This is a genomic window from Bradyrhizobium sp. WSM4874, assembly GCF_055811835.1.
Map to the genome: position 1 here is coordinate 13,069 of NZ_JBVVPR010000006.1, position 56,020 is coordinate 69,088.

Sequence of the window (56,020 nt, forward strand, 5' to 3'; positions counted from 1 at the left end):
CCCCCCCCCCCCCCCCCCCCCCCCCCCCCCCCCCCCCCCCCCCCCCCCCCCCAAACACCCCCCCCCCGCCCCCCCCCCCCCCCCCCCCCCCCCCGTTTCTCTTTTCAGACCAGGAGCCTTTGCCCTACTCCGACTTGTCGACGTTCCAGAACAACGGGGTCGCGGGACCGTCGAGCACGCCGGTCAGCGATTTGCGCCAGCCGCTCGGCAGGAGATACTGCCCCAGCGGGATGTAGATCACCTGCTCATAGGCTTCCTTCTGGATGTCAGCAGCGATCTTCTTCTGATCGTCGAGCGAGGCGGCGCGAACGAAGTCGTCCTTGAGCTTTTCGATCTTGGCGTTCTCGGCCCAGCCGAACCAGCCCTTCTTGCCCTGGCCGCCGATCGAGAGATTGGCGATCGGGTTGGAGACGTCGGCTGCGACCCAGTTCGTGAAGAACATGTTCCAGCCGCCCTCCTTCGGAGGCTTCTGGCTGGCGCGGCGGCTCACCACCGTCTGCCAATCGGTCGCTTGCAGGTCGACTTTGAAGCCTGCCTCACGCAGCAACTGAGCCGCGACTATCGGCTGCGCCTTCAGCGTGGTGACATCGCCGGGGGCCATGATCACGATCGGGGTGCCGTCATAGCCGGACTCGGCGAGCGCCTTCTTGGCTTCGGCCATGCCGTTGCCCTTCACCAGCGTCTCGCCGCCGACTTCGGTCGCGAACGGCGTATCGCACACGAAGAAGGCACCACAAATCTTCTGATATTTGGCGTTGCCGACGAGCGCGTCGAGAACGTCCTTCTGGTTTATCGCCAGAAAGGCAGCACGGCGCACTTTGACATTGTCGAACGGCGGATGAAGGAAGTTCATTCGGCCGAGCGTCTGGAAACCGAACTTGTTGGAGACCTCGATGGTGATTTCCTTGTTCGCCTCAAGCAACGGCAGCATGTCGTAGGGCAGATTTTCCATGAAGTCGATGTCGCCCGACTGCAACGCGTTCACCGCGGTCTGCGAGTCCGGCATGGTGATCCACTCGACGCGGTCGACCTTCACCACCTTGCCGCCGGAGGTCCAGCTCGACGGCTCCTTGCGCGGCATGTAGTCGGTGTTCTTGACGTAGACCGCCTTCACGCCCGGCTGGAATTCCGACTGCACGAACTTGAAAGGACCCGAGCCGATCTGCTCGGGGATCTGCTTGTCCGGCGGCGTCTCGGCCAGGCGCTTCGGCATCATGAAGGCAACGCGGGAGGACGGCTTGCCGATCGAGTCGAGCACGAGGCCGTAGGGCTCCTTCAGCTTCAGCGTGATGGTCTTGGCATCGGTCGCTTCGATGCTCGCAGTGAAGTCGAGCAGTTTCTGACCCATGCCGTCGACTGCGGCCCAGCGCTTGAGCGAGGCAACGCAGTCCTCCGCCGTCACCGGCGCACCGTCATGCCACTTCAGGCCGTCGCGCAGCGTGAACGTGTAGGTGAGCTTGTCGTCGGAGATCTTCCAGTCCGCCATCTGCGGCTGGATCTTGAAATTCGAATCGGGCGCCACGAGCGTGTCGTAGATCATGTAGCCATGGTCGCGCGTGATGTAGGCCGTGGTGAAGATCGGATCGATGATGCGCAGATCCGAATGCATCACCGCCGTGATGGTCTTGCCGGCCGCAAGCACCGGCGAGGCCAGTGCGGTCGAAAGCGCGACGACCGACAGCGCAAGTTTGGAGGCGAACGCGCGAGGCCCCCGGCGCATCAACTTAAACATAAAAAGTTCTCCTGACGTGAAACTGTTCAAAGGCAGGTTATCGATTGAGCATCCGGTTCGTTCTTTAGGCGAACTAACCTCATGCAATGCCTTTATCTTTTCGAGACTTGCAGACAGTGCCGAGCGCGTCAATCCGGTTTCGCTGCAAGCCCAAGCGGCGCGCGCACGGGCTCCACAAGGATCGGTTTGGCTCTACAACGCTCTCCGCCTGTCCTGCTCCACGGCAATGCAATCCGCGTTCCATGTTCCGAAGCCCGAGAGACATTGAGATGAATCCAGCCAATCTTCCTTTCGATTCCGAAGCGATGCTCCAGGGCCTGCGCGGCTGGGTGGAATGCGAAAGCCCGACCTGGGACGCGAGCGCCGTGAACCGCATGCTCGATATCGCGGCGCGGGAGATGGCGATCATGGGTGCGACGATCGAGCGCATCGCCGGTCGCCAGGGTTTTGGCGGCGTGATCCGGGCACGCTTTCCGCATCCGAAGCAAGGCGAGCCCGGCATCCTGATTGCCGGACATATGGATACCGTCCACCCCACGGGCACCATCGAGAAGCTGAAATGGCGGCGCGAGGGCAGCAAGTGCTACGGACCCGGCATCTACGATATGAAGGGCGGCAATTATCTTTCGCTGGAAGCGATCCGCCAACTGGCCCGCGCCTCGTTCACGACGCCGCTGCCGATCACCGTGCTGTTCACGCCCGACGAGGAAGTCGGCACCCCCTCGACGCGCGACATCATCGAGGCGGAAGCCGCGCGCAACAAATATGTGCTGGTGCCCGAGCCCGGCCGCGCTGACAACGGCGTCACCACCGGACGTTACGCCATCGCGCGGTTCAATCTCGAGGCGACCGGCAGGCCCAGCCACGCCGGCGCGACCTTGTCGGCGGGCCGCTCGGCGATTCGCGAGATGGCGCGGCAAATCCTCGCCATCGACGCGATGACGGGCGAGGACTGCACGTTTTCGGTCGGCGTCGTGCACGGGGGGCAATGGGTCAATTGCGTTGCCACGACCGCCACCGGCGAAGCGCTTTCGATGGCAAAGCGCCAAGCCGACCTCGATCGTGGCGTCGAGAGGATGCTGGCGCTCTCCGGGACAACCAATGACGTCACCTTCAAGGTGACGCGCGGCGTGACACGTCCGGTCTGGGAGCCCGATGCCGGCACCATGGCGCTTTATGAAAAGGCGCGCGGAATCGCCAGGTCGCTCGGCGCAGAACTGCCGCATGCGAGCGCCGGCGGCGGCTCCGACGGCAATTTCACCGGCGCAATGGGCATCCCGACTCTCGACGGCTTGGGCGTGCGTGGCGGCAACGGCCACACGCTCGAAGAGTATATCGAGGTCGAAAGTCTCGCCGAACGCGGCCGGCTGATGGCGGGGCTGCTCGCGACCCTCGAGTAATGGCGCAAGCCACGTCACCAAAACCGGGCCAGGTCACCAAAACCAGGTGACCGCACTGCAAAAACCGTGGCCCGGATGGCATGGGAATTGCTGAAATGTTAGGCTGGTGGCAGAACCCAAGGCTCCAGCCGCTGTCTCTGATTTGACTCTAATCTGACGGGATCCAACTTGCTCGGATATCTCCTTCGCCGAATTCTCGCCGCCGTGCCTGTGATGGGCGTGGTGGCGCTGTTCGTCTTCCTCCTGCTCCGCCTCACCCCGGGCGATCCCGCCGCCATTCTTGCCGGCGACAACGCCACGCCGGAGCGGCTCGAGCGGATCCGCACCTCGCTCGGTCTCAACGAGCCGCTGATCGTGCAGTTCATCACGTGGCTGAACAAGCTGCTGCATGGCGATCTCGGAACGTCACTCATCTCCAACCTTCCGGTGATGAAGATGATCGGCCAGCGGGTCGAGCCGTCGATCTCGATCGCGCTGTCGACCATCATCCTCGCCGTCATCGTCGCTGTTCCCCTGGGCGTGATCGCGGCGTGGAAGCACGGCACCTGGATCGATCGCTTCGTGATGGGCCTGTCGGTGCTCGGCTTCTCGGTGCCGGTGTTCGTGGTCGGCTATGTCCTGATCGAGGTCTTCGCGATCGACCTGCGCTGGGTGCCGGTGCAGGGCTTCCGCAGCATCTCGAACGGTTTTGGGCCGTTCTTCGAGCGCATCATCCTGCCCACCTGCGCGCTGTCCTTCATCTACATCGCATTGATCGCGCGCATGACGCGCGCGGCCATGCTCGACGTGCTCGGCGAGGACTACGTCCGCACCGCGCGTGCCAAAGGCATCAACGAAGTCGCCGTGATGATGCGTCATGCGCTGCGCAACGCCGCGGTGCCCGTGATCACGGTGATCGGTACCGGCTTTGCGCTTTTGATCTCCGGCGTGGTCGTCACCGAGAGCGTGTTCAACATCCCCGGCATCGGGCGCCTTACGGTGGATGCGGTGCTGGCACGCGACTATCCGGTGATCCAGGCGATGATCCTGCTGACGTCGTTGATCTATGTCGTCGTCAATCTCCTGATCGACGTCGCCTACACGCTGCTCGATCCCCGGATCCGGTACTAGGGCTAAGGATAACAACAAAAATGTCGGTCGATACCCTTCCCCAGTCCTCCATCCCGATCACGTCGCCGCTGCGGCCGCGCCTCGGATTCCTGACCTCGACGCCGATCATCGCGGCAGCGACCATCTGCCTGGCGTTGGTCGTGCTGATCTCGATCCTGGCGCCGTTGATCGCGCCGTATGATCCGATCCAGCTTGCGCCCTCGCAGCGACTGAAGCCCTCTTCGGCGCAATTCCTGCTCGGCACCGACGCCTATGGCCGCGACCTGCTGTCGCGCGTCATGTATGGCGGACGCATCTCGCTTCTGATCGGCATCGGCTCGGCGATCATGTCGATCGTCATTGGGTTGGCGATCGGCCTGGTTTCCGGCTTCTTCAAGCTGGTCGATTCCGTCATGATGCGAATCATGGACGGCCTAATGGCGATGCCGAGCATCCTGCTGGCAATCGCCGTGGTGTCGCTGTCCGGCGCCAGCCTGTGGACCGTGCTGATCGCGATTACGATCCCCGAAGTTCCGCGCGTGGCACGCCTGGTGCGTTCGGTCGTGCTATCGGCGCGCGAAGAGCCCTATGTTGAAGCGGCGATCTCGGTCGGCTCATCCCTGCCGAAGATCATGTGGCGGCATTTGATGCCGAACACGATCGCACCGCTGATCGTCCAGGGCAGTTACGTCTGCGCGTCCGCGATCCTCACCGAGGCCATCCTCTCCTTCCTCGGCGCCGGCATCTCGCCGGAAACGCCGACCTGGGGCAACATCATGGCCGAGGGCCGTCAGTACTTCCAGCTCAAGCCGACGCTGATCTTCTGGCCGGGCCTGCTGCTCTCGATCGCCATCCTCAGCATCAATTTGATCGGCGACGCCGCCCGCGACGCACTCGATCCGCGCATGAAGCAGCGGGAAGGCAAATGATGACCGATCAAGTGATGACCAGCCCGATCCTCGACATCAACAACCTCGTCGTCTCCGTCGGCAAGAAGCCGAATGCCGCAAACATCATCGACGGCATCTCGATCCAGGTGCACGAGCGCGAGACGCTGTGCCTCGTCGGCGAAAGCGGCTCGGGCAAGTCGGTGACCTCGCTGACCACGATGGGTCTGCTGCCGAAGGGCACGCTGATTCCGACCGGCGGCAGCGTCAAGCTGGTCGGCGAGGAGATTCTCACCGCGACCGACCGCCGCCTGCGGCAGCTCCGCGCGACGCGGATGGCGATGATCTTCCAGGAGCCGATGACCGCGCTCAATCCGGTGGTGCCGGTCGGCCGCCAGATCGACGAAGTCCTGCGCGCGCACACCAAACTCGATGCGAAGGCGCGCAAGAAGCGTATCCTCGAGATGATGGAGCAGGTGCGCCTGCCTCAGGTCGAGCGTATCTTTGCCTCCTACCCTCACCGACTCTCCGGCGGTCAGCGCCAGCGCATCATGATTGCGATGGCACTCGTGCTCGAACCGAAGCTGCTCATTGCGGACGAACCAACCACCGCGCTCGACGTCACAACGCAGAAGCAGATTTTGACCCTGATCCGCGACCTCCAGCGCGATCACGGCACCGCCGTGCTGTTCATCACCCATGACATGGGCGTCGTCGCCGAAATCGCCGACCGCGTCGCGGTGATGCGGCAGGGCCGACTGGTCGAGACCGGAACGCTGGATTCCATCCTGCGCAATCCGACCATGGAGTACACCCGCAACCTGCTCTCCGCAGTGCCGAGCCTGGTGCCGCGCGCGGCGCGGCCTGAGACCAAGGAACCGGTGGTGCTGGAGGCCAACGAACTCGGCAAGGTCTACCGCGAGCGCGCGTTCTTCGGCAAAGGCCGCGAAGTCGTCGCCGCCGACAAGGTCACGCTGACGCTGCGCAAGGGCCGTACGCTCGGCATCGTCGGCGAGAGCGGCTCGGGCAAATCGACCGTGGCGCGCTGCATCGTCCGCCTGATCGACCCGACCTCCGGCGGCGTGCGCCTTTCCGGCCGCGAGATCTCGGACATTTCGCGGCGGCTGTTGCAGCCGCATCGGAAGAAGATCCAGATCGTGTTCCAGGACCCCTACCGCTCGCTCAACCCGCGCGTCACTGTCGGCGAAAGCATCGCGGAAGGCCCTATCAATTACGGCGTGTCGCATGCCGACGCAATGAAGCGTGCCCGTGAATTGCTCGAGCTGGTCGGCCTGCCCGCCGATGCGGTCGGGCGCTATCCCCACCAGTTCTCCGGCGGCCAGCGTCAGCGCATTGCGATCGCCCGCGCGCTCGCGCTCGATCCCGACGTGCTGGTCGCGGACGAGGCGGTCTCCGCCCTCGACGTCTCCGTGCAAGCGCAGGTGCTGGAACTGTTCGATGAGATCCAGAAGCGGCTCGGCATCGCCATCCTGTTCATCACTCACGATCTGCGCGTCGCCGCGCAGATCTGCGACGAGGTCGTGGTGATGCAGCACGGCCGCGTCGTCGAGCAGGGCCCGGCCGCCGAAGTGCTGACGCATCCGAAGGAGGCGTACACCAGAGCCCTGCTCGAGGCAGCGCCGGGCCGCGGCTGGGATTTTGCGAATTTCCGGCCGGTGTCGGAGGGCGTGGCGGCCACGGCATAGCAGCATGCTCCGGCGTCGTCCCGGCGAAGGCCGGGACCCATACCGCGTGATCTATCCATCGCGTGTGGCGCTTATCCCAAACATCCGATCTTCGCCAAACTGCTCCCTGGGGTTATGGGTCCCGGCCTTCGCCGGGACGACCCCGAGAACTTGGTGGCGTCTTTGGCTCCAACTAACACCCCATCCGCAGCATTCCCAAAACGGCTTGACGCCATGCATGGCGCGATTGCTTCCCGGCTTGCTCTCGCCGCAAGCACGGGGCTAACGTCGCGCACTTTCAATTGCTGGGCTTGAGTTGATGACACGTATCGCCGTCGGGGGCTTCCTGCACGAGACCAACACCTTCGCTCCGACGAAGGCGACCTTCGCGGACTTCCAGCACGGCGGCGGCTGGCCGGCGATGACGCAAGGTCTCGACGTGCTGAAGGTGATGCGCCGCATCAATGTCGGCCTCGCCGGTTTCGTCGACAGCGCCGAGGCCCACGGCTGGGAACTCGTTCCGACGATTGCCTGCGGCGCGAGCCCCTCGGCGCATGTCACCAAGGACGCCTTCGAGCGCATCGTGAAGGTCATGGTTGATGGCATTGCAGCCGCCGGCCCGATCGACGCCGTCTATCTCGATCTGCACGGCGCGATGGTCACGGAACATCTCGACGACGGCGAAGGCGAGATTCTCGCGCGCGTGCGCCGCGTCATCGGCAAGGACATTCCGCTTGTCGCGAGCCTCGACCTGCACGCCAACGTCACCCCCGAGATGATGGAGCATGCGGACGCGCTGATCGCCTACCGCACCTATCCCCATGTCGACATGGCCGAGACCGGCCGCGCCTGCGCGCAACATCTCACATTGCTTCTGAAGACAAAGCAACGTTTCGCAAAGGCCTTCCGGCAATTGCCGTTCTTGATCCCGATCAGCTGGCAATGCACCAACGACCAGCCGACCAAGGGCATCTACGAAAGGCTTGCCGCGCTGGAGAGCGACGCGGTTCCGACGCTGTCCTTCGCGCCCGGCTTCCCCGCCGCCGATTTCCGTGATTGCGGGCCGAGCGTGTTCGCCTATGGCAAGACGCAAGCCGATGCCGACCGCGCGGCGGATGCGATCGTGAAGCTGATCGAGAGCCACGAGGACGATTTCGACGGCAAGATCTGGTCACCCGATGACGGCGTGCGTCACGCGATGGAACTCTCGAAGGGCGCGAGCAAGCCGATCATCATCGCCGATACTCAGGACAATCCCGGCGCCGGCGGCGATTCCGACACCACCGGCATGCTACGCGCGCTGGTCCGCAACAAGGCCAGTGCCGCGACCGGTGCGATCTATGATCCGGAATCAGCCATGGCCGCGCATGCAGCCGGCGCCGGCGCCACCGTGACGCTGTCGCTCGGCGGCAAGTCAGGCGTTCCCGGCGACGAGCCCTATCGTGAGACCTTCGTCGTCGAAAAACTTTCCGACGGCCGCTTCATCGCGTCCGGTCCCTACTATGGCGGCCGCGAGATGGAGATGGGCCCGTCCGCCTGCCTTCGCATCGGCGACGTCCGAATTGTCGTGAGCTCGCACAAGGCGCAGCTCGCCGATCAGGCGATGTATCGCTATGTCGGCATCGAGCCGACCGAAGAGAAGATTTTGGTCAACAAGAGTTCGGTGCACTTCCGCGCCGATTTCGAGCCGATCGCGGAAAAGCTGATGATCTGCGCTGCCCCCGGCGCGATGCCCGCGGACACGGCTACGCTGCCGTGGACGCGCCTGCGGCCGGGCATCCGCATCAAGCCGAACGGCCCGGTTTTCACTCCTTCCTCACGCTAACTGGACAGAACACATGCCCACAATCGAGCGCATCGACGGCTATGCCGACGAACTCACTGCTATCAGGCGCGACCTTCACGCCCATCCGGAAATCGGCTTCGAGGAAGTGCGCACCTCCGGCATCGTCGCGGACAAGCTGAAGAGCTGGGGCATCGAGGTGCATCGCGGTCTCGGCGGCACCGGCGTGATCGGCGTCATCAAGGGCAAGGGTTCGAGCGGCAAGCGTATCGGGCTTCGTGCCGACATGGACGCGCTGCCGATGGAAGAGAACACCAATCTGAAATGGAGCTCTAAAATCCCCGGGCGATTCCACGGCTGTGGCCATGACGGCCACACCACCATGCTGCTCGGCACCGCGCGCTACCTCGCCGAAACCAAGAATTTCGACGGCACAGTGCACCTGATCTTCCAGCCGGCCGAGGAAGGCCTCGGCGGCGCCCGTGCGATGATCAAGGACGGGCTGTTCGAGAAATTTCCCTGCGACGAGCTCTACGGCCTGCACAACGCTCCCGACCTCAACCACGGCGAGATCGCGATCCTGCCCGGCCCCGCGATGGCCAGCGCCGACTTCTTCGATCTCCGCATCACCGGCTACGGCGCGCATGGCGCGATGCCGGAGCGCTCCAAGGACGCCGTGATCATCGCGACCACGCTGGCGCAGGCGATCCAGACTATCGTCAGCCGCAACGTCGAGCCGCTGCAGGCCGCTGTCGTCTCGATCACGCAGATTCATGCCGGTTCGGCGTACAACGTCATCCCTGGCGACGCGCATCTTTGCGGCACCATCCGCACTTTCTCGAAAGAAGTCCGCACCCTGATCAGCGAACGCATTCGCACAATCTGCGCCGGCATCGCGAGCGCCTATCAGTGCGTGATCGACGTTGACATCCGCGACACCTTCGATGTGCTGGTCAACCAGGTCGAGCAGTCCAGGGTGGTCGAGGAGGTCGCGCGCACCGTCGTCGATCCTTCCAAGGTGATTACCCGTGCCCAGCCGAAGATGGGCAGCGAGGATTTTGCCGACATGCTGCAAACCATTCCCGGCGCCTATTTCTGGGTCGGCCACGACGGCTCGGTCCCCGTGCACAATCCCGGCTTCGTGCTCGATGACAAGATCCTGCCGATCGGCGCCAGCATGTTCGCCCGGATCATCGAGACCCGGATGCCGGTGGGTGCCCATGCATAAAAAGGGTGTCGAAGAGGAAGTCACCTCGCTGCACGATCTCTCCGCGGTCGATCTGATCGCGGGCTATCGCGCCAAGCAGTTCTCGCCGAGCGAGGTGCTGGAAGACGTGCTCGCGCACGTCGCCGCGTGGGAGCCGCACCTCAAGGCGCTCTATGCATTCGATCCCGATGCCGCGCGCGAGGCCGCGAAGGCCTCGACCGCGCGCTGGTCCGGGGGCGAGCCGTCCGGCGCGCTCGACGGCGTGCCGGTGACGGTGAAGGACAACATCGCGACCAAAGGCGTGCCGGTGCCGCTGGGCGCGGCCAGCGTCAAGCTCGTGCCGGCCGAGAAGGACGCACCGCCCGCCGCGCGCCTGCGCGAAGCCGGTGCGATCATCTTCGCCAAGACCACCATGCCCGATTACGGCATGCTGTCCTCGGGGCTGTCCTCTTTCCATGCGCTCGCGCGCAATCCCTGGAACCTGTCCAAGAATCCCGGCGGGTCCAGTGCCGGCGCGGGCGCCGCTGCGGCGGCTGGCTATGGTCCGCTGCATCTCGGGACCGATATCGGCGGCTCGGTCCGCCTGCCTGCGGGCTGGTGCGGCCTCGTCGGATTGAAGCCGAGCTTTGGCCGCGTGCCGATCGATCCCGCCTATGTCGGCCGCGTCGCCGGTCCCATGACCCGCACCGTCGACGATTGCGCGCTGATGATGAGCGTGATCGCAAAACCCGACCGGCGCGACGGCATGAGCTTGCCCGCCGAGCCCCTCAACTGGAAGGGGCCGGAGAAGTCCCCGCGCAAACTCCGCATCGGATTGATGCTCGATCCGGGCGTAGGCCTGGCGCTGGAGAAACCGGTGCGCGAGGTCGCGGTAAAGGGGGCGAAAGCGTTCGAATCTGTAGGCGCCGTTGTCACCGAAGTCGACGGCATCCTCACGCGCGAGATGCTCGACGGCCTCGACAATTTCTGGCGCGCACGGATGTGGGATGATCTGTCGAAGCTGACGCCCGCCGACCAAGCAAAGGTTCTGCCCTACATTTTCAAGTGGGGCGAGTCTGGCGCGAAGCTCTCGGGTGTCGACGTCATCAGGGGCTTCAACCAGACCATGGCCATCCGCGCTGCGGCATCAAAACTGTTCTGCGAGCTCGACTATGTGATCTCGCCGACCGCGCCAAACGTGAACTATCCGGCGGAGTGGGCCTCGCCGACCAACGATCCCATGAAGCCGTTCGAGCACATCGCCTATACCCTGCCGTGGAATATGTCTGAGAATCCGGCGATGTCCATCAACGGCGGCTTCGACGCCAAGGGTTTTCCCATCGGCGTGCAGATCGTCGGCCGCCGCTTCGACGATATCGGCGTGCTTGGCATGGCCAAGGCCTTTGAGAGCCTGCGCGGGCCGCAGAAGCCCTGGCCCGGCCCGCCGGCGAAGTAGAGCTTGGCCACCACATGCCCAGTCCGCGCAAGACGGACGTTGGCGTCCGTGCATGACGTCTTTTTGAGACGGAATTCAGGAGAGGGAAGGAAAGCACCATGGCGTATGAGACGATCAAATACGAGATCGCCGAGCAGATCCTGACCATCACGCTGAACCGCCCCGACAAGCTCAACGCCTTCAACGCGCAAATGCAGGGAGAGCTGATCGACGCGTTCGACGCCGCCGACAAGGACGACGACGTCCGCGCCATCATCGTTACAGGCGCCGGCCGAGGTTTTTGCGCGGGCGCGGATCTTTCGTCTGGCGCCGACACCTTTGATCGCGACGCACGGCGCGGGCCCGTAAAACGCTTCGCCGATGGCAAGGTCGACTACAGCGATTCCCAGGTGCGCGACGGTGGCGGCCAGGTGACGCTGCGCATCTTCAAATGCCTGAAGCCGGTGATTGCCGCGGTGAACGGTCCCGCGGTCGGCATTGGCGTCACGATGCAGCTCGCGATGGACATCCGCATCGCGTCCGACGCCGCGCGCTTCGGCTTCGTGTTCTCCCAGCGCGGCATCGTGCCCGAGGCCGCCTCGAGCTGGTTCCTGCCGCGCATCGTCGGCATCTCGCAGGCGCTGGAATGGTGCTATTCGGGCCGCGTCTTCCCGGCGCAGGAAGCCCTCGCCGGTCGTCTCGTCAGCAAGGTCGTAGCGCCTGATGATCTGCTGCCGACCGCCCGTGCGCTCGCCAAGGAATTTGCGGCGAAGACGGCGCCGGTGTCGGTGGCGCTGATCCGCCAGATGATGTGGCGCATGATGGGCGCCGACGATCCGATGGAAGCCCACAAGGTCGACAGCCGTGGCATCTACGCCCGCGGCCGCTCGGACGATGTGAAGGAAGGCGTTGTGTCGTTCCTGGAGAAGCGCCCGGCTCAGTTCAAGAACAAGGTGTCGAGCGATATGCCGGACTATTTCCCGTGGTGGACGGAACGGGAATACAAGTAGCTTCGTAGGGTGGGTTAGCGAAGCGTAACCCACCACTTTCTGATCCGCGGTCACAGAGGTGGTGGATTACGCCTTCGGCTAATTCACCCTACGGCACGGTCACTCCATCACCAACGCCACGCGCCCGATCGCCTTGCGATCGATCAGCAGCCGCATGGCCTTCGCATAGTCCTCCAGCGGCAGGCGGTGCGAGACGTTGGGGCGCAGCTTGCCCTCCTCCGCCCATTGGAGCAGCGCCTTCAACCGCACCTCACCGAGCGCGGGATTTTTCCGTACCGCCTCACCGGCGCGCACGCCGAGCACACTTGCGCCTTTGATCAGCAAGAGATTGGTTTTCGCCGAGCCGATGCCGCCGGTGAAGCCGATCACCAGCAACCGCGCGCCCCAGGCGATGCAACGCATCGAGCTCTCGAACACTTCGCCGCCAACGGGATCGAACACGACGTCGGCACCGCGACCGTCGGTGATCCGTTTGACAGCATCACGAAACGGCTCGCGGTCGTAGCGCACGAGATGATCGGCGCCGCGCGCCTTGGCGATTGCGAGCTTTTCGTCGCTGGACGCGGTCGCGATCACGGTCACCCCCAGCATCTTGCCGATCTCGACGGCAGCAAGGCCCACGCCGCCGCCGGCGCCATGCACAAGCAGCACCTCGCCCGGCGCAACCCGGCCGCGATCGATCAGCGCGTGATAGGCGGTGCCGTGCCCGGCGAGATAGGTCGCAGCTTCCGCATAGTCGAACGTCGATGGCATCGGCGTGAGCTGCGATGGCATCACCACCGCTTCATCCGTGAAGGCGCCGTGCCGCATCTTGACGATGACCTTGTCGCCGACGGCGACACCGCCCGCCTCTGCGCCGACCTCGGTCACGTCGCCGGCCGCCTCCATCCCCGGCGTGAACGGCAACTCGGGCTTGAGCTGGTATTCGCCGGCCGCCATCAGCACGTCGGGGAAATTCAGGCCCGCGGCACGGACCGCGACGCGCACTTCGCCCGGCTTCAGGTCGCGCGACGGAAACTCTTCGAGCTGCAACGCTTCGGGCGCGCCGAGCGTGCGGCAGACGACAGCCCGCACCATCAGGCCGCGCTCGCCTTGCCGCGCAGCAGCGCCTCGCGGATCAACGGCAGGCGGTCATTGCCGAAATACATGTCGGTCTTGCCGACGAAGATCGTCGGCGAGCCAAAGCCGCCGCGCGCGACGACCTCTTCGGTGTTGGCCTTGAGCTGATCCTTGATCCCCTGCCCGGAAATGCCCGCGAAGAATTTCTGCTCGTCGACGCCGACCTTCCTGCAGATCTCGGCTAGCACTGCGTCCTGCGAGATGTCCTTGTCCTCGCCCCAATAGGTCTCGAACACCGCCGTGGCGAAAGGCACCGTTTCCTGCCCGAGCCAGATGCAGCCGCGCATCGCTTTGACGCTGTTCACCGGAAACACCGTCGGCGGCATCTTGATCGCGAGACCGGCCGAGCGGGACCAGTCGGCAAGATCCTTTTTCATGTAGCGCGCCTTCAGCGGCACCGGTGTCTCACGCTGCGCATAGACACTTGGGTTGACCGTATTGAAGATGCCGCCAACCAGGATCGGCCGCCAGACGATCTCCGCGCCAACCTCCCTGGCCAGCGGCTGGATGTTGTGGAAGGCAAGATAGGTCCAGGGGCTGGAACAGTCGAAGAAGAATTCGATCATGGCGTTTCCGGTCCGGCGCCGCCGGTTTCAGGCGACTTTTGTTGTTCTGTACCTCGACGTTAAGACATGGCAGGAAGGGGCGCAATCATAACTCGCCGAGAGGGCCGCCATGCTGTTTCCAACCACGATCGCCGGCTCCTTGCCGAAGCCGGAATGGCTCGCCGAACCCAATATGCTCTGGGCGCCCTGGAAGTCGCAAGGCGACGAGCTCGTCCGTGCCAAGCGCGATGCGACGATGCTTGCCGTCAAGGTCCAGGAGGACGCCGGCATCGATATCGTCACCGAGGGCGAGCAGGCCCGGCAGCATTTCGTCCACGGTTTCCTGGAGAAGATCGAGGGCATCGACTTCGCCCACAAGGTCGAGATGGGCATCCGCAAGGATCGCTACAAGGCGATGGTGCCGCAGGTCGTCGCCCCGCTCCGGCTGAAGAGCCGCGTCCATGCCGAAGAGGCGCGGGTCGCGCGGACACATACAAAGAAGAAGCTCAAGTTTACACTGCCCGGCCCGATGACCATCATCGACACCATTGCCGATCGCTACTATGGCGATCGCGTCAAGATGGCCTTTGCGTTCGCCGAACTCCTGAACGAGGAAGCCAAGGCGCTCCAGGCTGACGGCGTCGATCTCGTGCAGTTCGACGAGCCCGCCTTCAACGTCTACATGGACGAGGTCAACGACTGGGGCATCAAGGCGCTCGAGCGCGCCGCGCAGGGCCTGACCTGCGCCACCGCCGTGCACATCTGCTACGGCTACGGCATCAAGGCCAACACCGACTGGAAGGAAACGCTCGGCGCGCAATGGAGGCAATACGAGCAGATCTTTCCCGCGATCGACGCCAGCCCGATCCAGCAGGTCGCGATCGAGTGCCGCAACTCGAAGGTGCCGCTCGACCTGCTTGCTCTGCTCAAGAGCAAGATCGTGCAGGCCGGTGTGATCGACGTCGCCAGCGACACGGTCGAGACCGCCGAGGACGTCGTGCAGGTGATCGACGCGGTGTCAAAATTCGTACCCAAGAGCAACATCATCGCCACCACCAATTGCGGCATGGCGCCGATGCGGCGCGAGATCGCCGAAGCCAAGCTGATGGCGCTCGGCGCCGGTGCCGCGCTGGCCCGCGAGAAGCTGGGTTAAGGCGGTGATCCGTCTGGCGTTCACCATTGCAGCGCTTGCAGCGTTCGCGCAGCCCGCGCGTGCAGAGGATCGTTCCGTGCTTCTCAATTGCAAAGCAATCGTGGAGCGCACGGCGAAGGATGCGAATGCCGCGAGCGAAGCCGAGCTGACACGCTGCCGTCAAGTGATCCGCGAATGGGCGCTGCGCGATGCGCGGACGACAGTGGATGAAAACGGTAAGCCGCTGCGCTAGGTGCGCGCGGTCGGATGCAGCACAGGCTGATATCCAGCGATGATCGCGCGCAGCGTGGAAGGCGGCGTCAACAGCATCGGGTGATCAAGGGCGCTCGTATGCGGGACGTAGCCCGCGGGTAGCCACAGCAGCGCCTTGCGCTGCGCGACCAGGAAGCAGTCATCGCCCTGTTGCACCATTGCGCCGTCTGGCAATTCCGCGAGCGGCATCGGCAGCGGGTGCAAGCGCTTGCGACCATGATCGAGGCGTTCCAGGTGCAGTCGCGCATCGATCTCCTTCGCACGCACGTTGCTCACGCCATTGCCCGTCTCCCACGCAACGCGAAAGCGCTTGGCATCGTCGCGGCGACAGAAGAAGCAGGGACGGTGGCCTGCGGCAAAGGCCGTGGCTTCGTCGAGGAAGAACAGCTCGGTCCAGCTTCGCCGCGCCATCACCAGCCGCCGCCATCCCCGAAATTCGCACAGGCAGGTGATCCAGGCCGGCGACGACCAGCGCTTCTTCAGCAGCGTCTTCGCCGCGGGGTCATGGATGATGCCGCGGTTGCCGGTGAACATCCCGCGATGTGGTGTCGCGATGATCTCGCCGGTCGGCGTAACGCGGTTTTGCAGGGGCATGGTCGCCTCCGCCCGTCATTGCGAGGAGCGAAGCGACAAAGCAATCCAGACTGTTTCCGCGGACACATTTCTGGATTTCTTCGCTGCGCTCGCAATGACGGCGATAATCACGCCGCCCCGTCGCGAAGCGGCGGGTGATAGGACAGCGCGGTGTCCCAGGGGAAGAAGATCCAGGTGTCCTGCGAGACTTCGGTGATGAAGGTGTCGACCAGCGGACGTCCCTTCGGCTTGGCGTAGACGGTGGCGAAATGCGCGTCGGGCAGCATCGCGCGCACCAGCTTGCCGGTCTTGCCGGTGTCGACGAGATCGTCGACGATCAGGAGCCCCTTGCCGGTGCCGCCGCCGAGCTTCATCACGTCTTCGGAGATGCCCTTCAGCACTTTGAGGTCGCCCTGCTTGTCGTGGTCGTAGCTGGCGATGCAGACCGTATCGATCACGCGCACACCCAACTCGCGCGCCACGATCGCGGCCGGCACCAGGCCGCCGCGGGTGATCGCGATGACCGCATGAAACGGACCAACCTCGTTGAGCCGCCAGGTCAATGCCCGGCAATCCCGGTGGAACTGGTCCCACGACACCGGAAAGGGGCGGCCCGCCCGTTCTTCCGCACTTAGTTCCGGTGCTTCACCAGCCATTGTCGTCTCCTGCTTCGCCTGCCGGCAGCTAGGTTGCTAGCGGGTGATGTTCAATCCCGCCAGCATTTCCTTCACGGCCGCCATTGCGGCTGCGAGCTTGTCCGCATCGCGCGAGCGCACCACCAGATTGGTGTTCGGCTTCTGCTCTTCATCCATGAAGGGATAGCTGCCGATGATGGTGTCGGGATGTTCGGCGGCAATCGCCCGCAGCGGGCCGCCGATGTCGCCCTCCCGCGCATTGGCGCGGACCGATTCGGAGAGCATGCGGACGCCCGATTTCAGCTTGGGCGAGACGATGTCCATCATCGCCTGCATGATCGAGGGCACGCCCGCCATCACGATGACATTGCCGATCTTGAAGCCGGGAGCGAGGATGGTCGCGCTCTGGATCAATTCGGCACCGTCAGGGATGCGGGCCATGCGCAGGCGGGCCTCGTTGAGGTCCTGCTCGCTCCAGCGCTCTCGGAAACGGGCGACCACCTCCGGATGATGGTCGATGCCGACGCCGAACGCCTTGGCAACGCTATCAGCGGTGATGTCGTCATGGGTCGGCCCGATGCCGCCTGTGGTGAAGACATAGGTGTAGCGATGCCGCAGTGCATCCAACGCGGCAATGATGTCGGGCTCGTCGTCGGAGACGACCCGGACCTCCTTCAGGTCGATGCCGATATTGGTCAGGTATTCGGCGATGAAGCCGATGTTCTTGTCCTTGGTCCGGCCGGACAGGATTTCGTCCCCAATGACCAGAATACCCGCCGTGACGATCTCGCTCATACCTCAAGTCCCTCACCTATCGGCCCGACTTTGCCGAGGTAACGCGTTGAAGTCACGCGGTTTTGCTGCCGAAATAAGCAGTCCTCAGCCATTTTTTCAGGCAAGCCGCCGACCACCCCCGGCAAATGTCCTCTCCCCATGCTTATCGCGCTGGCCCGGCCCTTGCTACCGCATGAAAGTCATGCACTCTTGCCGCATGGCCAGGGCGTTGCGGTCTTCACCAAGGCTTGGCGACCTGTCGAATGGCGCAACGCCTTGCGGAGACAAGTCGGGATCTATGGCAGTCGCGTTTGATGAAATGAACATTCCCGGTGGGGACCTTCGCCCCGCCTATCAGGAGCTGGCGCGCTGGCTCAAGGAGACGCCTCCCGAGGCGCTCGAATATCGCCGCCAGGAGGCCGAGCTCCTCTTCCGCCGCATCGGCATTACTTTCGCGGTCTATGGGGACTCCGAGTCCACGGAGCGCCTGATTCCCTTCGACGTGATCCCGCGGATCATGTCCGGGAAGGAATGGTCGCTGCTGGAGAAGGGCCTGAAGCAGCGCGTGCGCGCGCTCAACATGTTCCTGCGCGACATCTATCACGGCCGCGACATTCTCCGCGCCGAGATCGTGCCCGACGACCTCATCTTTCAGAACCCGGTCTTCCGTCCCGAGATGAACGGACAGCAGGTGCCGCACGACGTCTACGTGCACATCGCCGGCATCGACATCGTCCGGGTCGATTCCGAGGACTTCATCGTGCTGGAGGACAATGCACGTACGCCCTCGGGCGTGTCCTACATGCTGGAAAACCGCGAGATCATGATGCGGCTGTTTCCGGACCTGTTCGCCCGTCACAGGGTGGCGCCGGTCGAACGCTATCCGGACGAGCTGCTCTCCGCCTTGCGCTCGGTCGCGCCGCAAAGTGCCTCCGGCGAGCCGACCGTCGCGTTGCTCACGCCGGGCGTCTACAACTCGGCCTATTACGAACACTCCTTCCTCGCCGACAAGCTCGGTATCGAGCTGGTCGAGGGCCGCGACCTCATCGTCAAGAACAACGAAGTGTTCATGCGGACGACAGAGGGCGTGAAACGGGTCGACGTGATCTACCGCCGGGTCGACGACGACTACCTCGATCCCCTCACCTTCCGCCCCGACTCCGCGCTCGGCGTGCCCGGCCTGATGTCGGCTTATGCGGCCGGCAACATCACGCTCGCCAACGCCGTCGGCACCGGCATCGCCGACGACAAGGCGATCTACTCCTACATGCCGGACATCGTAAAATTCTATCTCGGCGAGGAGCCGATTCTGAAGAACGTGCAGACCTGGCGCTGCCGCGAGCCGAAGGATCTCGCCTATGTGCTCGATAATTTGAGCGAACTCGTCGTGAAGGAGGTGCACGGCTCCGGCGGCTACGGCATGCTGATCGGACCTGCGGCGACCAAGGCGACGATCGAAGCCTTCCGCGAAAAGCTCAAGCGCGAGCCCGAGGGCTTCATTGCGCAGCCGACGCTGGCGCTCTCGACCTGCCCGACCTGCACGGCATCCGGCCTTGCGCCGCGCCACGTGGACCTGCGGCCGTTCGTGCTCACCGGCAGCAAGAGCACCACGATCGTGCCCGGCGGGTTGACACGCGTTGCGCTGAAGGAAGGCTCCCTGGTGGTGAATTCGAGCCAGGGCGGCGGTACCAAAGATACCTGGATCCTGGACGAGTAGAGAGATGCTGTCGCGTACCGCCGAAAACCTCTATTGGCTCGCCCGCTACGTCGAACGGGCCGAGTATCTCGCGCGCACCATCGATGCGACGCTGCGCGTCACCGCGCTTCCCGCCGCCTATATCGGCAAGACCAATGAATGGGACTCGGCGCTTTTGACCGCCGGCGTCGCCGCGAGCTTCTATCAGCAGTATGAAGAAGCAAACGAGCGCAACGTCGTCGATTATCTCTCGTTCTCGGCGGACAACCCGTCCTCGATCAGGAATTGCATCGAGGCGGCGCGGCTGAATTCGCGCTCGGTGCGCACAGCGCTGACGAGCGAGATGTGGGATACCATCAACTCGGCCTGGATCGAGTTGCAGGAGGTCTGGAGCAGAGGGACCTCGACGCGCGAGGATCTCGCGAAGTTCCTGCGCTTCGTGCAGGAGACCTCGCTGCGTTTCGACGGCTCGGCGTACCGGACCATGCTGCGCAACGACGCCTACTGGTTCTCGCGGATGGGCTTGCATCTCGAACGCGCCGACAACACCGCGCGCATTCTCGACGTGAAATACCATGTGCTGCTGCCCGAGGAGGAGCATGTCGGCGGCCCGCTCGATTTCTACCAGTGGACCTCGATCCTGCGCTCGGTTTCGGCGCTGACGGCCTATCACTGGGTCTATCGCGAGACACTGAAACCCTGGCTGATCGCGGATTTGCTCATCCTCAACGATTCGCTGCCGCGTTCGCTCGCAAGCTGCTACGGCAATCTCGTGCGCAATCTGGATCAGATCGGGGTCGCCTATGGCCGCCAGGGCCCGGCCCAGCGCCATGCCCGCGGCATCCGCAACCGGCTGGAACACAGCAATATGAACGACATTTTCCAGCATGGCGTGCATGAATTCATTCAGGAATTCATCTCGGACAATTCCAGGCTGGGCGAAATCATCACGAAGCAGTATTTGATCTGATGTCCCCCGGCTGATGAAAAACGGGATATCGTCATGGCCGGGCTTGTCCCGGCCATCCACGTTCTTGCTTTCGCGTGCGAAGAAGATCGTGGATGCCCGGGACAAGCCCGGGCATGACGAGCTTCTTCGCAGTAGGCAGTCGAATCTAACCACTAACTTCACGGTCCACCATGCGCCTGCGAATCCTGCACACCACGACCTATCGCTACGAGCCGCAGGCCACGAGCGTGATCCAGATCCTGCGCATGACGCCCGGCAGCCATGATGGGCAATATGTGGCGGAGTGGCAGATCGACCTGTCGACCGACACCAAGCTCGACACCCACGAGGACGCGTTCGGCAATGTCACCCATGTGCTGTCCTGCGGACCCGTCGGCGACATCAAGATCACCGCCGAGGGCCTGATCGAGACCCACGACACCGGCGGGGTTCTGCGCGGCGCCGATGAGCGCTTTCCGGCCGGCATGTTCTTGCGCGCCACCGACCTCACCACGGTCAATCCGGCGATGCATGCGGTCGCGCGCCAGCTGCGCAGCGAGGCCGAGAGCGACACGCTCGGCTTCCTGCATACGCTGATGACGCAAATCGGCGATCACATGACCTTCGACGAGGACCCCACCAACAGCGGCACGTCGGCGGCGGAAGCGTTCACGCTCAAGCGCGGTGTCTGCCAGGACTACGCGCACATCTTCATCGCCTGCGCCCGCAGCGGCGGCGTGCCGGCGCGCTTCGTCTCCGGTCACTTCTTGCGCTCAGACGGCACGGTGCATCAGGACGCGGGCCATGCCTGGGCGGAGGCTTATGTTGACGGTCTCGGCTGGGTCGGCTTCGATCCCGCCAACAGCATCTGCGCCACCGACGCCCATGTCCGCGTCGCGATCGGGCTCGATTATCTCGGCGCAGCCCCCGTGCGCGGCACCCGCTATGGCGGCGGCGCCGAGACGCTGGCGGTGGCGGTCAAGGTCGAGCAGGCCGGCCGCAGCGGCCAGTCGCAATCGCAGTCCCAGCGGCAGAGCTGAGCCGCGCCGCGCGCGGCCCTCACCCACGGTCGGTTTCCACCCTGCCGCCCCGCGGCAATCGGGGGTTGGAGCGGCCCTTGAAATTGGCTAGTAGTTCGGCGCAAACGCGTTCGGGGACTGGAAATGACCTATTGTTGCGGAATTCTGGTTCGGGACGGTCTGGTGATGATCGCCGACACCCGCACCAATGCCGGCCTCGACAACGTTTCGACCTTCCGCAAGCTCCACATCTTCTCCAAGCCCGGCGACCGCATCATGGCGATCGCCAGCGCCGGCAACCTCGCCGTCAGCCAGTCGGTGCTCTCGACGCTGACCGAGGGCCTCGAAGACCCCAACACGGGTGAGATCGAGACGCTGATGAACGCGCCGACCATGTTCCAGGCCGCCCAGCGCATTGGCCGGGCGATCCGGGCCGTGCACGCGACCGAGGGGCCAGCGCTCAAATCCGAGGACGTGTCGTTCGACGTCTCCTTCCTGTTCGGCGGCCAGATCAGCGGCGCGCGCATGCGCCTGTTCATGGTCTACACCGCCGGCAATTTCATCGAATGCACCACCGACACTCCCTATTTGCAGATCGGCGAGCACAAATACGGCAAACCGGTGCTCGACCGCGCCATGCATTACGACGTCGAGCTCTACGAGGCGCTGAAGACCGGGCTGATCTCGATGGACTCGACCATGCGCTCGAATCTCGGCGTCGGCCTGCCGATCGATGTGCTGGTGGTGCGCGCCGACGCCTGCGAGGCCGATCTCAACCACCGCATCGAGGCGGGCGAGCCCTATTTCCACGATTTGCGCTCGCGTTGGTCGGCGGCCTTGCGCGCCGCGCATCAGAACATTCCGCGGCCGCCCTACAAGAACGAAAAAGAATCCAAAACCTGACAGCTTAAGAGAAAAGGCAGGAAACGATGAGTGAAGCGAAAAAGATCGCAGTGGTGACGGGCGCCGGCACCGGAGTCGGGCGCGCGGCGTCACTGGCGCTGATGAACACAGGCTTCACCGTGGTGCTGGTCGGGCGCCGCATGGAGATGCTCGAGGAGACCGCGAAGCTCGGCCCTGCCGGCAAGAGCCTGTGCGTCACCGCCGACATGACCAAGCCGGACCAGATCGCCGCGCTGTTCGACAAGGTGAAGGCGACCTATGGCCGCCTCGACGTGCTCTTCAACAATGCCGGCATGGGCGCGCCGCCAGTGAATTTCGAGGATCTCAGCCTCGAGCAGTGGCAAGCGGTGGTGAACACCAACCTCACCGGCCCGTTCCTGTGCACCCAGCACGCCTTCCGCATCATGAAGGACCAGAGCCCGCGCGGCGGCCGCATCATCAACAACGGCTCGATCTCGGCGCATGCGCCGCGGCCGTTCTCGGCGGCCTATACCTCGACCAAGCACGCCATCACGGGCCTGACCAAGGCGTCCAACCTCGACGGTCGCATGTACGACATCGCGGTCGGCCAGCTCGACATCGGCAACGCCGCGACGCCCATGACCGACCGCATGGTCAACGGCCCGGGCGTGCTGCAGCCCGACGGCACGTCGAAGCAGGAGCCGCGCATGGATGCGAAGGCGGTCGGCGATGCCGTCGCCTACATGGCCGGCCTGCCGCTCGATGCCAACGTGCTGACCATGACTGTGATGGCAACCAAGATGCCGTTCGTGGGACGGGGCTGATCGCCGCTCTCGTGCCCCGGACGCAGCGCGGCATGCAATGACGCGCTGCTGAGCCGGGGCCCACGCCTCCGCAACCTCGTTCTTGGCATTCTGGGTCCCGGCTCTGCGGCGCGTCACTTCGTGCCGCACCGCGTCCGGGACATGCGACCTTCCGCTACTCCAGCGTTTCCACCTGTCGCAGGCTCGGGAACAGCTTCATCCACAACAGCGCCACCGCGACCGTGCAGACGCCGCCAAGCACGGCTGCCGGCATGGCGCCGAACAGTGCGGCTGCCACTCCGCTCTCGAACTGGCCGAGCTGGTTGGAGGCGTTGATGAAGAGGAAGTTCACCGCACCGACCCGGCCGCGCATCTCGTCGGGGGTCGCGAGCTGCACCAGTGAGAAGCGGATCACGACACTGATCGTATCGGCCGCGCCGAGAACGGCGAGCGCGAGCACCGACAGCCACATCCAGGGCGACAGCGCGAACACGATCGTTGCAACGCCGAACACGATCACGGCCTGAAACATGCGAAGGCCCACATGCCGCGAAACGGCGTGACGGGCCAGCACCATGGTCATCAGCAGCGCGCCGACCGCAGGCGCGGCGCGCAGGATGCCGAGCCCGACCGGACCGGTCTGGAGGATGTCGCGGGCATAGATCGGCAGAAGCGCGGTGACGCCGCCGAACAGCACCGCGAACAAATCGAGCGAGATGGTGCCGAGGATCGCTGGATTGCGCCGGATGAAACGGACGCCAGCGAAAATATTGTCGGCGCCTCCCATGTCCATGGCGACCGCCTGCGGACGCGGCCGGATGAATCCGGTCAAAATCATCCCAAAGATCCAGAACAGCACCATCACCGCGTAGGCGAGATGCGGCGCGACCGCGTAGGCAAAACCGCCGAGCGCCGGCCCTGTAATGGTCGCGACCTGCGCCGCACCGCTGGAGACGGCGGTGGCGCGCTGGAGCGAGCCCTGCGGCGCAATCGCAGGCAGCAGCGCCGCGGTGGTCGGACTTTCGAAGGCTCCGGCAATGCCGAGCACGAAGGTTGCCACGAAAATTTGAACTTCGCTGACCAAGCCGAGGTAGGTGATGATTCCGAGATAGAGCGCGGTCGCGGCTTCCACGAGCTGGCAGAGCTGGACCACGCGCTTGCGCTCGTAGCGGTCGGCGGCATGGCCGGCGACGAACACCAGCAGGGCCGTGGGCAGGAATTGCACGAGGCCGACCATACCGAGGTCGAAGGCCGAGCCGGTGAGATCGTAGATCTGCCAGCCGATCGCGACCGCCGCGATCTGGCTGGAGAAACGCGACAGGCTGCGCGAGAGCAGAAAGAACAGAAAGGCGCGATGGGAGAGGAGCGCGCGGGCACTGACCGGCGGGTTTCCCGATATTGGCTGATCTGGCATCGCCTCTTCGGTCACGCTCGGACTATCCGGCTCCTGATGTCATGTGCTCCGGGTGGCTGACGCGGACCTGCTTGTCAACAGCGGGACGCTCCGACAATCTCCCGGCATTGCGTTTGCAACGCAGAGGTGGCCATAATCATCGGGGTTTGGGGACATCATGCTGCAGCTGCAATCGGCACTCGGCATTTTCGCATTGCTGTTGATCGCCTTGGGACTGAGCGAGAATCGCCGCGCGGCCTCGCTGCGCCACGCGGCAATCGGCCTCCTCGCCACCTTCGTCACCGCGATCGTTCTCCTGAAGGTGCCCGTCGTCGCGCGCGCCTTCGGTGCCGTCAACGACGCGGTGGGCGCGATTTCGGCGGCCTCGCGCGCCGGCTCCTCCTTCGTGTTCGGCTATGTCGGCGGCGGTCCCCTGCCCTTCGACCTGAAAGCACCGGGTGCCGATTTCGTCCTGGCGTTCCAGGCGCTGCCGATCGTGCTGGTCATGAGCGTTCTGACGACGCTCTTGTTCTATTGGCGCGTGCTGCCGCCGGTGGTGCGCGGCATGGCCTGGCTGCTGGAGCGGACGCTCGGCGTCGGCGGCGCGGTCGGGCTCTCGACCGCCGCCAACATCTTTCTCGGCATGGTCGAGGCGCCGCTGTTCGTGCGGCCTTATCTCGCGCAGATGACCCGCAGCGAGATGTTCCTGGTGATGACCGGCGGCATGGCCGGCATCGCCGGCACGGTGCTGGTGCTGTATGCGACGCTCCTTGCTCCCCTCATTCCTGACGCAGCCGCGCATTTCGTCATCGCCTCGGTGCTGGGTGCGCCGGCCGCGATCCTGGTCAGCTTGATCATGGTGCCCGAGACATCCGACAAGCGCACCGGCGGGGCACTGGAAGATCCCGAGATGGAAGTCTCAGGCACGATGGACGCGATCGTGAAAGGGACCGGCGCGGGGATCGAGCTGCTGATCAACATCGTCGCCATGTTGCTGGTGCTGGTGGCGCTGGTCTACCTCGTCAATGCGGTCCTCGGCCTGCTGCCTGATATCGGCGGCGCCGCGATCTCGTTGCAGCGCCTGCTCGGCCTCGTGATGGCGCCGGTGTGCTGGCTGATGGGATTGCCGTGGGACCAGGCGATCACCGCCGGCAGCCTGATGGGAACGAAAACCGTGCTCAACGAGCTGATCGCCTATGTCGACTTCTCGAAGCTGCCGCCCGGCACCCTCGATCCGCGTTCGCGCCTGATCATGCTCTATGCGATGTGCGGCTTCGCCAATTTCGCCAGCCTAGGCATCATGATCGGCGGTCTCGGCGTGATGGCGCCGGAACGGCGCGAGGAAATCAACGCGCTCGGGCTGAAGTCGATCGTGTCGGGAACGCTGACGACGTGTCTGATGGGAGCGGTGGTGGGCGTGCTGACGTAGTAACGATCTCGTAGCCCGGATGGAGCGCAGCGCAATCCGGGAAAGTCTATCCTCGCAAGCAGCGGCCCTGGATTTCGCTGCGCTCCATCCGGGCTACAGGAGACGCGATTCACATCGTCGGATGCGCTAAGCCAAAACTCCAGCCACGGTGCGAAATGCCATGACCGCGCGATCAATATCCGCATCATCGATATGGCGATGGGTCACACAACGCAAGCGATGCTTGCCCCAAGGCCTCGCCCTCAGGCCCGCCTCTTCGAGAGCCCCCGACCACACGGCGCTGTCGCGCCCGGAGAGAGAGACATCAACCTGCACGATATTCGTCTGCGGGATTGTCGCGCTGATCTTTGGATGCATCCCGTTCAACGCATCACTCAGGGCTCGCGCACGCCGGTGATCCTCCGCCAGATGCGTCCCCATGACCTGAACCGCCTCCAGGCCGGCCGCAGCCAGGATGCCGATCTGGCGCTGCGTGCCTCCCAGCATGCGGCGAAACCTGCGGCTGCTGTCGATCACCGCGCGCGGCCCGGCGAGCACGGCACCGGCGGGTGCGCTCAGGCCCTTCGACAGACACAGAGAAACCGTGTCGCAATGTCTCGCAACCTCGGCCGGCGCCGTTTCAAGCGCGACGGCGGCGTTGAACAGGCGGGCGCCATCGAGATGCACCGGGACACCGCGGGCCGAGGCCATGGCGTGCACGGCGTGCATATGATCCAGCGGCAATACGGCGCCGCTCGCGTTGTTGTGCGAGGTTTCCATCGCGACAAGAGCGGTCCCGAGCTTGAGCCCTTCGCCTTGCAAGGCGTCCTCCAGTAAATTCAGGTCCATTGCGCCGGCGGTGCCGGCAATTGCGAGGTAGAACTGCCCGGTAAACGTCGCCGCCCCGCGTTCCGAGGTGTACATGTGGGCATTCGATTCCAGCACGATCTGTTCGCTGCGCTGCGACTGCGCCAGCGTCGCCAGCAGATTGGCCATCGTGCAGCTCGGCACAAACAGACCGGCGTCCTTGCCCAACGCCGCAGCTGCGACGGCCTCCAGTTCCTGCACCGTGGGATCACCGTCCAGCCCGTCATCGCCGAGCGGTGCAGAGGCCATGCGGGCATACATCGCCTCGGTCGGCTTGGTGACAGTATCGCTGCGCAGGTCGATGGGTGGCAACCCGGCGCCCGCCGGATTCGTGTCGTGTTGATGTGCCATTGCGAGACCTCTAGAGCGCTTGTCGCGTCATTCGTAGACTGCCGGGTCGCCGGAATCGGTCGGGTTGGCCAGCGCCCGCTTGAGGGCGGCGCTCATCGGAAATTTCAGGTTGAGGCCATGCGGCGGGATTGGTGAATTGAAATATTTGTCGTAGAGCGCCGCAATCTGCCCGCTCTTCATCAGGTCGATCACGGCGTCGTCGACCATCTTCTTGAAAGCAGGATCATCCTTCGGTTCGACGATACCATAGGGCGCCGTCTCGAGACTCTTGCTACCGATCAGGAATTCATCCGGCGTTCTGGACGAGGCCACCGTGGCAAAGGCGAGACCGTCATCGTTGGCGGTGCCGGCCACCCGGCCCGTCGACACCAACAAGAAGGTCTCGGCGGTGTCCTTTGCCGGCACCACTGTGATGCCGAGATTGTCCTTGGCATTGATCAGCGTAATCACCTTGAAGGTCTGGCCGCCGGCTTGGGCGGCGATGGCCTTGCCACGAAACGAAGCCGGGTCGTTGACATCGACCCCGCCATCCTTGCGCGCGACGAGGACAACCTGCGCAACGAAGGTGGTGGGAGCAAAGGCAACGAGTTTATGCCGCTCGACATTATTGGTCGTGTTGCCGCATTCGAGGTCGATCGTACCGTTGGCGAGCAGCTGAATACGTGTCGCCGAGGTTATGGGGTTATAGCGAATCTCGAGCTTGGGAAGCTTGAGGGCCGTCTTGATCGCCTGCACCACCTGTTCACAGATTTCCACGGTGTAACCGATCGGCTTCTGGTTACCGTCGAGATAGGCGAAGGGCACCGAGGTCTCGGGGTACCCCAACGTGATCGAGCCGCTCTCACTGATCTTGTCCAGCCGGCTCGCACCCTGCGCCATGGCCTCGCTGGAAAGAAGAACACCAGCGACAGTCGCCGCGGCCAGTGCCTTGATCATTGTCGCTTTCATATGTCCCCTCTTGTCGCGAATGTCCGTAACACCGTCCACGGTGGGTGAGCACCCACAGGACAGCTCCGTGCGAACGGCTTCATGCTCTGGACTATCGTCCAAAAGCTCGATCTGATGAAATTCCAGTTTCATACTCTCCTATACGGATTTGATATGGCTACCAGACGCATGGGCCTGAAGCATGTGGAGGCTTTTCGGGCAGTCTTCGTGACGGGATCGATGACGCAGGCGGCTCAGCGCATGCATACCTCGCAGCCCCAGATCAGCCGGCTGATCGGACAGCTGGAAGCGATCACACAATTCCCGCTGTTCGACCGCAGTGGCGGCCGCCTCCGCCCGACGGTGGACGGATCGCGCTTTTTCCAGGAGGTCGAGAAGACTTTCATCGGCTTGGCGGGACTGGAGGCCAGCGCAACCAGCATCCGCTCGTTCGGCATGGGTCGGTTAAGCGTTGCGGCGATGCCGCGCCTGGCCGGCGGCCTGCTGACACGCATCGCGGCACGCTTCAAGGTGGACTATCCGCATGTGATGATCTCGATCCGATCCGGCACGGCGAGCGCCGTGCACGACTGGGTCAGTTCCGGGCTTTGCGACACCGGATTGGCGATGCTCTACGGCGAGGTTGCGGGGGTGCATGTCGAGGCGGTGCTCAAGACCCGTTGCGTCGCGATCATGCCGAAGGCGCATCGTCTTGCGCAGAAGAAGACGCTGCGCCCTGCCGATTTCGCCGACGAGCCCTTCATCTCCTTCGCCACGGGGAGTTCACTCTACGATCGCATCGATACGATCTTCGCGCAGGCAGGCGTCACGCGCCGCATTGTTGCGGAGACCGATCTGGGCGCATCGGTCTGTGCCTTGGTCGCGGCGGGCCTTGGCATCAGCATCATCAACCCGATTGCCGCACATGACGAAAGCACTGGCGCGGCTCTGATCACGCGCCCCTTCAACCCGACTGTCCCCGTTACGATCGCACTGCTCTATCCACCTTATGCCGCGCGCGCCCGGTTGATCGATGCCTTCAGCGAATATGCTCGCAAGGTCATGAGCGCGGAACTGGGCTATCTCGAGCGGTAGTGGGCCGATCCGCCGCGAGGAAATCAACGCGCTCGGGCTTCTTGAAGCTTGTGTGAGGCTGGCGCCCTCGCAGCTCCGATGGAGCGCAGCGCAATCGTGACAATCCTTCCATGTTAATCTCGTCGGGAGATTCGGGTGGAATTGATTCATGAGCAACAGCGCAGGCCATCGGGCATTTCAAAATGCCCGGCTTCAGAAACGGCAAAAAGCCGAGATAGGGCCATTGCTCGCGCGCGCCCTCCAGCTGCACAAGGCGGGACTTCTCCCTGAGGCCAAGACGGCCTATCGCGAACTCCTGGAGCTCGCGCCCAACCAATTCATCGCGCTGCATCTGCTCGGCGCTTTGGAGTCCGAAGCCAAAAACTATCAGCAAGCTCAAGTTCTGCTGAGCCGAGCGGTTGCCGTGGATCCGCGATCTGCCGAAGCTCATATGAGTTTGGGCGTCGCGCTCAACGGGCTAAAACGTCACAACGATGCCCGCGAGAGCTATCGGAAGGCCCTGGCCTTGCGACCCAATTACGCCTTAGCGCTATCCAATCTCGGGAACGCGAGCGCGGCCCTCGAACTTTACCAGGAAGCGCTCGAGAGCTACGACAAGGCGCTCTCAATCGACGGAAGACTTTCCGAAGCCCATAACGGCCGGGGTTGGGCGCTCTGCCGTTTGCGCGCCTATGACGAGGCGATCGCAAGCTTAAACCGCGCGCTATCGATCAAGCCTGACTATGCCTCGGCGTTGTCGACCCGCGCCGTTGCTTTGCGAGAACTTCAGCGATTTGACGAAGCCATGGCGGATTGCAATCGAGCAATCGCGCTTGCACCCGGTGACGCGAATGGATGGCTGTGGCGGGCCAGTATCTTGCTCCTGACCCGGCAAGTTGCCGAAGCACTGTCCGATTGCGAGAAGGCTCTCGCGACCGATCCCGGCTTCGCTCAGGCCCACAGCCTGCTCGGCCAATGTCTCGCGGCACTTGGCCGGGTCGACGAAGCCCTCGCCAGTTTCGACAGAGCTACCGACATCGAGCCTGATCAGAGCACGATCTCGAGCAAGATATTCACCCTCGATTTTGTGGCCGACGCCAGCGTTGCGCAGCATCAGCAAGCGCGACACGTATGGTGGGAGCAGATCGGTGCGAAGATCGCCTCAGAAGCGGCGGCACCGCATGAGAACGGCCGCGATCCAAATCGCCGTCTGGTGCTGGGTTATGTCTCGTCGGATTTTCACGCACATTCGGCGGCGTTCATTTTCAAGCCGGTCCTGCAGCACCATGATCGGGCACAGTTCGAGATCGTGTGCTATGCTTGTTCAGCGAAAACGGATGCGACGACTCGCGAATTTCAGGGGATCGCCGATCGCTGGCGCGACGCCTCACAATGGTCCGACGATCGCCTTGCCGCTCAGATCCGCGCCGACGGCATCGATATCCTGATCGATCTGTCCGGCCACACCAGCGGAAACCGCCTCGGTGTGTTTGCGCGCAAGCCGGCACCTGTCCAGGCGCATGGCTGGGGCCACGGTACCGGCACCGGGTTGCCAACGATCGATTATCTATTCTCGGACCCGGTCGCAATACCTGTCGCGGTTCGGCACCTGTTTGCGGAGACCATCGTAGACCTGCCGTGCTTCGTGACGCTGGCGCCGCTGCCGGCCGGGATTGCTCGGGCGCCGACGCCGGCGATTGCGAACGGCTTAATCACATTCGGTGTTTTCAACCGCATTAGCAAGATTTCGAACGAGGCGGTGGAAGTCTGGTCCAGGATTCTCGAGCGGGTGCCGGGTTCGCGACTGCTGATCAAGGATACTGCGCTGGACGCTCAGCTGGTCCGCGACAATCTGCTGGCGCGGTTTGCCGCTTGCCGGCTGCCGGCCGAACGCGTCGATCTGCTCGGAGCCACGTCACGAGACGAACATCTGGCAGCGTTCAATCGCGTCGATATTGGCCTCGATCCATTCCCGCAGAATGGCGGCGTCAGCACGTGGGAAGCCTTGCAGATGGGCGTGCCGGTGGTGGCGAAGCTCGGTCACAGCCTGCCGAGCCGTGCTGCCGGTTCCATCCTCACCGCGCTGGGCCTGCCGGAGTGGGTCGCGGAGAGCGATGAGGCCTATGTCGAAATCGCAGCGAGCCGTGGGTTGCAGATCGGCGAGCTCGATAAGTTGCGCGGCGAACTGCCCGGGCAGATCAGGGCTGCCGCCGCCGGCAACCCCGTCTCATACGCGCAAGCGGTGGACGATGCCTATCGCGCGATGTGGAAACGCTATTGCAACGACGGCGGCTGATCTCCGCCTCGTCTACGCCTTCAACTCCACCGTCCTGAACTCCGCCGGCAGGATCACCTCCAGCAGCTCGACGTCGTCCGAATAGTCCAGGATCATGTGCTTGATTTTCGGCGGCTGGGTCCAGGCGCTGCCTTCCTTCATCAGCGTCTCGCCCTCTCCATCCATATAGGTCTTCACCCAGCCCTTGAGCACGTAGACCATCTGGAATTCGACGTCGTGGAAGTGCAGCTTCGACACCTCGTCCGGATTGCAAGGGCCTTGCAGCCGGATCACGTGCGCCTGCGCGAGGCCGTGGCTCGCCGCGGCGATGCCGAGATCGCGATACTTCGCGTAGGTGCGCAGACCGTCGGCCTTGAAGTCTTCCTCGCGGTGATGGCTGATGGCGATGCGCTGCTTGGGACGCGCCGGTTTTTTCGGAGTCGCAACGCGCGCTTTCGCCTTCACCGCCTTGCGCGCTACTGATCTGGTCGCGGCCTTGGCTCCGCTCCGCTTCTTCACCGCGACTTGCGATGCGCTGCGCGATTTTGCCTTCTTGGCCATGGGCGGCCTCCCCTGTTGTGATGGGGAGAGGCTAGCACAGAATGCGAAATCGTAGGGTAGGTTAGCGCTAGCGTAACCCACCGCTTCTTTCGCGACTGTTGAAGCAGTGTGGGTTACGCTGACGCTAAACCACCCTACAGCTCTGCCTTCAATGCAACCTGAATACGCCGTCCACCGCGCGCAGCTCGGCCGGTTTGATCAGCTTGGAATGCGCGACCGTGACCGAGAATAGCGGACCGTCGAGCTTCTTCTGCCAGAACGCCAGGAAATCCGTCAGCGCTGGAAATTTCGGAAACATGTCGTAGTTCTGCCAGACATAGGTCTGGAGCAGCGAGCGATGATCCGGCATCCGGTAGAGAATTTCGGCCGTCGTCAGCCCGTAACCCAGCACCTGTTTCCGGAAGTCGTCGGAAACAACCCCAACTCGCGAGACCATGCCAACCTCCTTTGCAGGAGCGCATATTCAAGGGGTGGCTTTCCGGTACGCGCCCTACGAGCCACCCGGTGGAGATGCGCTCACATGAGTGAAATGTGACGCAAACTGACAATCCATCTCAAGCCCAAAAGTTTAACAAGCTGTTGAAATTCAATGCGTTAGCAGCAGATGCGGCTCCGTGCTAATACGGGCGCCGAGCGCGATTAACGATGGAAAGAGATTTTGGCAGGCAGCGCTTCCGAGTGCTATTTTTCTGCTACAAGCCCTTGCTCCCGCCAAAATCCTGCCTTATCTCAGCTGTGCCTGTGCTAGCACTCGCCGGCACAGACTGCTAACAATCCAAAATGCCCAACTCGTGCAAAAGCTTAGGAGAACTGCATGAATTTCCGTCCGCTTCACGACCGCGTCGTGGTCAAGCGCATCGACGCAGAAGAGAAGACCGCTGGCGGCATCATCATTCCCGACACGGCGAAGGAAAAGCCCTCGCAGGGCGAGATCGTCGCCGTCGGCCCGGGTGGCCGCGACGAAGCTGGCAAGCTGATCCCGATCGACCTGAAGGTCGGCGACCGCGTGCTGTTCGGCAAGTGGTCCGGCACCGAGGTCAAGATCGACAACGTCGACCTGCTGATCATGAAGGAAAGCGACATCATGGGCGTCCTCGACGTCCCCGCTTCCAAGAAGAAGGCGGCCTAAGAGCCCCTCTCTTATCCAGTTAAACACCTAAGGAAAAAATCCAGATGGCAGCTAAAGAAGTCAAATTCTCCGTCGATGCACGCGACAAGATGCTTCGCGGCGTCGACATTCTCGCCAACGCGGTGAAGGTCACGCTCGGTCCGAAGGGCCGCAACGTCGTGCTCGACAAGTCGTTCGGCGCTCCCCGCATCACCAAGGACGGCGTCACCGTCGCCAAGGAGATCGAGCTCGAAGACAAGTTCGAGAACATGGGCGCGCAGATGGTGCGCGAAGTCGCTTCGAAGTCCGCTGACGCGGCCGGCGACGGCACCACCACCGCCACCGTGCTGGCCCAGGCGATCGTGCGCGAAGGCGCCAAGTCGGTTGCCGCCGGCATGAACCCGATGGACCTGAAGCGCGGTATCGACCTCGCGGTCGAAGCCGTCGTTGCGGACCTCGTCAAGAACTCCAAGAAGGTCACCTCGAACGACGAGATCGCCCAGGTCGGCACCATCTCGGCCAACGGTGACGCGGAGATCGGCAAGTTCCTCGCCGACGCCATGAAGAAGGTCGGCAACGAGGGTGTCATCACCGTCGAGGAAGCCAAGTCGCTCGAGACCGAGCTCGACGTCGTCGAGGGCATGCAGTTCGACCGCGGCTACATCTCGCCCTACTTCGTCACCAACGCCGACAAGATGCGCGTTGAGATGGACGACGCCTACATCCTCATCAACGAGAAGAAGCTCTCCTCGCTGAACGAGCTGCTGCCGCTGCTCGAGGCCGTGGTGCAGACCGGCAAGCCGCTGGTCATCGTCGCCGAGGACGTCGAAGGCGAAGCACTTGCGACCCTGGTCGTGAACCGTCTCCGTGGCGGCCTGAAGGTCGCGGCCGTCAAGGCTCCGGGCTTCGGCGATCGCCGCAAGGCCATGCTGCAGGACATCGCGATCCTGACCGGTGGCCAGGCGATCTCGGAAGATCTCGGCATCAAGCTCGAGAACGTCACGCTCAACATGCTCGGTCGCGCCAAGAAGGTGATGATCGACAAGGAGAACACCACGATCGTCAACGGCGCCGGCAAGAAGGCCGACATCGAAGCGCGCGTGGCGCAGATCAAGGCGCAGATCGAGGAGACCACCTCGGACTACGACCGTGAGAAGCTCCAGGAGCGTCTTGCCAAGCTCGCGGGCGGCGTCGCGGTGATCCGCGTCGGCGGCGCGACCGAGGTCGAGGTGAAGGAGCGCAAGGATCGCGTTGATGACGCGATGCATGCGACCCGCGCTGCGGTCGAGGAAGGTATCGTTCCTGGCGGCGGCGTGGCCCTGCTCCGTGCCTCCGAGCAGCTCAAGGGCCTGCGCACCAAGAACGACGACCAGAAGACCGGCGTCGAGATCGTGCGCAAGGCGCTCTCCGCGCCCGCTCGCCAGATCGCGATCAACGCCGGTGAAGACGGTTCCGTGATCGTCGGCAAGGTCCTCGAGAACAAGTCGTACGCCTATGGCTTCGACTCCCAGACCGGCGAATATGTCGATCTCGTCAAGAAGGGCATCATCGACCCGACGAAGGTGGTCCGTACCGCGATCCAGAACGCAGCCTCGGTTGCGGCTCTCTTGATCACCACGGAAGCCATGGTCGCCGAGCTGCCCAAGAAGGGCGGCGCCGGTCCGGCGATGCCCCCGGGCGGCGGCATGGGCGGCATGGACTTCTAAGTCCAGCCATTCCGACAAACGACAAAATGCGAAACCCCGGCAGCGATGCCGGGGTTTTTGTTTTTGCAGGATCGCTTCGCGCGCCCCATGATCACAGCCCTTAGCCCGGATGGAGCGCCGCGCAATCCGGGGCACCGTGTCCGGCGCGGGCAGTTCTCCTGGATTACGCTGCGCTCCATCCAGGCTACGAACTCATGTCATGCAGGCGCCGCGCACTGCCCCCGGAATGGCGGGGCGGGCCTCACCACACCTTCCCCAGCCGCTCCAGATGCGGCTCGCCATGTTGGTCTAGCGACCAGAATATCCGCGTCACCCTGCCGACCAGATTGTCCATCGGCACGAATCCGATCGACGACATCACGCGGCTGTCGCTCGAGTTGTCGCGATTGTCCCCGAGCACGAAGAAATGTCCCGGCGGCACCGTGTAGACGTCGGTGTTGTCGTAGTAGCCGTTGTCGACGCAGTCCTGCGTGACGTAGGACGCGCCGTTCGGCAGCGTCTCGCGCCAGCGCTTGGCCTTCGCACCGTCATCCACGCCGCAGGTGGAGCCGGCAACCACCGCCTTCAGGGAAACGCGTGTCACCGGGCGGTCGTTGAGGATGAGCTGGCCCTGCCGCATCTGGATGCGATCACCGGGCAGCCCGACCACGCGCTTGACATAGTCAACCGAGGTATCCTTTGGCGTCCGGAACACGACGATGTCGCCATACGCGGGCTCGGTGGCCCGGAAACGCCCAGAGATCCATGACGGCGCGAAAGGAAACGAATAGCGGCCATAGCCATAGGCATATTTTGCGGCAAAGACGTAGTCGCCGACCACCAGCGTCGGCGTCATCGAGCCGGACGGGATGTTGAACGGCTGGAACAGGAAGAAGCGAAACAGGAACGGCGGCGACCACAGCACCGGTATCAGGAGGATCAGGATGACGATCGCCTTCCATTCCCGCACCTGGGGCTGCGGGTGGATGGTTTCCTGGAGAGTGGTCATGCGCCTGCCCTGATCAAGCCCGTAGCCGTTGCGAGATTACGCACCCTCACGCGCGCAACCCCATAGCTTGGTCGCGCCGCGCGCGGATCGCGTTCACGGGTCGCAATCAGCCGCGCGCGAGATCGCTGAAGCAGCGGCGGATCCATTCGATGGTGAGCCGCGTCGCCGGATCGCGCTTGAGATGGTTCTGCACCAGCAGCCAGACGTCGCGGTGCCCAGGCAGCAGTGTGGCGCGCAGGCGGCGATCGCCGAGCAAGTCCGCGCAGACGTGCTCCGGCAACACGCCGGCGGTCTGATGCGCACGGATCAGGTTACGGATGACGCGAACGTTGTCCGTAACGCAGCGCGCGCGGGCTTTCTTCGTGCCCAGGAATTGCATCTCGGGAATGGCACCGAGCTCGTCGGGATAGGCGCACAGCATCGGCTCGCCCTCGGTCGTAACAGGCTCGAAATAATAGAGCTTGACGTCACCGAGTCTGGAGATCGCGAAGTCGCCCTTGTCGGGCTTGCGCAGCCGGATAGCGAGATCGGCTTCCCAGCGCGAGAACTTGACGTTCTCGCTCGAGGTGAGGAATTGCAGCGTCAGGCCCGGATTGGCGCGCAGGAAGTCGCTCGCGCGCGGCGACAGGACCTCCTCGGCGACCGTGTTGGTGGAGGCGATACGCAGGCGTCCCACCGGCCCTGACAGACTCTCGCCGACGCGACCGATCTCGGCGGCATGTGCGGCCATCGCCTCGACATGCGCCAGCACGGCCTCGCAAGCCCGCGTCGGCCGGCGCTGGCCGTCCACCGCATCGAATAGCGGCACGCCGAGATCACGCTGGATGCGTGCGAGCCTGCGGCCGACGGTGGTCTCGTCGATGCGCAGCCGCGCGCTGGCGCCGGCATAGGTGCCCTCGTCCCTGACGGCGGCGATGATGCGTAGATCGTCCCAGTTCATGGCGCTAACCCTAGCAGGCACGACCGGCTCCTGCAAATTTGCAGCCATATGCTGCAATAGTCCTGCACATTGGCAGGCTGCCGCCGCGCTAGTGTCGCGCATCAGATATCGCCAGGAAGGCCCGACCCGCATGACCGCCCCAAAAACCCTGCTCGAATTGTCCGGCGCCGATCTCACTCCGCCGAGGCTCGCCGATTCCTGCCTCGTCCTGATCGACATCCAGAACGAATATTGCGCCGGCCCGCTCGCCTTACCGGATGCGGAGCCCGCGATCGCCGCCGCCGCGCGCCTGCTCGCGCGGGCGAGGGCGAGCGGCGCTGCAATCTTCCATATCGCGCACAAGGGACGTGCCGGCAGCCTGTTCGACCGCGAGGCCGCGCGCGGCGCGATCGTCAGGAACGTGGCGCCGCTCGCCGGCGAAGCCGTGATCGAAAAGGCGCTGCCGAACGCTTTTGCCGGCACCGACCTGCAGGTCCGGCTGGCCGCAACCGGACGCACCAACATCGTGCTGGCCGGTTTCATGACTCATATGTGCATCAGTTCGACCGCCCGCGCCGCGCTCGACCTCAGCCTGCGCACGACGATCGCAGCCGATGCCTGCGCCACACGAGATCTTCCCGATGGCCGCGGCGGAGCGCTCTCCGCAAGGATCATCCACGAGGTCGCCTTGGCCGAATTGTCGGACCGGTTTGCGATCATCGCGCAAACCGAGGCGCTGACCTGAAGGAGCGTGGGCGATGCTGCAACTCTATTTCTCTCCGATGGCTTGCTCGCTTGCTAGCCGCATCGCGCTGATGGAAGCGGGCATCGAGGCCCGCTATCATCCGGTCCGTCTCCAGACCAAGCAGGTCGTCGACGACGGCAGCGATTTCCTCGGCGTTTCGCCGAAGGGCGCCGTGCCGGTCCTGGTGCTGGAGAATGGCGAACGGCTGACCGAAAGCGCGGCGGTGCTGCAATACATCGCCGATCTGAAGCCGCAGGCGGGCCTTGCACCCGCGTTCGGAGATCCCGACCGCTACCGTCTCCAGGAATGGCTGAGCTTCATCGCGGCCGAGATCCACAAGGCATTCCTGTTTCCAACCTTCTGGTACAAGGACGACGCCTCGCTCGCCAAGCCGCGTGCAAGGATAGCGCAGACATTATCGATGCCTGCGACGCATCTGGCGGACCGCGAATTCCTCGTCGGCAACAGCTTCACCGTCGCGGATGCCCACCTCACCTGGGCTTTGCTGCTGCTCCGGCCGGCGGGCGTCGACATCGCGCAATGGCCATCGTTGTCGGCGTACCTCGCGCGCATGCAGGCGCGACCGGCCGTGCGGGACGCGATTGCGACCGAAATGGCTGTGCGCAAGACGATGGTGGCGAGCCCGGCGTGACAGGATGTCACGGCCGCGAAATCCGAGCGTTTTCTCTGGCAGGGCATTGATGTCGGCGCGGCATGCGCTAATCTGGAAGGATATTTTTCGACATTTCCTTGGAAGGCGTTCATGCGTGCTCTTTCCAGATTTTGCCCGGCCGGACTTTGCCTCACCCTCCTGGCCTGCTGGCTTTTCCTTGCACCTGCATCGGCGGAAACCCGCGTCGCGCTGGTGATCGGCAATGGCGCCTATGCCAGTACGGCGAAGCTTCCCAATCCGTCGCACGATGCCGAAGACGTCGCCGCCTCGCTTAAGCGCAGCGGCTTCGAGGTGCTCCAGGGCATCGACCTGCGCCAGGCCGACATGCAGGACCTCACCATTCGTTTCGCGCGCGCCGCGAGCAAGGCCGACGTCGCCATGTTCTACTACAGCGGCCATGCGATGCAGTACAACGGCGTGAACTATCTGATGCCTGTCGACGCCGTGCTGAGCGATGAAGCCGACCTGAAGCGTTTCGTGCGGGTCGACGACATCGTGAACGATCTGCAGCAGGCGAAGAACCTGCGCATCCTCATCCTCGATTCCTGCCGCGACAATCCGCTGGCCGAAACCTTGAAACGCTCCGCCGGCATGACGCGCGCCGCCTCGATCGGGCGGGGCTTGTCGAAAGTCGAAGCACCGCGCGGCACGATCGTGTCGTTCTCAACCCAGTCCGGGCAGACCGCGGCCGATGGCAGCGGTCGCAACAGCCCCTATACGACGGCGTTCCTGAAGCACATCGAGGAGCCGCAGGAGATCGGCGAGGTCTTTCGCGATATCAGCAGCGACGTCTACGATTCCAGCGGCAAGACCCAACTCCCGGAGCTGTCGCTGTCGATCATCGGCAAGTTCTACCTGAACGGACCCGTGTCGGTCACGGTGGCGCCAGCGGCTCCACAAGCCGCACCCCGGGCTGACCCTTGCGCGGCAGCAGAGGCGCACTGGAAGGCCGCGGACGGCATCGGCACGCTTGGGGCCTACGAGGACCATCTCACGAGATTTCCGAATTGCATCTTCGCCACGCTTGCCAAGGCGCGAATTGAAGGCCTGAAGCAGAAGGTGGCGCTCGCGCCGGCAACCGGCAATCCCCGTAGCACCAGGGACTTCGACGGCAATTGGGACGTGACGTTGAACTGCCCGCCTACCGGCAAGGCGCAGGGCTTCACCCGAGCCCTGTCTGCCACGGTCGCGAACGGCGTGTTTCACGCTGACGCTCAGAGCCAGGGCGCCGTCAACCGCCTGGAGATCGATGGTCAGATCCCCGCGGACGGCAAGACGACTTTGAGCGCGCGCGGTACGACGGGGGCGAGCACCTACACCCTCAACAACCTCGCGCCCGGCTCGCCCTACGCCTTTACGGTCGATGCGCAGTTCGATCGCACCCGCGGCACCGGCAAGCGTAACGAGGCGCGCGCCTGCGGCCTCGTTTTCGTCAAGCGCTAGCCGCGCATCGTCCGGCGTTCACACGCCGCTCTGGCTAATGAACTTGGTATTGAAATAGCCCTCCATTGCCTCGGTGCCGCCTTCCGAGCCGTAGCCGGAATCCTTGATGCCGCCGAACGGCACTTCGGGTAGCGCGAGACCAAAACTGTTGATCGACATCATGCCGGCTTCGACCGCCGAACCGATCGCGGCCGCCGTCTTCGCCGAGCTGGTGAAGGCATAGGACGCCAGCCCGAACGGCAGCCGGTTGGCCTCCTCGACCACCTCGTCGAACGACGAGAAGCGCGAGATCAGCGCGAGCGGGCCGAACGGCTCCTCGTTCATGGCACGCGCATCCTTCGGCACGTCGCTCACCACGGTCGGCTCGAAGAAATGGCCCTTGTTGCCGACGCGTTTGCCGCCGGTCTCGAGTTTTGCGCCTTTGCCGACGGCATCCTGCACCATGCCCTCGATGGCGGTGACGCGGCGTGGATTGGCGAGCGAGCCCATTTTGGATTCGGGATCGAGGCCGTTGCCGACCTTGAACGCCTTGGCGCTGTCGACAAACGTGTCGACGAATTCACGAAACACATCATCCTGCACGAGCATCCGCGTCGGCGAGATGCAAACCTGCCCGGCGTTGCGATATTTGGCTGCCGCCAGAATCTTCGCGGCCGATGCGACGTCGGCGTCCTTGAAAACGATCGCCGGCGCATGACCGCCGAGCTCCATGGTGGCGCGCTTCATGTGCAGGCCAGCGAGCGCATTGAGCTGCTTGCCGACATGGGTCGAGCCCGTGAACGAGATCTTGCGGATCACCGCATGCGGAATGAGATATTCGGAGATCTCCGAGGGCACACCGTAGACCAGGTTTATGACGCCATCGGGCACGCCAGCGTCCGCAAACGCACGGATCAGCTGTGCGGGCGAGGCCGGCGTCTCCTCCGGGGCCTTGACGATGATCGAGCAGCCGGCGCCGAGAGCGGCGGAGAGCTTGCGCACGACCTGATTGATCGGAAAATTCCAGGGCGTGAACGCCGCGACGGGGCCGACCGGCTCCTTCATCGCGAGCTGGTAGATGCCCGGCCCCCGCGCGGGGATCAGCCGGCCATAAGCGCGTTTGGATTCCTCTGCGAACCACTCGATCACATCGGCGGCAGCCATTGCCTCCATCCTGGCCTCGCCAAGAGTCTTGCCCTGCTCCATCGTGAGCAGCGGCGCAATCTCGTCATTGCGCTCGCGCATGATCGCGGCCGCCTTGCGCATGATGCGGCAGCGCTCGAAGGGGGCAACGTTTCGCCAGATCTTGAAGCCAGCACTGGCTGCGGCCAGCGCCTGGTCGAGGTCGGACCGCCCGGCATGGGCGACGGTTCCGATCACCTCTTCGGTCGCGGGATTGCGCACCTCGATCACCTTGCCCGAATGGGCCGGTCGCCATTTGCCGCCAATGAAAAGCTGGGTGTTCGAATAGGCCAACGGATTCTCCCTTTAGGTCGAGCTGTGAACGGCGCCGTGACAAATCGCATCCGCCGCCTTTGTCATTTCCGGCCCGAGATAAGAGCGACAGCGCGGATCTGCGACGAGAGCGCCGAAATTCGCCACGGGTGTCACCCCACCGCCGGCCACGAACAGGAATCGCCCGGCGATCTCGGCGAGGATGTCGAGGTGCCAGGCCGCCGTCGGATGCATGCAGAGAATGACCAGCCGGCCCTCGTCGCGCAGCTTGCGGAAGAAATCGAGCATGAAGCCGATATAGCCATCCTGCAGATTGAACTGCGGTTCATCGAACAGGTGAACCAGCGGCGTCCGGGTCGGCGACGGCGCCAGGAAGGCGGACGGAATGCGCTTGCGAAAGCGCCGGACCTGATACGACTGGTGATAGTGGATCGCGAGCCGGTCGCGCTCGCGATATTTGACGCCATGGATATCGGTGCCCGCAACCAGCACGCGCCCCGAGGTCGGTGCGTTCGAGCCCGTCATCATTTCGAACAAGGTGGTCTTGCCGGCCCCATTCGGGCCGACGACACCGACGATTTCAGGCTCCTCCAGCGACAGGCTTGCCTGTAGCGAGAATGTCGGTCGGCGGATCACGCGGCCCCGCGTATAGACCTTCCGAACGTCGTCAAGAACGAGCAGCGGTGCGGCCATTTATTGTACTCCCAGCAAGCGCTGACGAAGCCCGCGATCATCGCGCAAGGCCGCGGCCTCCCCGGTCCAGACGATCCGGCCGCGATCGATCACCGCGGCATGGTCTGCGACCGATAGCGCGATCTCGGCGTTCTGCTCCACGACCAGCGAGGCAATGCCCCCTTCCTTCATGCGCAAGATCGTCGCGAGCACGTCGCCGACGATTTTCGGCGCCAGTCCCTGGCTCGGCTCATCGAATAGCACCAGTCCCGGCGAGCCGACCAGCGCGCGGGCGATCGCCACCATCTGCATTTCACCACCCGACAGATTTTCGCAGTCGCGCTCCATGAGATATTCGAGCGGTGAAAAGATCGCGGCGGCCTCCTTGACGCTCCAGTGGCGAAAGCGCGTGCGCTTTTGCGCGATCGACAGGTTGCGCGCGACCGTCAATGTCGGGCACAGCCGGCGGTCGTCGGGCACCCAGCCGATGCCGGCGCGGGCAATCTCGTGGGTCGGATCGCGCGTGACGTCGTGGCCGTCGAAACAAACGGAGCCGCGGCGCGGCCGCGTCAGCCCGAGAATCGAGCGGAGCATGGTCGTCTTGCCGGCGCCGTTGGGGCCGAGCAGCGCAAACACCTTGGCGTGCTCGATGGCGAGCGATGCGCCGAACAGCGCCTGGGTCTCGCCGTAGAAGGTATCGACCGCGTCCACTTCGAGGATCATGCGAACTTCCCGAGATTGGAGCGCCGAACCCATTCGTTCTGCTGCAGTTCGTGTGGCGTTCCGCGTGCCACCACCTGGCCCCAATGGATGACCGAGATGCGATCAGCCAACGAGAACAGGAACTCCATATCGTGCTCGATGGCGACGATGGTCAGCCGCCCCTTCAGACGAGCGATCAGGGTTGCGAGCCGCTGCACCCCATCGGAGCCGAGGCCGGAGGTCGGCTCGTCCAGGCACAGCACACGGGGCGCCTGCGCCAGGGCGACCGCGATCTCCAGTGCGCGCCGGTCGCCATAGGACAGGTCCTTGGCGCGGATGTCGCCCTTGTCGGCAAGCCCGACCGCCGCCAGCGCTTCGGAGGACTTCGCCGCAAACCGACTATCGCCCGTCGCGGCACGTGCGACATCGTGGCCGCGGGTTCGAAACTCCGGCAGGCCCATCATGACGTTGTCACGCGCGGAAAATTCGTCGAACAGTGTCATGATCTGAAACGAGCGGGCGATGCCCTTGGCGGCGATGCGGTGCGGGCTGAGGCCCGTGACATCCTCACCGGCGAGCAGGACTCGGCCACGGTTCGGTTTCACCCGGCCGGTGAGCACATTGAAGAATGTGGTCTTGCCGGCGCCGTTCGGACCCATCACACCGTGAAACTCGCCGTCCGCGACCGCGAGATCGACGCTTTCCAGCACGACGCGATCGCCGAAGCGGACATGAACGGCTGCGGCTTCGATCATGTTCATCGCCCGCTCCCGAACAGCAGCCGCACCGCCGAGGTACCGCGCTGCCGTAAGGCGCCGATTGAATGCTGCTGCACGGCAGCCGATATCGCGCCGGCAATACCTTCGGGGCGAAACAGCACGATCGCAATGAACAGCAGACCAAAATAGAGCATCCAGGCATTGGTCAGCGCGCCGATCACGTCACGGGCGGTGAGGAAGAGAAACACCCCGATCACTGGGCCCCAGAAGCTGACAAGCCCGCCCCCGACGAGAGTCATCATCACCACGTAGCCGGATTGATGCAGGCTCATAACGTCGGGGAATGCGGCGAGCTGCGCCATGGCGAACAATCCGCCGGCAAGGCCCGAGACGGCAGCCGACAGCGCAAAGACCGCGACCTTGTAGAGCCATACGTTATACCCGAGATGGCTTGCGCGAACTTCGCTCTGCCTGATCGCAGCGACCACGCGGCCATAGGGCGAATTCACCAGCCGCCACAATGCGGCGGTGCCGATCGCAAAGACGGCGAGCACGAAATAGTAGAACGCGACATTGTCAGTGAGATCGAAAGACACGAGCCCGAAATCGGCCGGCAACCGCTTGATCTTGAGTAGGCCGTCTTCGCCGCCGGTGATCCGGTGCGATTTGATCGCCAGCGTCCAGAAGATCTGACCGAACGCAATCGTCATGAAGGCATAATAGATGCCGCGTCTGTGCGAGATGAACAACGCCACCAGCACGCCGGCGAGGCCCGCGACCGCGGCCGCGGCAATCAGACATATCCAGAGATTGGCAACGAATTCGAACTGGCAGAGACCGAACGCATAGGCGCCGATGCCGAAATAGGCACCATGACCGAACGACGGAAGTCCGGCGGTGCCCAGCACCAGGTTGAACGCGAGCGCATAGAGCGACCAGATCAGGATCTCGATCCCGAGATAGGGATAGAGCCCGATCCGCGTGATCCAGAGCGGCACCGTTGCAAGCACGAACCAGAGCACCAGCATCGTTGGCGTCACGAGGCGCGCGGCGTCCGGTGAAGATTTTGATCCCACAATCATTCCCTTTAGGCCTCGAGCACGCTCTTCTTGCCCCAGAGGCCGCGCGCGCGGAACGTCACGACGGCAACGAGCAAGATGTACATCGACAACAGCGACCATTCGGACGCGTAGGCGCCGGCAAGGCCGACGCACAATCCGACCAAAAGACCCGCGACGACCGCGCCCCAAAAGCTGCCGACGCCGCCGAGCACGATCACCAGGAACGCAGGAATGACGGCATCGACGCCCATATGCGGGCGAATGCCCCAGATTGGCGCGACGATGATGCCCGCGATCGCGGCCAGCATCGTGCCGAACACAAACACCAGCAGCCGCAATCGTGACAGGTTGATGCCGAGTGCACGGACGATCTCGCTGTCATGAGCGCCGGCCTTGACCGTCGCGCCGAACGAGGTCTTTTCGATCAATAGCCAGACCAGGCCGATGATCCCGGCCGCGATGCCCGCCGCGTAGAAGCGATAGGTCGACCAGATCAGGTCGCCGAAGAGGAAGCCGCCATTGATGGCGGACGGCACCTGCAGCACGTAGTCGCGCGTGCCCCAGACCAGGCGGATCATCTCCTCGATCACCATCGCGGCGCCGAAGGTCAGGAGCAGCCCGTACAGCGGATCCTTGCCATAAGTGCGCCGCATGCAGAGCTCGATCAGCATGCCGACCAGACTCACGATCACAGGCGCGATGATCAAGGTGGCGGCATAGCGCCAGCCGAGCGGCAACGCGAGCCACGCTTTCGCAAGCTCCATCGGCAATGGCGGGCGCGGCCCCGTGAGCTGCATGGCGACATAAGCCCCGAGCGCGAACAGAGAGCCGTGCGCGAGGTTGATCTGCTCCATCAGCCCGACGATGAGCATGAAGCCGAGTGCGATCAGCGCGAACAACAGGCCGAGCGTCAGGCCGTTGAGGAGATGCGGAAGAAGGTCGAACAAGGTTTTTGGCTCTCGCAACTGGCGTGTGTCACCCGGAACGCCGATGGTCCGGGCGCGCGGCGCGCGAGATGCGCGCCGCTCGGTACGCGATGTGACGCACCGTCTCTAGGAGTCGACGGTCGGCACCTGCTCGTAGGGCGTGAGCTTGCACTTGCCGGGGGCCGCATCGTCGGCGGCGGATTTCGGCTCCGTCCAGCTGATGATCTCGAACAGATCGGTGTTGTCGGCCGGCTTGGCGTTGCGCCGGGCCAGATAGATCGTCTGCTGCATCTGGTGCGTCATCGGATCCATGTAGGCGTCGAAATGTTGCATGCGATCGGTCGCCGAGACCTTCAGGTTCTCGAGCTCCTTGATGATCTTGACGTTGTTGGTCGACCCTGCCCGCTCGATCGCACGGAGCAGTTCGCGCGTGGACATGTAGCCGTTGTAGGAGACGTTGCCCGGCACCGGGATCGGGCCGTCCTTGTTGGCGGCCTGCCACTTCTTGACGAATTCGGCGACGCCGGGCAGCGGCAGCTTGTGATACCAGGTGGTGCCGAACACGCCGAACAGGCTGTCGGGCGCGCCCCACACATCGGGCCAGTCCTGCTGGTTGTTGATCCAGGCCGGCTTGCCGTCGAGCTTGAGCTGCGCCACCTGCTCGCGCAATGCCTTGATATCGTCGCCGCCGACCGCGGTCGCCACCACATCGGGTTTTGCTTGTTGGATCTTAAGGAGATAGGCGGTGAAGTCGCGGGTGTTCTGCGGCACCAGCAGATTGTCGAGGATCTTGCCACCAGCGCTCTCGACCTGCGTCCTGGTCGCGGCAGACGTCGTGTGACCCCAGACATAGTCGTTGGTCAGCAGCATCCAGTTCTTGCCGATGGAGTCCACCGCGTTCTTGACCGACGCCTTGGAAAAATTGGTGCCGTTGCCGTCCCAGACGAATTTCACGCGTGAGCAATTCTCCCCGGCTTCGCTCGGCGCGGAGGAATTGGTGTTCATGTAGATCACACCATATTTGCTGGCGACCTGCGTGATGGCGTTGGCGACGCCCGAATGCAGCGCGCCAATCAGGATGGTGCAGTCCTCGCGGGTGATGAAGCGTTCGGCGACGCGGCTGCCCGTCGCTGGTGTCGTTTCGGTGTCCGCGGTGATGAACGTGACCTGGCGCCCGAGCACGCCACCTTTGGCGTTGATCTCGTCGATCGCCATCTTGATGCCGCGGAAATCATCCTGGCCACTGTTGCCGTATTGACCGCTGGCATCGCAGGTCAGGCCAAGCTTGATCGGTTTCGCGCCTTGCGCCCAGGCATGATTCTGCCGCCACGGCCCAAAGAAGCTGCCGGTGCCGCCGATGACACTCGCCATCAAGCTGCCCTTCAGAACGCTTCGCCGTGAGATCTGACGCCCTCTCATCGTGTCCTCCCGTTTTCGAAGTCTTTTGCTTTTTTGTGAGATTAGAATATTCATTCCATCTGTTATGTAAAGTAGAATATTTGATCCAAACTGTGAAATGCCGTTAAAGAGGCGACCGATCCGGAGATCCGACTCGATGAACAAGACGGCTGGCGCCATGAGTTATGACGAGCTACGCGGCGCGATTGCGCAGCGGCATCGGGCGTTGTCCGGCCGGCTGCAGCAGATCGCGGAGTTCGTGCTCGATCATCCGACTGATGTCGCACTCGGCACCGTGGCGGAGGTGGCGCAGCGCTCAGGGGTGCCGCCGTCGGCGATCGTTCGCTTTGCGCATGCGCTCGGGTTCGGCGGCTTCACCGAGATGCAGCAGGTGTTCCGCTCACGCCTCGTTGCCGGCGTCGCGCCAAGCTACAAGGCGCGCCTCGCCCGCATGAAGAGCCAGGAGAAATCAGTGCTCGGCCGCCAGCCGGCCGCGGTATTGTCGCGCTTCGTCTCGGAAGCCCAATCGGCGCTGGTCACGCTGAGCCAGTCCGTGCATGCGCGCGAACTCGACGTCGCAACTGCGATTCTTGCCAAGGCGCGCGACATCTATCTGCTCGGCCTCGGCGGCTCGTTTCCGGTTGCGATTCATCTGGCCTACGTGCTGCGCAAACTGGGACGGCGTGTCGTCCTGCTAGACGGCACCGGCGGCAGCATCCACGAGCAGTCGCATGCCGCGACTACGGAGGACGCGCTGGTCGCGATCAGCTTCCGAAACTACTATCCGGATACGGCGCGGCTGTTTCCTGAACTCGTCGCGCGGGGCGTACCCACGATTTCCATCACCGACAGCCTTTTGAGCCCGATCGTCGAGGGCGCGAGCGTCGTGTTCGAGATCCAGGATATGCCTGAGCCTGCGCTGCGTACGCTTGTCGCACCGATGTGCCTCGTGCAGGCGTTGGCGATCGGCCTCGATCTCGCAGCAGACTGATAGTCTCAACAGGAGCAAGATCATGACCTCGCATGACACCACCAAGATTCTGGCAGGCAAAGTTGCGCTGGTGACCGGCGCGGGGCGCGGGCTCGGCCGCGCGTTTGCAGAGAAGCTTGCCGCGCTCGGCGCTGACGTCGCCATCCACGGCATGCGCGAGAACGGGCCGGCCGAGTATGGCGAGGGCACCACCCTCACCGCGGTCGCGGCTGAGATCGGCCGGGAATTCAGCGTTCGCAGCCAGCGCGTGCTCGGCGATCTCACCAAGGGCGAGGACATCGCGCGCGTCATCGCGGAGAGCGAGGCGGCACTCGGGCCGATCGACATTCTCGTGCATAATGCCGGCGGCGATATCGCGGCCGGCGGCGGCAAGCCCGATCCGAACGATGCAGTGAACATCAAGGAGGCCGATGTGCGCGCGGTGCTGGAGCGCAACCTGCTCTCCACCATCCTGACATGCCAGGCGGTCGCGCGCGGCATGATGGAGCGCCGACGCGGCCGCATCGTCACGCTTGGCTCGGTCGCGGCTTTCAAGGGGCGTACCCAGGGCTCGATCTATGCGGTGTCGAAGGCCGGCGTGACCCATTACACGCGATGCCTGGCCGACCAGCTCCGTCCCTACGACATCGCCGTCAACTGCATCGCGCCCGGAGATACCCGAACCGGCCGCTTCCTCGGGACACGCGCGGTGGACCCCGACCGAATGGTCGAGACCGGCACGCTCGACCGCATCGCAACCGTCGACGAGGTCGCGCGCGTTGTCGAGTTCTTCGCCGGTCCCATGGGCGCCTTCGTCTCGGGCCAGGTACTGAGGATCGACGGCGGCGGACAGTGCTGGCCGGGCTGAAACGCACCCGCACAGCGGAACAGAAAAGGGCCGCTGCAAGCGGCCCTTTTGCGTGAACTCGAATTGACTGGGCCTAGTCCACCCGCGCCAGCACCGCGAGCTTGCGGATGCCCTTGTTACGGTAGGCGTCGAGGAACGCGTAATAATCCTTGAACGATACGCAGCCGTTGGAATCGCCATTCGGCCCGAGCATGAAGGTGTGCGCGAGCAGGCCGTCGCGGCCGTAGATCGCGCTCTCGCCGCCAATCGGGGTCAGGCGCAGCGCGGGCACGCCGTGAAACAGCGCCTCGCGCGGCTTCAGCGTGTAGATGTGCGGCGGCGTCACGCCGCGCATGCGGACGCGCGAGGAGCGGGGGTCGTCGAGATTGGAGCCGAGGCCGGAATGCGCCTCGAGCTTGGTACCGTCGGGCAAGTAAACCGTCTTGGCGGAGATGTCGTAGACCGCGGTATCGCGTTCATAGGGTGCCGAATCGCCGAGCATGGGGTTCTGCTCCCTCGGCGCGATGGACGCGGTCACACTGACGTCGGCCGAGGCATAGGCGAGCAGCCCGCCGGACGGCTCGCGCTTGCCCCAGAGCTTGTCCACCATCGACTGCCGCGGTCCGGTGATCGACATCACCGCAGCCTTGGCGCGATCGGCAATCGATTTTGGCTTCGCCTCAGGCGCCGGCACGATCTCGGCCGGATCTGCCGAGGCAAGCTGCACCGACGCGTCAGCGCCGCGCTTGGACTTCGCGGCGTCAGCGACCTTGGCGGGGCCCGGCTTCAGGACTTCCGCGACCCTTGCGATCACGCTCGGCTTCGGCGCGTCCTTGGCTTCGGCGACCCTGGTTGCGGGTGCGGCGCTCGCCGCGTTCGATGTCACGCCTTGGGTCGCAGCCGCGGCAAAGCGATCGTTGAACATCTCGCGGGAGATCGGCGCTACCACCTGCAAGCGGTCGGGCAAGAGCGCAAAGGCTTCCTTGACGGCCTCACCGGCTTCGCGCAGCGCGACCCTGGGCGCGCGCTTGATCACGGGCTCGTCGTAGCCGCGGCTGCCGACGGTCGGATAGACACTGGCGGCAAAGATGTTGCTGTAGATGGTCCAGCCGGCGCCAAGTACGACGCAGCCGATCACGGCGGCGCCAAGCACGTTTTGGATGGTCATTTTCCGGGAAGGCTTCCGATAAGAAGTGCTCGAGAATCCTTTGGACCTTCGTGCCGCGATGCCTTGCGCAGCGATACTCGTACTCATTCGCCTTGCGTCCAGAACGGTGTCACTCAGTCCCCCTTCGAAGCGCCGCTGATCACGATCCGGGAACAGCATCTCGCAGAGGGTCGGAGCGTCATTAAGGCCACTTTTAGTTAAATGCGGATTAAGTTCGGGCAGATGTGGGGCAACCCGTTCGGGTTGTCCTATTTTGAGAAAAAAGCCCGCAGAACTACGGACTTAAGGTCGTCTGTTAACTATAATTCTCGGCGGGATCGGTGCGGTCGGCGAACGTCTTTGGCCGCCTCTCTAAACGCACCAACCAAGTCGTTTTCGTGGTCTTCAATACCCGGACGTTAACGGGGAATCATTGCGCGAGGCTGGTGTGCAGTAGCCCGCTTCCATCTCTCGTGGCACGCCACTCAAGCATCGCACGCGGCCCTCGCACGGCACGTCGCCCTGACCGAAAGTTGATCACGCCAGCCTGGAAAAGCCCGTGCCGAGAAAATAGCTGCGATCTCGGCACTTTTCAGCAGCCTCTGCGTGTGATACGGTACCGTATCAACATCGCCTTGAACTGTGCCTGGCACGCAAACGGAGGCTGGCATGAGAGGGATCGCACACGCGGGGTTTTTCGTCCTGCTGTGGTCGTCTTTGGCGATGGGATACGCGGCCGCGCAGCCTGCCAATGCGGGCTGCACAGCATCGCCATCCGCTGCCGGTACGCAGACCTGGCGCTGCGACAACGGCATCACGATCGTTGCCGAAAGCGGTGCCAGATTTGAACTTAAGGACGCCAACCGCGACGGACATATAGACTCCGTGGAGTTGAGCAGCAAAGCGCTGTTGGTCGAGGTGCGCAAAAAGCCCGGCGGCAATCCCTTCAAGGTGCTGACGCCGCAAGCGATCGCCGCGGTGCGCGGCACGAAATGGGCGGTCGACGTCGCAGAGGCCAAGACCTCGGTCTTCGTCGCCGACGGCCGTGTCGGCGTGAGCCGCAGGAGCCGTGCGCGCGGCGTCGTTTTAGGCCCCGGCCAAGGGGTCGATGTGGAAGCGACAGGCCCGTTGACGGTCAAGACATGGGGCCAGCCGCGCGTCGACGCGCTGATGGCAAGACTCGGTCAATAAGACTCGGTCAATAAGACTAGGCCAATAAGACTAGGTCAATAAGACCAGGCCAATGAGTTCGGGTCACCTGGGCTCGGAGAACAGCATTTGGACGATAGAAAAAATTGCAACACGACCACATGAGTAGCCGACGCGTTCAGATCCTGGTGGCACTCGTCCTCACCGGGCTGTGGGGCGCGAGCATCTATGCCAGCCATGCCAACGGTCATCTGCGCTTTCTCGATCGCCTCGAGGCGACGCTGACGGATTGGCGGACACAGGTCCGCGGCGTGCAGGTTCCGCCCGATCTCGTCACCATCGTCGCGATCGACGACACCGTCGTGAAGCGCGGCGGCAGCTATCCGCTGCCGCGCGCCGATCTCGCCCGCGTCGTCGACACCATCGTGCAGTTCAAGCCGAAGGTCGTCGCTATCGACCTGCTCCTGGTCGACCGCAGCGCTGCGATCGGCGACGCCACACTGGCAAATACACTGGCTACGGGTCCCATGGTGCTTGCCGCCGCGGCGATCTTCCCGTCCGCCAGCGAGACCGTGGAGACTAGCGGCCAAGGCCCCCTCGCCGCCCTGCCGCAGGCCGAGCGCTTCCTGCTGCCCTTGCCGGCGTTCGCCGATCATGCCGAGGTCGGCGTCGTCAACGTTGCGACCGGACAATCGGGCTCACCGCTCTCGGTGCCGATGCTGTTCCGGACCAGCGACAAGGTCGAGCTGTCATTCCCGTTGCGGGTTGCGGCGCGGGCGCTCGACAAGTCGCTGACGATCGCGCCGGACCATCTGATGCTCGGCGACCGCGCGGTGCCCACCGATAGCGACTTCGCGCTGCCGATTACCTATTACGGCCCGCGCCGGACCATCCGCACCGTCAGCGCGCAGAGCGTCTTCGACGGCACGCTCAAACGCTCCGCGATCGAGAACCGCATCGTCGTGATCGGCGCCTCGGTCGCCGGCGGCGGTGATTTCTACCCGACGCCATTCGATTCCCTGATGCCCGGCGTCGAAGTGGTCTCCACCGCGATCACCCACCTCGTCGCCGGCGACAGCATCGTCCGCGACCGCAAGGTCCACATCGCCGACGCGCTCATCGCGATCCTGTTGCCGATGCTACTGGTCGGCCTGCTCGCCTGGCGACGCAGCGCGCTCGGCATCGTCGCGGCGGCCGCGGTGATGATCGCCTGGGCCGGCTTCAATCTGTTCGCGTTCACCCACGGCGTCTGGCTGAACGCCGCGACCACGCTCGCCGCAGCGGTACCGCCGGTTGCGGTCTTTGCCGGCGTGCAATTGTGGGCGGGAGGCCGCCGCACGCAGTATTTCGCGGCCAAGAGCCGGTCGCTCGCGCAATTCCAGGCGCCGGCCGTGCAGGAGTGGCTTGCGCGCGATCCGAATTTCCTGTCGAAACCCGTCCGGCAGGACGCAGCCGTGGTCTTCATCGATCTCTCCGGCTTCACGGCGCTGAGCGAGCGGATCGATCCGGGCGAACTACAGGACATTCTGAAGGCGTTTCACGCGCTGATCGAGAAGACCGCGGTCGATTGCGGCGGCATGATCAGCGGCTTTCTCGGCGACGGCGCCATGATCCTGTTCGGTCTGCCCGGCGCAATGCCCGACGACGCCGCACGCGCGCTAAAATGCGCGATCGACCTGCACCGCGGCGTCGAACGCTGGATCGCGTCGTTGCCGCCTGCGATCAGGGATCAGCTCGGCTTCAAGATCGGCGCGCATTTCGGCCCGATCGTCGCCTCCCGCCTCGGCGAAAGCCACCAGCACATCACGGCGACGGGCGACACCGTCAACGTCGCGAGTCGGTTGATGGAGGTTGCCGTCCAGAACGGCGCGCAGCTCGCGCTCAGCGATACGCTGCTGGATGCGGCCGACTTCCAGGGCGCTCCAGACGGTGTTTTGTCGGGCCCTCTGCTCACGCAGGTCCGCGGCCGCTCCGGCGTCGTGACCGTCTGGTTCTGGCGCGATCAGGACAGGCCGAACCAGACCACGACCAAGGCCGAGATGATCGACTGAACCTTCGCCGTCGTCCCGACGAAGAGCTACCGCGCTTCCGGCGGTGGCGAGCGGTCCAGCACATCGCCCTTGGCGCCTTCGAGCAGATCGATGCCGTAGGTCTCGATCACGAGCGGGCCGCGCTTGCGCTGCAATTCCCCGACCTGCGTCACCTTCGCAAAGAGGTCGTGGACGGCGGGATGGCCGCCAGAGCGCAGCTCGTCGACATAGATCAGCTTGCCCGCAAGCAGTTTTGGATCGGGCTCGGGCATGTTGGCCCAGCGGATGCGCTGGTTCTGCTGCACCACGCAGCTGCCGCGCGGCAGATAGAAGGCGAGCCAGCCGGTCGTGCCGTAGTCCGGCGCAAGCACGCAGGTGGCACCATTGCGGGCGCGCACCGCTTCGATTTCGGCAGCGAGCTCGCGCCAGCCGACGCCGACGCTTCGCACCGTCGCATCGCGGCGATAGCCGGACAGCCAGCCGGTATTGGCCTGCACAATCAGCGCGACAAACATCACGATGCCGGCGGGTGCGGCCCAGCGCAGGCAAAAATCCACCAGGCGACGCTGGCGCGGCTTCCACCGCACGAGATTGGCGGCGGCGGCCGCGGCGACGACGAAAGGCGGATAGACCGGCGCGAACCAGTTGGCCTCGACGCGGGCATGCAGCGAATGCCAGACGAAATAGACGACGATGGTCCAGAACATCGTCTCGATCAACACGCGGGAGGCCAGCGCGCCGGCCCGGCGCCAGGTCAGCGCGTGCAGCCCCATCGCGCCGAGGATAAACACCAGCGGGGTTGCGAACGCGATCTGGGTCGGGATCAGCTCGGCAATGAAGACCGGACGAAAATCCTCGATCCTGGCGCGCCCGAGCTGCTTTGCGAACGAGACCCATTGATGATCGGCATTCCAGAGAATCACCGGCGAGAACAGCGCGAGCGCAACGAGGCCGCCGAGATACGGCCACGGCGAGAGAAACCAGTGCCGCAGTTTCGGCACGGTCACGAGCCAGATCAGGATCGCCAGCCCGAAGAACATCGCGGTGTATTTCGACAGTAGCGCCGCGCCGACGGCTGCGCCGACCGCGAGCCACCAGACGCCGCGGCCGCTCTCCAGCACCTTGGCGAGAAAGAACAGCACGAAGCTGGAGGCAACCAGAAGCGGCGCATCGGGCGTGACGATCAGCGTGCCGACCGAGGCCAGCAGCGTCACGTTGAGCAGGATGGCGCTGGTCGCCGCCACCCGCGCGCCGCCGATCAGGATCGCGGCGGAGCGATAGACCGCGTAGCTCATCGGGAGCGCGAGCAGGATCGAGACCAGGCGCACGCCGAGTTCGGTATTACCCGCGATCATGGTGCCGGCGCGGATGACGTAGGCAACCATCGGCGGGTGGTCGTAATATCCCCCGGCGAGGTTCTGCGACCACATCCAGTAATAGGCTTCGTCGAAGGTGATCGGCGTGAAGGCGGCTGCGACGAGCCGCAAGCCGACCAGCGCAAGAATCACCAGCACCGTATTGCGGACGATCCGCGCGTCAGCCCCGCCCATCGAGAGTTACTTCTTGCGCCAGACGAACAATCCGGACATCGCGTAGTTCCACACCACGCCCATCAGCGCCCCGGCCGCCCCCGCAAGCCACCAGATCGGCTCCTGGTCGTAGACCGAGAAGGCGACGCCGACATTGGCGAGCAGGCCGACGCTGCACACGATGTAGAACGCGATCAGGCCGCGCAGCAGCGCAAAGCCCTTCAGCCGCTGGTCGCGATAGGTGAGGAAGTTGTTGAGGACGAAATTGCTGGTCATCGCGACGATGGCGCCGGAGGCCTGCGCTTCCGCGAACGGCTCCTTGAACAGCTCGAGCGATATAAACAGGGTGGTGAGATGCACCACGAGGCCGATTCCGCCGACCATCGCGAACAGCAGGAAGCGTAACGAGACAGCATCATTGGTGAACTTCGCCAGCACCAGGCCGAGAAAATCCAGCGCGACCATGGAATCGAGCTTGCTTTCGCCGTGCTGGCGCTCACCGAACGTGTAGGGAATTTCGATGGCGCGCAAGCTGCCGTTCGCGCTCGCGACGAGGTCGAGCAGGATCTTGAAGCCATGCACGGAAAGTTTCGGCGCGAGCAGCTCGAAACGGTCGCGGCGAACCATGAAAAAGCCGCTCATAGGATCGGCGATCTCGACCCGCAGCATCTTCCTTGCAACCTCGGTCGCCAGTGCACTGGCGCCGGCGCGCTGCTTGTTGAAGCCTTCGCTCTTGTAGCCCTCGATGTAGCGGCTGCCGACCACGAGTTCGGCCTGCCCACTCGCGAGCAGCGACAGCATCTTCGGCAGTTGCGTCTCGTCGTGCTGGAGGTCGGCGTCGATCACGGCCGCATAGGGCGCGCTGGAGGCCAGGATGCCCTCGATGCAGGCCCCCGACAGGCCCCGGCGGCCGATGCGGCGGACACAGCGCACGCGGTTGTCGCGCTGTGCCAGCGCGCGCACGACATCCCACGTGCCGTCAGGCGAATTATCGTCGACGAACACGACTTCCCAGGCGACGCCGGCCAAGGCTGCCTCCAGCCGCCGGTACAGCACCGTGACATTGTCGCGTTCGTTGAAGGTCGGGACGACGACCGACAATTCCGGCGCCGGTGAGGCCGCCTGTGGGATGTCGGAGCCCGGTCTGATCGCTTCATTCATGACGGCAGCGTATATCCGCCGCGTCCTGTGCTGCCAAGAACTTGCGCTAGCAAGCCGGGGGTTCTCTGGGGGAGCGGCCCAAAAGGGGCCCAAAAATGCCAACGACCCCGGAACGGCGGGCCGCGCGTACATCCGGCGCAGCCTGTGCTATTCCAAGGTCGTTCCAGCGCCGGAGTTTTTCGCTCAACGTCGCCGTTAGAAGCTAAATGGGAACGGCAACGCCGCTTTACAAGGGGCGAAAGAGGCCTTTTTCACACCCTTACTGGTTCGGGACTTCCTTGATCACCGGCCCTCGCGGCACGGGCGCGGCAGGGGCCGCCGGCGCCGCAGCCCCGGCCGGCTCGGCCTTCGCAGGTTTGGGCGGCTTGCCGTACTGGCCGATCGGCCCAAAGACGACGGCGACCGCAAGCACGATCGCCGCGACGATCACGCCCAAAATGCCCCCCACCGACTCAGACGACATGGAAACCCATCCCTGTTCCAGATGCGCCCAGTGATACCATGGATAAGCGCGCTGCCGGAAGGGCTTGCCGCACGCAACGCTCAAGGGGCTATTTCTGCGGCGGCTTGTGCTTGACGAAGGCCGTCACGATGTCCTTCTGCGCCGCCTCCACCGCCCTGTTCGCGGTCGCGAGATGGGCGCCGCCATCGATATCCGGATATTGCGTGGTGAGATAATCGAGCAGTGCCACCCGATAGTATTGTCGCTCCGACGGACAGGCCGCGGCGACGGAGCGACCAAAGTCGTGTTCCGACAGGCCCTGATTGCCGTCGCGCGAATATTCCCGCGCCAGGCAATGCCAATAATCGTCGCGGCCCTGCTTGGCGAGCTTTTGCGCACCCTTGGCATCGTCATCGTCGGCTGTGACTGAAGATATCATGGCAGCAGATGTCATCATGACGAGCGCCGCTCCCACCATCAGCATCCGCATCTTGTTCTCCTTTTTTCGCAGATCCCGTCGCGAGCTTAGACGGGACGTCGCAACTGGCCAATCACAACTGGTTTGATTAGGATGGAGGCCCTCCTCCCGTCATCCGAGATCCTCCCGTGGCCAAAGCAAAAACCGCGTCCAAAAAATCCGGCAACATCTACATCGGCATCGGCGGCTGGACGTTCGAGCCTTGGCGCGGCGTGTTCTATCCGGAGAAGCTCACGCAAGCCAAGGAGCTGTCCTACGCTGCCTCGAAGCTGAGCTCGATCGAGATCAACGGCACCTATTACGGCTCGCAAAAACCGGAGAGCTTTCG

The 56,020-nt window shown here is 63.9% G+C and carries 53 protein-coding genes (1 of these 53 cut by a window edge); 28 read left to right on the top strand and 25 right to left on the bottom strand.

Annotated features, from left to right (window positions below):
- Positions 1-124: 124 nt before the first annotated feature.
- Entirely contained in the window at positions 125-1,732 is a 1,608-nt protein-coding gene (locus AC0L3P_RS08110) for an ABC transporter substrate-binding protein (protein ID WP_354058451.1), read from the bottom strand.
- A gap of 269 nt (positions 1,733-2,001) precedes the next feature.
- Between AC0L3P_RS08110 and AC0L3P_RS08115 the strand changes: the two genes are divergently transcribed.
- From AC0L3P_RS08115 to AC0L3P_RS08150, 8 genes are all read left to right on the top strand, one after another.
- The gene (locus tag AC0L3P_RS08115) at positions 2,002-3,132 is read left to right on the top strand and encodes a M20/M25/M40 family metallo-hydrolase (protein WP_354208582.1); all 1,131 of its coding nucleotides are present in this window, start codon (positions 2,002-2,004) and stop codon (positions 3,130-3,132) included.
- 168 nt (positions 3,133-3,300) lie between these two features.
- The gene (locus AC0L3P_RS08120; protein WP_275170173.1) at positions 3,301-4,242 is read left to right on the top strand and encodes an ABC transporter permease; all 942 of its coding nucleotides are present in this window, start codon (positions 3,301-3,303) and stop codon (positions 4,240-4,242) included.
- Between the two features lie 20 nt (positions 4,243-4,262).
- Positions 4,263-5,150 (top strand): ABC transporter permease, encoded by an 888-nt coding sequence (locus AC0L3P_RS08125; protein WP_247497687.1) that lies wholly within the window; start codon positions 4,263-4,265, stop codon positions 5,148-5,150.
- Positions 5,151-5,164: 14 nt separating this feature from the next.
- Positions 5,165-6,814 (top strand): ABC transporter ATP-binding protein, encoded by a 1,650-nt coding sequence (locus AC0L3P_RS08130; RefSeq protein WP_473301669.1) that lies wholly within the window; start codon positions 5,165-5,167, stop codon positions 6,812-6,814.
- 298 nt (positions 6,815-7,112) lie between these two features.
- The gene (locus AC0L3P_RS08135; RefSeq protein WP_473301535.1) at positions 7,113-8,618 is read left to right on the top strand and encodes a M81 family metallopeptidase; all 1,506 of its coding nucleotides are present in this window, start codon (positions 7,113-7,115) and stop codon (positions 8,616-8,618) included.
- Positions 8,619-8,631: 13 nt separating this feature from the next.
- The gene (locus tag AC0L3P_RS08140) at positions 8,632-9,804 is read left to right on the top strand and encodes a M20 aminoacylase family protein (protein WP_473301536.1); all 1,173 of its coding nucleotides are present in this window, start codon (positions 8,632-8,634) and stop codon (positions 9,802-9,804) included.
- Complete coding sequence (locus AC0L3P_RS08145; protein WP_473301537.1) at positions 9,797-11,218, top strand: amidase; 1,422 nt, start codon at positions 9,797-9,799, stop codon at positions 11,216-11,218. Before AC0L3P_RS08140 ends, AC0L3P_RS08145 begins: the two co-directional genes overlap by 8 nt.
- A 98-nt stretch (positions 11,219-11,316) precedes the next feature.
- Positions 11,317-12,207 carry a crotonase/enoyl-CoA hydratase family protein gene (locus AC0L3P_RS08150; protein WP_377789178.1) on the top strand — a complete coding sequence of 297 codons (891 nt, stop codon included), beginning with the start codon at positions 11,317-11,319 and terminating at the stop codon, positions 12,205-12,207.
- 99 nt (positions 12,208-12,306) lie between these two features.
- Here AC0L3P_RS08150 and AC0L3P_RS08155 read toward each other — a convergent pair whose 3' ends face one another.
- Positions 12,307-13,284, bottom strand: a complete 978-nt coding sequence (locus tag AC0L3P_RS08155) for an NADPH:quinone oxidoreductase family protein (protein ID WP_473301539.1) — start codon at positions 13,282-13,284, stop codon at positions 12,307-12,309.
- Positions 13,284-13,892, bottom strand: coding sequence for a DsbA family protein (locus tag AC0L3P_RS08160; protein ID WP_473301540.1), 609 nt, complete (start codon positions 13,890-13,892; stop codon positions 13,284-13,286). Before AC0L3P_RS08160 ends, AC0L3P_RS08155 begins: the two co-directional genes overlap by 1 nt.
- A gap of 109 nt (positions 13,893-14,001) precedes the next feature.
- On the opposite strand from AC0L3P_RS08160, the gene AC0L3P_RS08165 reads away from it, so the two are divergent.
- Together AC0L3P_RS08165 and AC0L3P_RS08170 are read left to right on the top strand one after the other, a co-directional pair.
- Positions 14,002-15,024, top strand: a complete 1,023-nt coding sequence (locus AC0L3P_RS08165) for a methionine synthase (RefSeq protein WP_473301541.1) — start codon at positions 14,002-14,004, stop codon at positions 15,022-15,024.
- Between the two features lie 4 nt (positions 15,025-15,028).
- Positions 15,029-15,256 carry a hypothetical protein gene (locus AC0L3P_RS08170; protein ID WP_473301542.1) on the top strand — a complete coding sequence of 76 codons (228 nt, stop codon included), beginning with the start codon at positions 15,029-15,031 and terminating at the stop codon, positions 15,254-15,256.
- On the opposite strand, the gene AC0L3P_RS08175 is transcribed toward AC0L3P_RS08170, so the two are convergent.
- From AC0L3P_RS08175 to AC0L3P_RS08185, 3 genes are all read right to left on the bottom strand, one after another.
- On the bottom strand, positions 15,253-15,870 hold the full coding sequence (locus AC0L3P_RS08175) for a hypothetical protein (protein WP_473301543.1): 618 nt from the start codon (positions 15,868-15,870) through the stop codon (positions 15,253-15,255). The two genes, AC0L3P_RS08170 and AC0L3P_RS08175, sit on opposite strands and share 4 nt — an antisense overlap.
- A 107-nt stretch (positions 15,871-15,977) precedes the next feature.
- The gene (gpt, locus tag AC0L3P_RS08180) at positions 15,978-16,505 is read right to left on the bottom strand and encodes a xanthine phosphoribosyltransferase (protein WP_007602504.1); all 528 of its coding nucleotides are present in this window, start codon (positions 16,503-16,505) and stop codon (positions 15,978-15,980) included.
- 36 nt (positions 16,506-16,541) lie between these two features.
- Positions 16,542-17,279, bottom strand: coding sequence for a competence/damage-inducible protein A (locus AC0L3P_RS08185; RefSeq protein WP_275170163.1), 738 nt, complete (start codon positions 17,277-17,279; stop codon positions 16,542-16,544).
- A 277-nt stretch (positions 17,280-17,556) separates the two neighbouring features.
- Between AC0L3P_RS08185 and AC0L3P_RS08190 the strand changes: the two genes are divergently transcribed.
- From AC0L3P_RS08190 to AC0L3P_RS08210, 5 genes are all read left to right on the top strand, one after another.
- Positions 17,557-18,975 carry a circularly permuted type 2 ATP-grasp protein gene (locus tag AC0L3P_RS08190; protein ID WP_275170162.1) on the top strand — a complete coding sequence of 473 codons (1,419 nt, stop codon included), beginning with the start codon at positions 17,557-17,559 and terminating at the stop codon, positions 18,973-18,975.
- A 4-nt stretch (positions 18,976-18,979) separates the two neighbouring features.
- Complete coding sequence (locus tag AC0L3P_RS08195) at positions 18,980-19,924, top strand: alpha-E domain-containing protein (RefSeq protein WP_007611898.1); 945 nt, start codon at positions 18,980-18,982, stop codon at positions 19,922-19,924.
- Between the two features lie 170 nt (positions 19,925-20,094).
- Positions 20,095-20,943, top strand: a complete 849-nt coding sequence (locus AC0L3P_RS08200) for a transglutaminase family protein (RefSeq protein WP_473301545.1) — start codon at positions 20,095-20,097, stop codon at positions 20,941-20,943.
- Between the two features lie 123 nt (positions 20,944-21,066).
- Positions 21,067-21,825 (top strand): proteasome-type protease, encoded by a 759-nt coding sequence (locus AC0L3P_RS08205; RefSeq protein WP_027518752.1) that lies wholly within the window; start codon positions 21,067-21,069, stop codon positions 21,823-21,825.
- Positions 21,826-21,851: 26 nt separating this feature from the next.
- Positions 21,852-22,610 (top strand): SDR family oxidoreductase, encoded by a 759-nt coding sequence (locus AC0L3P_RS08210; RefSeq protein ID WP_473301546.1) that lies wholly within the window; start codon positions 21,852-21,854, stop codon positions 22,608-22,610.
- Between the two features lie 154 nt (positions 22,611-22,764).
- Here the strand turns inward: AC0L3P_RS08210 and AC0L3P_RS08215 are convergent, their stop codons facing one another.
- A complete protein-coding gene (locus AC0L3P_RS08215) occupies positions 22,765-24,003 on the bottom strand; it encodes an MFS transporter (protein WP_473301547.1) in 1,239 nt (412 codons plus the stop codon).
- 157 nt (positions 24,004-24,160) lie between these two features.
- On the opposite strand from AC0L3P_RS08215, the gene AC0L3P_RS08220 reads away from it, so the two are divergent.
- Positions 24,161-25,411 (top strand): NupC/NupG family nucleoside CNT transporter, encoded by a 1,251-nt coding sequence (locus AC0L3P_RS08220; protein ID WP_473301548.1) that lies wholly within the window; start codon positions 24,161-24,163, stop codon positions 25,409-25,411.
- Between the two features lie 126 nt (positions 25,412-25,537).
- Here the strand turns inward: AC0L3P_RS08220 and AC0L3P_RS08225 are convergent, their stop codons facing one another.
- The gene (locus AC0L3P_RS08225; protein WP_473301549.1) at positions 25,538-26,608 is read right to left on the bottom strand and encodes a threonine aldolase family protein; all 1,071 of its coding nucleotides are present in this window, start codon (positions 26,606-26,608) and stop codon (positions 25,538-25,540) included.
- A gap of 27 nt (positions 26,609-26,635) precedes the next feature.
- On the bottom strand, positions 26,636-27,688 hold the full coding sequence (locus tag AC0L3P_RS08230) for an amino acid ABC transporter substrate-binding protein (protein WP_473301550.1): 1,053 nt from the start codon (positions 27,686-27,688) through the stop codon (positions 26,636-26,638).
- 21 nt (positions 27,689-27,709) lie between these two features.
- On the opposite strand from AC0L3P_RS08230, the gene AC0L3P_RS08235 reads away from it, so the two are divergent.
- Both AC0L3P_RS08235 and AC0L3P_RS08240 read left to right on the top strand, forming a co-directional pair.
- Positions 27,710-28,630, top strand: coding sequence for a LysR substrate-binding domain-containing protein (locus tag AC0L3P_RS08235; RefSeq protein ID WP_473301551.1), 921 nt, complete (start codon positions 27,710-27,712; stop codon positions 28,628-28,630).
- A 148-nt stretch (positions 28,631-28,778) separates the two neighbouring features.
- Complete coding sequence (locus AC0L3P_RS08240; protein ID WP_473301552.1) at positions 28,779-30,905, top strand: O-linked N-acetylglucosamine transferase, SPINDLY family protein; 2,127 nt, start codon at positions 28,779-28,781, stop codon at positions 30,903-30,905.
- A 12-nt stretch (positions 30,906-30,917) separates the two neighbouring features.
- Here AC0L3P_RS08240 and AC0L3P_RS08245 read toward each other — a convergent pair whose 3' ends face one another.
- Positions 30,918-31,445, bottom strand: coding sequence for a cupin domain-containing protein (locus tag AC0L3P_RS08245; RefSeq protein WP_473301553.1), 528 nt, complete (start codon positions 31,443-31,445; stop codon positions 30,918-30,920).
- A 148-nt stretch (positions 31,446-31,593) separates the two neighbouring features.
- Positions 31,594-31,881 (bottom strand): usg protein, encoded by a 288-nt coding sequence (locus AC0L3P_RS08250; RefSeq protein WP_007602477.1) that lies wholly within the window; start codon positions 31,879-31,881, stop codon positions 31,594-31,596.
- A gap of 378 nt (positions 31,882-32,259) precedes the next feature.
- On the opposite strand from AC0L3P_RS08250, the gene AC0L3P_RS08255 reads away from it, so the two are divergent.
- Together AC0L3P_RS08255 and groL are read left to right on the top strand one after the other, a co-directional pair.
- Entirely contained in the window at positions 32,260-32,574 is a 315-nt protein-coding gene (locus AC0L3P_RS08255) for a co-chaperone GroES (RefSeq protein WP_007611913.1), read from the top strand.
- 44 nt (positions 32,575-32,618) lie between these two features.
- Positions 32,619-34,259: a chaperonin GroEL gene (groL, locus tag AC0L3P_RS08260; protein ID WP_007602475.1), complete on the top strand. Its 1,641-nt coding sequence runs from the start codon at positions 32,619-32,621 to the stop codon at positions 34,257-34,259.
- 241 nt (positions 34,260-34,500) lie between these two features.
- Here groL and lepB read toward each other — a convergent pair whose 3' ends face one another.
- Together lepB and AC0L3P_RS08270 are read right to left on the bottom strand one after the other, a co-directional pair.
- The gene (gene lepB, locus AC0L3P_RS08265) at positions 34,501-35,247 is read right to left on the bottom strand and encodes a signal peptidase I (protein ID WP_473301554.1); all 747 of its coding nucleotides are present in this window, start codon (positions 35,245-35,247) and stop codon (positions 34,501-34,503) included.
- 106 nt (positions 35,248-35,353) lie between these two features.
- Positions 35,354-36,187 carry a LysR family transcriptional regulator gene (locus tag AC0L3P_RS08270; protein ID WP_473301670.1) on the bottom strand — a complete coding sequence of 278 codons (834 nt, stop codon included), beginning with the start codon at positions 36,185-36,187 and terminating at the stop codon, positions 35,354-35,356.
- A 130-nt stretch (positions 36,188-36,317) separates the two neighbouring features.
- On the opposite strand from AC0L3P_RS08270, the gene AC0L3P_RS08275 reads away from it, so the two are divergent.
- The 3 genes from AC0L3P_RS08275 to AC0L3P_RS08285 all read left to right on the top strand — a co-directional run bounded on the left by AC0L3P_RS08275 (position 36,318) and on the right by AC0L3P_RS08285 (position 39,027).
- The gene (locus AC0L3P_RS08275) at positions 36,318-36,911 is read left to right on the top strand and encodes a cysteine hydrolase family protein (protein WP_473301555.1); all 594 of its coding nucleotides are present in this window, start codon (positions 36,318-36,320) and stop codon (positions 36,909-36,911) included.
- Between the two features lie 13 nt (positions 36,912-36,924).
- The gene (locus AC0L3P_RS08280) at positions 36,925-37,563 is read left to right on the top strand and encodes a glutathione binding-like protein (protein ID WP_473301556.1); all 639 of its coding nucleotides are present in this window, start codon (positions 36,925-36,927) and stop codon (positions 37,561-37,563) included.
- A 111-nt stretch (positions 37,564-37,674) separates the two neighbouring features.
- Positions 37,675-39,027, top strand: coding sequence for a caspase family protein (locus tag AC0L3P_RS08285; RefSeq protein ID WP_473301558.1), 1,353 nt, complete (start codon positions 37,675-37,677; stop codon positions 39,025-39,027).
- 18 nt (positions 39,028-39,045) lie between these two features.
- Here the strand turns inward: AC0L3P_RS08285 and AC0L3P_RS08290 are convergent, their stop codons facing one another.
- The 7 genes from AC0L3P_RS08290 to AC0L3P_RS08320 form a co-directional block, all read right to left on the bottom strand.
- Positions 39,046-40,482 carry an NAD-dependent succinate-semialdehyde dehydrogenase gene (locus AC0L3P_RS08290; protein ID WP_473301559.1) on the bottom strand — a complete coding sequence of 479 codons (1,437 nt, stop codon included), beginning with the start codon at positions 40,480-40,482 and terminating at the stop codon, positions 39,046-39,048.
- A 12-nt stretch (positions 40,483-40,494) separates the two neighbouring features.
- Positions 40,495-41,154: an ATP-binding cassette domain-containing protein gene (locus tag AC0L3P_RS08295; RefSeq protein ID WP_473301560.1), complete on the bottom strand. Its 660-nt coding sequence runs from the start codon at positions 41,152-41,154 to the stop codon at positions 40,495-40,497.
- Positions 41,155-41,856 (bottom strand): ABC transporter ATP-binding protein, encoded by a 702-nt coding sequence (locus AC0L3P_RS08300; protein ID WP_473301561.1) that lies wholly within the window; start codon positions 41,854-41,856, stop codon positions 41,155-41,157.
- Positions 41,853-42,596 (bottom strand): ABC transporter ATP-binding protein, encoded by a 744-nt coding sequence (locus AC0L3P_RS08305; protein WP_473301562.1) that lies wholly within the window; start codon positions 42,594-42,596, stop codon positions 41,853-41,855. The genes AC0L3P_RS08300 and AC0L3P_RS08305 overlap by 4 nt, the downstream gene beginning before the upstream one ends.
- The gene (locus AC0L3P_RS08310) at positions 42,593-43,636 is read right to left on the bottom strand and encodes a branched-chain amino acid ABC transporter permease (protein WP_473301563.1); all 1,044 of its coding nucleotides are present in this window, start codon (positions 43,634-43,636) and stop codon (positions 42,593-42,595) included. The genes AC0L3P_RS08305 and AC0L3P_RS08310 overlap by 4 nt, the downstream gene beginning before the upstream one ends.
- Positions 43,637-43,641: 5 nt before the next feature.
- Positions 43,642-44,562, bottom strand: coding sequence for a branched-chain amino acid ABC transporter permease (locus AC0L3P_RS08315; protein WP_275170142.1), 921 nt, complete (start codon positions 44,560-44,562; stop codon positions 43,642-43,644).
- Between the two features lie 105 nt (positions 44,563-44,667).
- The gene (locus AC0L3P_RS08320) at positions 44,668-45,960 is read right to left on the bottom strand and encodes an ABC transporter substrate-binding protein (RefSeq protein WP_473301564.1); all 1,293 of its coding nucleotides are present in this window, start codon (positions 45,958-45,960) and stop codon (positions 44,668-44,670) included.
- A 136-nt stretch (positions 45,961-46,096) separates the two neighbouring features.
- Here AC0L3P_RS08320 and AC0L3P_RS08325 point away from each other — a divergent pair, with 136 nt between their 5' ends.
- Positions 46,097-46,930, top strand: coding sequence for a MurR/RpiR family transcriptional regulator (locus tag AC0L3P_RS08325; protein ID WP_354058387.1), 834 nt, complete (start codon positions 46,097-46,099; stop codon positions 46,928-46,930).
- A gap of 22 nt (positions 46,931-46,952) precedes the next feature.
- The gene (locus AC0L3P_RS08330) at positions 46,953-47,777 is read left to right on the top strand and encodes an SDR family NAD(P)-dependent oxidoreductase (protein ID WP_354208556.1); all 825 of its coding nucleotides are present in this window, start codon (positions 46,953-46,955) and stop codon (positions 47,775-47,777) included.
- Between the two features lie 73 nt (positions 47,778-47,850).
- Here the strand turns inward: AC0L3P_RS08330 and AC0L3P_RS08335 are convergent, their stop codons facing one another.
- Positions 47,851-48,924 carry a DUF2778 domain-containing protein gene (locus AC0L3P_RS08335; RefSeq protein WP_473301565.1) on the bottom strand — a complete coding sequence of 358 codons (1,074 nt, stop codon included), beginning with the start codon at positions 48,922-48,924 and terminating at the stop codon, positions 47,851-47,853.
- Positions 48,925-49,572: 648 nt separating this feature from the next.
- Between AC0L3P_RS08335 and AC0L3P_RS08340 the strand changes: the two genes are divergently transcribed.
- Both AC0L3P_RS08340 and AC0L3P_RS08345 read left to right on the top strand, forming a co-directional pair.
- A complete protein-coding gene (locus AC0L3P_RS08340) occupies positions 49,573-50,094 on the top strand; it encodes a FecR domain-containing protein (RefSeq protein WP_473301566.1) in 522 nt (173 codons plus the stop codon).
- Between the two features lie 119 nt (positions 50,095-50,213).
- On the top strand, positions 50,214-52,103 hold the full coding sequence (locus AC0L3P_RS08345) for a CHASE2 domain-containing protein (RefSeq protein ID WP_473301567.1): 1,890 nt from the start codon (positions 50,214-50,216) through the stop codon (positions 52,101-52,103).
- 26 nt (positions 52,104-52,129) lie between these two features.
- Here the strand turns inward: AC0L3P_RS08345 and AC0L3P_RS08350 are convergent, their stop codons facing one another.
- The 4 genes from AC0L3P_RS08350 to AC0L3P_RS08365 form a co-directional block, all read right to left on the bottom strand.
- Entirely contained in the window at positions 52,130-53,632 is a 1,503-nt protein-coding gene (locus tag AC0L3P_RS08350) for a glycosyltransferase family 39 protein (RefSeq protein ID WP_473301568.1), read from the bottom strand.
- A gap of 6 nt (positions 53,633-53,638) precedes the next feature.
- The gene (locus tag AC0L3P_RS08355) at positions 53,639-54,772 is read right to left on the bottom strand and encodes a glycosyltransferase family 2 protein (RefSeq protein WP_473301569.1); all 1,134 of its coding nucleotides are present in this window, start codon (positions 54,770-54,772) and stop codon (positions 53,639-53,641) included.
- 259 nt (positions 54,773-55,031) lie between these two features.
- A complete protein-coding gene (locus tag AC0L3P_RS08360; RefSeq protein ID WP_354058373.1) occupies positions 55,032-55,235 on the bottom strand; it encodes a hypothetical protein in 204 nt (67 codons plus the stop codon).
- An 88-nt stretch (positions 55,236-55,323) separates the two neighbouring features.
- Positions 55,324-55,704 carry a hypothetical protein gene (locus AC0L3P_RS08365; protein ID WP_473301570.1) on the bottom strand — a complete coding sequence of 127 codons (381 nt, stop codon included), beginning with the start codon at positions 55,702-55,704 and terminating at the stop codon, positions 55,324-55,326.
- Positions 55,705-55,820: 116 nt separating this feature from the next.
- On the opposite strand from AC0L3P_RS08365, the gene AC0L3P_RS08370 reads away from it, so the two are divergent.
- Positions 55,821-56,020, top strand: the 5' end (the start) of a protein-coding gene (locus tag AC0L3P_RS08370; RefSeq protein ID WP_473301572.1) for a DUF72 domain-containing protein. Its footprint extends 622 nt past the window's final position; only the first 200 of its 822 coding nucleotides appear in the window; the start codon lies at positions 55,821-55,823; its stop codon lies off the right edge, out of view.

What these genes read in the sequence shown, in the direction of transcription:
- AC0L3P_RS08110 (WP_354058451.1), bottom strand. Translation starts at nt 1,732, where the DNA reads ATGTTTAAGTTGATGCGCCGGGGGCCTCGCGCGTTCGCCTCCAAACTT.
- AC0L3P_RS08115 (WP_354208582.1), top strand. Translation starts at nt 2,002, where the DNA reads ATGAATCCAGCCAATCTTCCTTTCGATTCCGAAGCGATGCTCCAGGGC.
- AC0L3P_RS08125 (WP_247497687.1), top strand. Translation starts at nt 4,263, where the DNA reads ATGTCGGTCGATACCCTTCCCCAGTCCTCCATCCCGATCACGTCGCCG.
- AC0L3P_RS08130 (WP_473301669.1), top strand. Translation starts at nt 5,165, where the DNA reads ATGACCAGCCCGATCCTCGACATCAACAACCTCGTCGTCTCCGTCGGC.
- AC0L3P_RS08135 (WP_473301535.1), top strand. Translation starts at nt 7,113, where the DNA reads ATGACACGTATCGCCGTCGGGGGCTTCCTGCACGAGACCAACACCTTC.
- AC0L3P_RS08140 (WP_473301536.1), top strand. Translation starts at nt 8,632, where the DNA reads ATGCCCACAATCGAGCGCATCGACGGCTATGCCGACGAACTCACTGCT.
- AC0L3P_RS08145 (WP_473301537.1), top strand. Translation starts at nt 9,797, where the DNA reads ATGCATAAAAAGGGTGTCGAAGAGGAAGTCACCTCGCTGCACGATCTC.
- AC0L3P_RS08150 (WP_377789178.1), top strand. Translation starts at nt 11,317, where the DNA reads ATGGCGTATGAGACGATCAAATACGAGATCGCCGAGCAGATCCTGACC.
- AC0L3P_RS08155 (WP_473301539.1), bottom strand. Translation starts at nt 13,284, where the DNA reads ATGGTGCGGGCTGTCGTCTGCCGCACGCTCGGCGCGCCCGAAGCGTTG.
- AC0L3P_RS08160 (WP_473301540.1), bottom strand. Translation starts at nt 13,892, where the DNA reads ATGATCGAATTCTTCTTCGACTGTTCCAGCCCCTGGACCTATCTTGCC.
- AC0L3P_RS08165 (WP_473301541.1), top strand. Translation starts at nt 14,002, where the DNA reads ATGCTGTTTCCAACCACGATCGCCGGCTCCTTGCCGAAGCCGGAATGG.
- AC0L3P_RS08175 (WP_473301543.1), bottom strand. Translation starts at nt 15,870, where the DNA reads ATGCCCCTGCAAAACCGCGTTACGCCGACCGGCGAGATCATCGCGACA.
- gpt (WP_007602504.1), bottom strand. Translation starts at nt 16,505, where the DNA reads ATGGCTGGTGAAGCACCGGAACTAAGTGCGGAAGAACGGGCGGGCCGC.
- AC0L3P_RS08185 (WP_275170163.1), bottom strand. Translation starts at nt 17,279, where the DNA reads ATGAGCGAGATCGTCACGGCGGGTATTCTGGTCATTGGGGACGAAATC.
- AC0L3P_RS08190 (WP_275170162.1), top strand. Translation starts at nt 17,557, where the DNA reads ATGGCAGTCGCGTTTGATGAAATGAACATTCCCGGTGGGGACCTTCGC.
- AC0L3P_RS08195 (WP_007611898.1), top strand. Translation starts at nt 18,980, where the DNA reads ATGCTGTCGCGTACCGCCGAAAACCTCTATTGGCTCGCCCGCTACGTC.
- AC0L3P_RS08200 (WP_473301545.1), top strand. Translation starts at nt 20,095, where the DNA reads ATGCGCCTGCGAATCCTGCACACCACGACCTATCGCTACGAGCCGCAG.
- AC0L3P_RS08205 (WP_027518752.1), top strand. Translation starts at nt 21,067, where the DNA reads ATGACCTATTGTTGCGGAATTCTGGTTCGGGACGGTCTGGTGATGATC.
- AC0L3P_RS08210 (WP_473301546.1), top strand. Translation starts at nt 21,852, where the DNA reads ATGAGTGAAGCGAAAAAGATCGCAGTGGTGACGGGCGCCGGCACCGGA.
- AC0L3P_RS08215 (WP_473301547.1), bottom strand. Translation starts at nt 24,003, where the DNA reads ATGCCAGATCAGCCAATATCGGGAAACCCGCCGGTCAGTGCCCGCGCG.
- AC0L3P_RS08220 (WP_473301548.1), top strand. Translation starts at nt 24,161, where the DNA reads ATGCTGCAGCTGCAATCGGCACTCGGCATTTTCGCATTGCTGTTGATC.
- AC0L3P_RS08225 (WP_473301549.1), bottom strand. Translation starts at nt 26,608, where the DNA reads ATGGCACATCAACACGACACGAATCCGGCGGGCGCCGGGTTGCCACCC.
- AC0L3P_RS08230 (WP_473301550.1), bottom strand. Translation starts at nt 27,688, where the DNA reads ATGAAACTGGAATTTCATCAGATCGAGCTTTTGGACGATAGTCCAGAG.
- AC0L3P_RS08235 (WP_473301551.1), top strand. Translation starts at nt 27,710, where the DNA reads ATGGCTACCAGACGCATGGGCCTGAAGCATGTGGAGGCTTTTCGGGCA.
- AC0L3P_RS08240 (WP_473301552.1), top strand. Translation starts at nt 28,779, where the DNA reads ATGAGCAACAGCGCAGGCCATCGGGCATTTCAAAATGCCCGGCTTCAG.
- AC0L3P_RS08245 (WP_473301553.1), bottom strand. Translation starts at nt 31,445, where the DNA reads ATGGCCAAGAAGGCAAAATCGCGCAGCGCATCGCAAGTCGCGGTGAAG.
- AC0L3P_RS08250 (WP_007602477.1), bottom strand. Translation starts at nt 31,881, where the DNA reads ATGGTCTCGCGAGTTGGGGTTGTTTCCGACGACTTCCGGAAACAGGTG.
- AC0L3P_RS08255 (WP_007611913.1), top strand. Translation starts at nt 32,260, where the DNA reads ATGAATTTCCGTCCGCTTCACGACCGCGTCGTGGTCAAGCGCATCGAC.
- groL (WP_007602475.1), top strand. Translation starts at nt 32,619, where the DNA reads ATGGCAGCTAAAGAAGTCAAATTCTCCGTCGATGCACGCGACAAGATG.
- lepB (WP_473301554.1), bottom strand. Translation starts at nt 35,247, where the DNA reads ATGACCACTCTCCAGGAAACCATCCACCCGCAGCCCCAGGTGCGGGAA.
- AC0L3P_RS08270 (WP_473301670.1), bottom strand. Translation starts at nt 36,187, where the DNA reads ATGAACTGGGACGATCTACGCATCATCGCCGCCGTCAGGGACGAGGGC.
- AC0L3P_RS08275 (WP_473301555.1), top strand. Translation starts at nt 36,318, where the DNA reads ATGACCGCCCCAAAAACCCTGCTCGAATTGTCCGGCGCCGATCTCACT.
- AC0L3P_RS08280 (WP_473301556.1), top strand. Translation starts at nt 36,925, where the DNA reads ATGCTGCAACTCTATTTCTCTCCGATGGCTTGCTCGCTTGCTAGCCGC.
- AC0L3P_RS08285 (WP_473301558.1), top strand. Translation starts at nt 37,675, where the DNA reads ATGCGTGCTCTTTCCAGATTTTGCCCGGCCGGACTTTGCCTCACCCTC.
- AC0L3P_RS08295 (WP_473301560.1), bottom strand. Translation starts at nt 41,154, where the DNA reads ATGGCCGCACCGCTGCTCGTTCTTGACGACGTTCGGAAGGTCTATACG.
- AC0L3P_RS08300 (WP_473301561.1), bottom strand. Translation starts at nt 41,856, where the DNA reads ATGATCCTCGAAGTGGACGCGGTCGATACCTTCTACGGCGAGACCCAG.
- AC0L3P_RS08305 (WP_473301562.1), bottom strand. Translation starts at nt 42,596, where the DNA reads ATGAACATGATCGAAGCCGCAGCCGTTCATGTCCGCTTCGGCGATCGC.
- AC0L3P_RS08310 (WP_473301563.1), bottom strand. Translation starts at nt 43,636, where the DNA reads ATGATTGTGGGATCAAAATCTTCACCGGACGCCGCGCGCCTCGTGACG.
- AC0L3P_RS08320 (WP_473301564.1), bottom strand. Translation starts at nt 45,960, where the DNA reads ATGAGAGGGCGTCAGATCTCACGGCGAAGCGTTCTGAAGGGCAGCTTG.
- AC0L3P_RS08325 (WP_354058387.1), top strand. Translation starts at nt 46,097, where the DNA reads ATGAACAAGACGGCTGGCGCCATGAGTTATGACGAGCTACGCGGCGCG.
- AC0L3P_RS08330 (WP_354208556.1), top strand. Translation starts at nt 46,953, where the DNA reads ATGACCTCGCATGACACCACCAAGATTCTGGCAGGCAAAGTTGCGCTG.
- AC0L3P_RS08335 (WP_473301565.1), bottom strand. Translation starts at nt 48,924, where the DNA reads ATGACCATCCAAAACGTGCTTGGCGCCGCCGTGATCGGCTGCGTCGTA.
- AC0L3P_RS08340 (WP_473301566.1), top strand. Translation starts at nt 49,573, where the DNA reads ATGAGAGGGATCGCACACGCGGGGTTTTTCGTCCTGCTGTGGTCGTCT.
- AC0L3P_RS08345 (WP_473301567.1), top strand. Translation starts at nt 50,214, where the DNA reads ATGAGTAGCCGACGCGTTCAGATCCTGGTGGCACTCGTCCTCACCGGG.
- AC0L3P_RS08350 (WP_473301568.1), bottom strand. Translation starts at nt 53,632, where the DNA reads ATGGGCGGGGCTGACGCGCGGATCGTCCGCAATACGGTGCTGGTGATT.
- AC0L3P_RS08355 (WP_473301569.1), bottom strand. Translation starts at nt 54,772, where the DNA reads ATGAATGAAGCGATCAGACCGGGCTCCGACATCCCACAGGCGGCCTCA.
- AC0L3P_RS08360 (WP_354058373.1), bottom strand. Translation starts at nt 55,235, where the DNA reads ATGTCGTCTGAGTCGGTGGGGGGCATTTTGGGCGTGATCGTCGCGGCG.
- AC0L3P_RS08365 (WP_473301570.1), bottom strand. Translation starts at nt 55,704, where the DNA reads ATGCGGATGCTGATGGTGGGAGCGGCGCTCGTCATGATGACATCTGCT.